53 protein-coding genes and 6 tRNA genes (1 of these 59 only partly in view) are annotated in these 55,884 nt (G+C 63.2%); 39 read left to right on the top strand and 20 right to left on the bottom strand.

Translation table 11 applies throughout. From position 1 onward, the window contains the following. The 6 genes from BMW76_RS09400 to BMW76_RS09375 all read left to right on the top strand — a co-directional run. Window positions 1–1,726, top strand: the 3' portion of a protein-coding gene (locus BMW76_RS09400) for a hypothetical protein (RefSeq protein ID WP_090864856.1). The gene continues 698 nt to the left of window position 1, outside the view; 1,726 of the gene's 2,424 nt are visible here — the last part of the coding sequence; its start codon lies beyond the left edge, outside the window; its stop codon occupies window positions 1,724–1,726. A 10-nt stretch (window positions 1,727–1,736) separates the two neighbouring features. Further along, window positions 1,737–2,540, top strand: coding sequence for a hypothetical protein (locus BMW76_RS09395; protein WP_090864855.1), 804 nt, complete (start codon window positions 1,737–1,739; stop codon window positions 2,538–2,540). 9 nt (window positions 2,541–2,549) lie between these two features. Continuing rightward, window positions 2,550–2,825, top strand: coding sequence for a hypothetical protein (locus BMW76_RS09390; RefSeq protein ID WP_090864854.1), 276 nt, complete (start codon window positions 2,550–2,552; stop codon window positions 2,823–2,825). Window positions 2,826–2,850: 25 nt separating this feature from the next. Next, the gene (locus tag BMW76_RS09385; protein WP_090864853.1) at window positions 2,851–3,282 is read left to right on the top strand and encodes a hypothetical protein; all 432 of its coding nucleotides are present in this window, start codon (window positions 2,851–2,853) and stop codon (window positions 3,280–3,282) included. Continuing rightward, window positions 3,279–3,692 carry a hypothetical protein gene (locus tag BMW76_RS09380; RefSeq protein ID WP_090864852.1) on the top strand — a complete coding sequence of 138 codons (414 nt, stop codon included), beginning with the start codon at window positions 3,279–3,281 and terminating at the stop codon, window positions 3,690–3,692. Before BMW76_RS09385 ends, BMW76_RS09380 begins: the two co-directional genes overlap by 4 nt. A gap of 76 nt (window positions 3,693–3,768) precedes the next feature. Continuing rightward, window positions 3,769–5,550, top strand: a complete 1,782-nt coding sequence (locus tag BMW76_RS09375; protein ID WP_090864851.1) for a hypothetical protein — start codon at window positions 3,769–3,771, stop codon at window positions 5,548–5,550. 13 nt (window positions 5,551–5,563) lie between these two features. On the opposite strand, the gene BMW76_RS09370 is transcribed toward BMW76_RS09375, so the two are convergent. After that, a complete protein-coding gene (locus BMW76_RS09370; protein WP_090864850.1) occupies window positions 5,564–5,863 on the bottom strand; it encodes a hypothetical protein in 300 nt (99 codons plus the stop codon). 39 nt (window positions 5,864–5,902) lie between these two features. Further along, entirely contained in the window at window positions 5,903–6,139 is a 237-nt protein-coding gene (locus tag BMW76_RS09365) for a DUF4224 domain-containing protein (protein WP_090864966.1), read from the bottom strand. A 319-nt stretch (window positions 6,140–6,458) separates the two neighbouring features. Here BMW76_RS09365 and BMW76_RS09360 point away from each other — a divergent pair, with 319 nt between their 5' ends. Next, window positions 6,459–6,680 carry a hypothetical protein gene (locus BMW76_RS09360; RefSeq protein ID WP_090864849.1) on the top strand — a complete coding sequence of 74 codons (222 nt, stop codon included), beginning with the start codon at window positions 6,459–6,461 and terminating at the stop codon, window positions 6,678–6,680. Here BMW76_RS09360 and BMW76_RS09355 read toward each other — a convergent pair. The 3 genes from BMW76_RS09355 to BMW76_RS09345 all read right to left on the bottom strand — a co-directional run bounded on the left by BMW76_RS09355 (window position 6,677) and on the right by BMW76_RS09345 (window position 9,931). After that, entirely contained in the window at window positions 6,677–7,252 is a 576-nt protein-coding gene (locus BMW76_RS09355; protein ID WP_090864848.1) for a DUF4823 domain-containing protein, read from the bottom strand. The two genes, BMW76_RS09360 and BMW76_RS09355, sit on opposite strands and share 4 nt — an antisense overlap. A gap of 418 nt (window positions 7,253–7,670) precedes the next feature. Then, on the bottom strand, window positions 7,671–8,969 hold the full coding sequence (gene lplT / locus BMW76_RS09350; protein ID WP_090864847.1) for a lysophospholipid transporter LplT: 1,299 nt from the start codon (window positions 8,967–8,969) through the stop codon (window positions 7,671–7,673). Between the two features lie 158 nt (window positions 8,970–9,127). After that, window positions 9,128–9,931 carry an inositol monophosphatase family protein gene (locus BMW76_RS09345; protein ID WP_090864846.1) on the bottom strand — a complete coding sequence of 268 codons (804 nt, stop codon included), beginning with the start codon at window positions 9,929–9,931 and terminating at the stop codon, window positions 9,128–9,130. Between the two features lie 353 nt (window positions 9,932–10,284). Here BMW76_RS09345 and BMW76_RS09340 point away from each other — a divergent pair, with 353 nt between their 5' ends. Together BMW76_RS09340 and cysE are read left to right on the top strand one after the other, a co-directional pair. Further along, on the top strand, window positions 10,285–11,154 hold the full coding sequence (locus BMW76_RS09340; protein WP_245763158.1) for an RNA methyltransferase: 870 nt from the start codon (window positions 10,285–10,287) through the stop codon (window positions 11,152–11,154). Window positions 11,155–11,510: 356 nt separating this feature from the next. Next, window positions 11,511–12,332: a serine O-acetyltransferase gene (cysE, locus tag BMW76_RS09335; RefSeq protein WP_090864845.1), complete on the top strand. Its 822-nt coding sequence runs from the start codon at window positions 11,511–11,513 to the stop codon at window positions 12,330–12,332. 164 nt (window positions 12,333–12,496) lie between these two features. Here the strand turns inward: cysE and BMW76_RS09330 are convergent, their stop codons facing one another. The 4 genes from BMW76_RS09330 to BMW76_RS09315 all read right to left on the bottom strand — a co-directional run bounded on the left by BMW76_RS09330 (window position 12,497) and on the right by BMW76_RS09315 (window position 15,601). Further along, complete coding sequence (locus BMW76_RS09330; protein WP_090864844.1) at window positions 12,497–13,297, bottom strand: UDP-2,3-diacylglucosamine diphosphatase; 801 nt, start codon at window positions 13,295–13,297, stop codon at window positions 12,497–12,499. A gap of 67 nt (window positions 13,298–13,364) precedes the next feature. Next, a complete protein-coding gene (locus BMW76_RS09325; protein WP_090864843.1) occupies window positions 13,365–13,859 on the bottom strand; it encodes a peptidylprolyl isomerase in 495 nt (164 codons plus the stop codon). 281 nt (window positions 13,860–14,140) lie between these two features. Further along, complete coding sequence (locus tag BMW76_RS09320; RefSeq protein ID WP_090864842.1) at window positions 14,141–14,722, bottom strand: peptidylprolyl isomerase; 582 nt, start codon at window positions 14,720–14,722, stop codon at window positions 14,141–14,143. A 75-nt stretch (window positions 14,723–14,797) separates the two neighbouring features. Further along, window positions 14,798–15,601: a tetratricopeptide repeat protein gene (locus BMW76_RS09315; protein ID WP_090864841.1), complete on the bottom strand. Its 804-nt coding sequence runs from the start codon at window positions 15,599–15,601 to the stop codon at window positions 14,798–14,800. A gap of 274 nt (window positions 15,602–15,875) precedes the next feature. Here BMW76_RS09315 and cysS point away from each other — a divergent pair, with 274 nt between their 5' ends. From cysS to BMW76_RS09280, 7 genes are all read left to right on the top strand, one after another. Continuing rightward, entirely contained in the window at window positions 15,876–17,273 is a 1,398-nt protein-coding gene (cysS, locus tag BMW76_RS09310; protein ID WP_090864840.1) for a cysteine--tRNA ligase, read from the top strand. A 47-nt stretch (window positions 17,274–17,320) separates the two neighbouring features. Further along, window positions 17,321–18,406, top strand: coding sequence for a DNA-3-methyladenine glycosylase family protein (locus BMW76_RS09305; RefSeq protein WP_090864839.1), 1,086 nt, complete (start codon window positions 17,321–17,323; stop codon window positions 18,404–18,406). A gap of 122 nt (window positions 18,407–18,528) precedes the next feature. Beyond that, window positions 18,529–19,500, top strand: a complete 972-nt coding sequence (locus BMW76_RS09300; protein ID WP_090864838.1) for an acetyl-CoA carboxylase carboxyltransferase subunit alpha — start codon at window positions 18,529–18,531, stop codon at window positions 19,498–19,500. A gap of 45 nt (window positions 19,501–19,545) precedes the next feature. After that, a complete protein-coding gene (gene tilS / locus BMW76_RS09295) occupies window positions 19,546–20,973 on the top strand; it encodes a tRNA lysidine(34) synthetase TilS (protein ID WP_090864837.1) in 1,428 nt (475 codons plus the stop codon). Window positions 20,974–21,441: 468 nt separating this feature from the next. Continuing rightward, window positions 21,442–22,692, top strand: a complete 1,251-nt coding sequence (locus BMW76_RS09290; protein ID WP_090864836.1) for an aspartate kinase — start codon at window positions 21,442–21,444, stop codon at window positions 22,690–22,692. A 217-nt stretch (window positions 22,693–22,909) separates the two neighbouring features. Further along, a tRNA-Ser gene (locus BMW76_RS09285) sits at window positions 22,910–23,003 on the top strand. Window positions 23,004–23,524: 521 nt separating this feature from the next. Continuing rightward, the gene (locus BMW76_RS09280) at window positions 23,525–23,872 is read left to right on the top strand and encodes a hypothetical protein (RefSeq protein ID WP_090864835.1); all 348 of its coding nucleotides are present in this window, start codon (window positions 23,525–23,527) and stop codon (window positions 23,870–23,872) included. Window positions 23,873–23,991: 119 nt separating this feature from the next. Here the strand turns inward: BMW76_RS09280 and fabI are convergent, their stop codons facing one another. Beyond that, window positions 23,992–24,783 carry an enoyl-ACP reductase FabI gene (gene fabI, locus BMW76_RS09275; protein ID WP_090864834.1) on the bottom strand — a complete coding sequence of 264 codons (792 nt, stop codon included), beginning with the start codon at window positions 24,781–24,783 and terminating at the stop codon, window positions 23,992–23,994. A 109-nt stretch (window positions 24,784–24,892) separates the two neighbouring features. Between fabI and BMW76_RS09270 the strand changes: the two genes are divergently transcribed. The 5 genes from BMW76_RS09270 to BMW76_RS09250 all read left to right on the top strand — a co-directional run bounded on the left by BMW76_RS09270 (window position 24,893) and on the right by BMW76_RS09250 (window position 31,490). After that, entirely contained in the window at window positions 24,893–26,815 is a 1,923-nt protein-coding gene (locus tag BMW76_RS09270) for an extracellular solute-binding protein (RefSeq protein ID WP_090864833.1), read from the top strand. Window positions 26,816–26,892: 77 nt separating this feature from the next. After that, complete coding sequence (locus BMW76_RS09265) at window positions 26,893–27,933, top strand: microcin C ABC transporter permease YejB (protein WP_090864832.1); 1,041 nt, start codon at window positions 26,893–26,895, stop codon at window positions 27,931–27,933. Between the two features lies 1 nt (window position 27,934). After that, entirely contained in the window at window positions 27,935–29,041 is a 1,107-nt protein-coding gene (locus tag BMW76_RS09260) for an ABC transporter permease (RefSeq protein WP_090864831.1), read from the top strand. A gap of 23 nt (window positions 29,042–29,064) precedes the next feature. Beyond that, window positions 29,065–30,669, top strand: coding sequence for an ABC transporter ATP-binding protein (locus BMW76_RS09255; RefSeq protein ID WP_090864964.1), 1,605 nt, complete (start codon window positions 29,065–29,067; stop codon window positions 30,667–30,669). Window positions 30,670–30,818: 149 nt separating this feature from the next. After that, complete coding sequence (locus BMW76_RS09250; RefSeq protein ID WP_090864830.1) at window positions 30,819–31,490, top strand: C40 family peptidase; 672 nt, start codon at window positions 30,819–30,821, stop codon at window positions 31,488–31,490. 156 nt (window positions 31,491–31,646) lie between these two features. On the opposite strand, the gene BMW76_RS09245 is transcribed toward BMW76_RS09250, so the two are convergent. Continuing rightward, window positions 31,647–32,651, bottom strand: coding sequence for a patatin-like phospholipase family protein (locus BMW76_RS09245; protein WP_245763161.1), 1,005 nt, complete (start codon window positions 32,649–32,651; stop codon window positions 31,647–31,649). 176 nt (window positions 32,652–32,827) lie between these two features. Continuing rightward, on the bottom strand, window positions 32,828–33,001 hold the full coding sequence (locus BMW76_RS41060; RefSeq protein WP_177200339.1) for a hypothetical protein: 174 nt from the start codon (window positions 32,999–33,001) through the stop codon (window positions 32,828–32,830). A 2-nt stretch (window positions 33,002–33,003) separates the two neighbouring features. On the opposite strand from BMW76_RS41060, the gene gltX reads away from it, so the two are divergent. The 7 genes from gltX (at window position 33,004) to BMW76_RS09210 (ending at window position 35,932) form a co-directional block, all read left to right on the top strand. After that, window positions 33,004–34,413: a glutamate--tRNA ligase gene (gltX, locus tag BMW76_RS09240; RefSeq protein WP_090864828.1), complete on the top strand. Its 1,410-nt coding sequence runs from the start codon at window positions 33,004–33,006 to the stop codon at window positions 34,411–34,413. Between the two features lie 141 nt (window positions 34,414–34,554). Next, a tRNA-Ala gene (locus BMW76_RS09235) sits at window positions 34,555–34,630 on the top strand. Window positions 34,631–34,773: 143 nt separating this feature from the next. Further along, window positions 34,774–34,849 (top strand) — tRNA-Glu (locus BMW76_RS09230). A 79-nt stretch (window positions 34,850–34,928) separates the two neighbouring features. Beyond that, window positions 34,929–35,005 (top strand) — tRNA-Asp (locus tag BMW76_RS09225). Window positions 35,006–35,071: 66 nt separating this feature from the next. Beyond that, a tRNA-Glu gene (locus BMW76_RS09220) sits at window positions 35,072–35,147 on the top strand. A 79-nt stretch (window positions 35,148–35,226) separates the two neighbouring features. Further along, window positions 35,227–35,303, top strand: a tRNA-Asp gene (locus BMW76_RS09215). A 164-nt stretch (window positions 35,304–35,467) separates the two neighbouring features. Beyond that, window positions 35,468–35,932 (top strand): GNAT family N-acetyltransferase, encoded by a 465-nt coding sequence (locus BMW76_RS09210; RefSeq protein WP_090864827.1) that lies wholly within the window; start codon window positions 35,468–35,470, stop codon window positions 35,930–35,932. A 113-nt stretch (window positions 35,933–36,045) separates the two neighbouring features. Here the strand turns inward: BMW76_RS09210 and BMW76_RS09205 are convergent, their stop codons facing one another. Next, complete coding sequence (locus tag BMW76_RS09205) at window positions 36,046–36,933, bottom strand: AraC family transcriptional regulator (protein WP_090864826.1); 888 nt, start codon at window positions 36,931–36,933, stop codon at window positions 36,046–36,048. A 180-nt stretch (window positions 36,934–37,113) separates the two neighbouring features. Here BMW76_RS09205 and rraA point away from each other — a divergent pair, with 180 nt between their 5' ends. Together rraA and BMW76_RS09195 are read left to right on the top strand one after the other, a co-directional pair. Next, on the top strand, window positions 37,114–37,608 hold the full coding sequence (gene rraA, locus BMW76_RS09200; RefSeq protein ID WP_090864825.1) for a ribonuclease E activity regulator RraA: 495 nt from the start codon (window positions 37,114–37,116) through the stop codon (window positions 37,606–37,608). A gap of 47 nt (window positions 37,609–37,655) precedes the next feature. Continuing rightward, window positions 37,656–38,063, top strand: a complete 408-nt coding sequence (locus BMW76_RS09195; RefSeq protein ID WP_090864824.1) for a gamma-glutamylcyclotransferase family protein — start codon at window positions 37,656–37,658, stop codon at window positions 38,061–38,063. A gap of 196 nt (window positions 38,064–38,259) precedes the next feature. Here the strand turns inward: BMW76_RS09195 and aceB are convergent, their stop codons facing one another. Together aceB and BMW76_RS09185 are read right to left on the bottom strand one after the other, a co-directional pair. Further along, on the bottom strand, window positions 38,260–39,858 hold the full coding sequence (gene aceB / locus BMW76_RS09190) for a malate synthase A (RefSeq protein WP_090864823.1): 1,599 nt from the start codon (window positions 39,856–39,858) through the stop codon (window positions 38,260–38,262). A gap of 82 nt (window positions 39,859–39,940) precedes the next feature. Next, on the bottom strand, window positions 39,941–40,741 hold the full coding sequence (locus BMW76_RS09185) for a haloacid dehalogenase type II (protein ID WP_090864963.1): 801 nt from the start codon (window positions 40,739–40,741) through the stop codon (window positions 39,941–39,943). A 153-nt stretch (window positions 40,742–40,894) separates the two neighbouring features. On the opposite strand from BMW76_RS09185, the gene BMW76_RS09180 reads away from it, so the two are divergent. Continuing rightward, entirely contained in the window at window positions 40,895–41,797 is a 903-nt protein-coding gene (locus BMW76_RS09180) for a LysR family transcriptional regulator (protein ID WP_087735403.1), read from the top strand. 258 nt (window positions 41,798–42,055) lie between these two features. Beyond that, the gene (locus BMW76_RS09170) at window positions 42,056–42,490 is read left to right on the top strand and encodes a universal stress protein (protein ID WP_012400765.1); all 435 of its coding nucleotides are present in this window, start codon (window positions 42,056–42,058) and stop codon (window positions 42,488–42,490) included. Window positions 42,491–42,815: 325 nt separating this feature from the next. On the opposite strand, the gene aceA is transcribed toward BMW76_RS09170, so the two are convergent. The 3 genes from aceA to BMW76_RS09155 all read right to left on the bottom strand — a co-directional run bounded on the left by aceA (window position 42,816) and on the right by BMW76_RS09155 (window position 46,864). Further along, entirely contained in the window at window positions 42,816–44,123 is a 1,308-nt protein-coding gene (gene aceA, locus BMW76_RS09165) for an isocitrate lyase (protein ID WP_090864821.1), read from the bottom strand. Between the two features lie 392 nt (window positions 44,124–44,515). Next, complete coding sequence (locus BMW76_RS09160; protein WP_090864820.1) at window positions 44,516–46,192, bottom strand: DEAD/DEAH box helicase; 1,677 nt, start codon at window positions 46,190–46,192, stop codon at window positions 44,516–44,518. A gap of 402 nt (window positions 46,193–46,594) precedes the next feature. After that, the gene (locus BMW76_RS09155) at window positions 46,595–46,864 is read right to left on the bottom strand and encodes an acyl-CoA-binding protein (RefSeq protein WP_090864962.1); all 270 of its coding nucleotides are present in this window, start codon (window positions 46,862–46,864) and stop codon (window positions 46,595–46,597) included. A gap of 161 nt (window positions 46,865–47,025) precedes the next feature. Here BMW76_RS09155 and tsaB point away from each other — a divergent pair, with 161 nt between their 5' ends. Genes tsaB through BMW76_RS09135 form a run of 4 tightly spaced genes read left to right on the top strand, consistent with a single transcriptional unit; the run spans window position 47,026 to window position 50,399 of the window. Beyond that, window positions 47,026–47,862 carry a tRNA (adenosine(37)-N6)-threonylcarbamoyltransferase complex dimerization subunit type 1 TsaB gene (gene tsaB, locus BMW76_RS09150; protein WP_090864819.1) on the top strand — a complete coding sequence of 279 codons (837 nt, stop codon included), beginning with the start codon at window positions 47,026–47,028 and terminating at the stop codon, window positions 47,860–47,862. After that, window positions 47,859–48,353, top strand: coding sequence for a ribosomal protein S18-alanine N-acetyltransferase (gene rimI, locus BMW76_RS09145; RefSeq protein WP_087735398.1), 495 nt, complete (start codon window positions 47,859–47,861; stop codon window positions 48,351–48,353). Before tsaB ends, rimI begins: the two co-directional genes overlap by 4 nt. Then, window positions 48,340–49,419, top strand: a complete 1,080-nt coding sequence (locus BMW76_RS09140) for a uracil-DNA glycosylase (RefSeq protein ID WP_090864818.1) — start codon at window positions 48,340–48,342, stop codon at window positions 49,417–49,419. The genes rimI and BMW76_RS09140 overlap by 14 nt, the downstream gene beginning before the upstream one ends. Then, the gene (locus BMW76_RS09135; protein ID WP_090864817.1) at window positions 49,416–50,399 is read left to right on the top strand and encodes a DUF1853 family protein; all 984 of its coding nucleotides are present in this window, start codon (window positions 49,416–49,418) and stop codon (window positions 50,397–50,399) included. Before BMW76_RS09140 ends, BMW76_RS09135 begins: the two co-directional genes overlap by 4 nt. A gap of 41 nt (window positions 50,400–50,440) precedes the next feature. Here the strand turns inward: BMW76_RS09135 and thiD are convergent, their stop codons facing one another. Further along, complete coding sequence (gene thiD, locus BMW76_RS09130; RefSeq protein ID WP_090864816.1) at window positions 50,441–51,247, bottom strand: bifunctional hydroxymethylpyrimidine kinase/phosphomethylpyrimidine kinase; 807 nt, start codon at window positions 51,245–51,247, stop codon at window positions 50,441–50,443. 98 nt (window positions 51,248–51,345) lie between these two features. Continuing rightward, the gene (gene lplT / locus BMW76_RS09125; RefSeq protein ID WP_090864815.1) at window positions 51,346–52,653 is read right to left on the bottom strand and encodes a lysophospholipid transporter LplT; all 1,308 of its coding nucleotides are present in this window, start codon (window positions 52,651–52,653) and stop codon (window positions 51,346–51,348) included. A 219-nt stretch (window positions 52,654–52,872) separates the two neighbouring features. Here lplT (BMW76_RS09125) and alr point away from each other — a divergent pair, with 219 nt between their 5' ends. The 3 genes from alr to BMW76_RS09110 all read left to right on the top strand — a co-directional run bounded on the left by alr (window position 52,873) and on the right by BMW76_RS09110 (window position 55,788). Beyond that, window positions 52,873–53,943 carry an alanine racemase gene (gene alr / locus BMW76_RS09120; RefSeq protein WP_090864814.1) on the top strand — a complete coding sequence of 357 codons (1,071 nt, stop codon included), beginning with the start codon at window positions 52,873–52,875 and terminating at the stop codon, window positions 53,941–53,943. A gap of 64 nt (window positions 53,944–54,007) precedes the next feature. Continuing rightward, complete coding sequence (gene radA, locus BMW76_RS09115) at window positions 54,008–55,384, top strand: DNA repair protein RadA (RefSeq protein ID WP_090864813.1); 1,377 nt, start codon at window positions 54,008–54,010, stop codon at window positions 55,382–55,384. Window positions 55,385–55,524: 140 nt separating this feature from the next. Next, window positions 55,525–55,788, top strand: a complete 264-nt coding sequence (locus tag BMW76_RS09110; protein WP_090864812.1) for a DUF2866 domain-containing protein — start codon at window positions 55,525–55,527, stop codon at window positions 55,786–55,788. Window positions 55,789–55,884: the final 96 nt, after the last annotated feature.

The following is a 55,884-nucleotide window of genomic DNA, read 5'->3' as shown; positions in this document are numbered from 1 at the left end:
CGCCCCTATCCCTGCCGGGCGTGTGTGGTGCGTCGGCGGTACGACGCTCTCGCTCAATACGCCGGCATCCGGTTCCGTCGGGGACAACGAACTCGCGTGGGGCGAAATCATCGCCCGTTACGCCAATTCGATGGCCGAAGCCCGCACGCTTCCTGCCGCCAAATACCGTCGCGTGAAGCTGAGCGGCTACTACGCGGCGGGCGATGGTGGCGGGCGCGCTGAATACCGGTACGATCCGACCGACGCGACGACAGCCGATGACGGCTTCTCGTGCTATATCGCGTCCGATGGCGGTCGCATGAAGCTCATCCCGGCCGGTCGTATCAGTGCGAAACAGGCCGGCTGCAAGGGCGATGCGACGTACAGCGTGTGCGGCACGGGCACGGATGATACGGCGCGCGCGCAGATCTATCTGAGCTGGTGCAACGCGCACGCGCGCGTTGCGTACTTTCCCGGTAGTGCGTATCGCTTTTCGAACGCCCTCAACATCGACAACAGCGGTCAGACGACATTCCCGCAAGGCCGGATATCGATCGAAGGCGACGGGCCGCAGAATACCTCGTTCCAGTGGGACAACGGGTCCGTTGGCGGCCTGTCGGTCAACGGCTCTGTCACGTCGATTGCGGCCACGTCGATGCAGGCTTTCCGTGGCTTCAGTGTCATCAAGGGCGATGGCAATGCGACCGGCATGTACATGCAGTCTCATGCACACCTGACACTCGAAAACCTGTGGGTGCTCGGCTGGAGTACGGGCATCGACTATGAGGACGTGCAGGAGTCGCTCCAGATCAACGTCAACGCGCAATACAACGTGATCGGGCTGCACGCCCAGCGGCTGAGCTTCTCCCTGCCGAATGCGCTGTCGTTCTACAACTGCACCTACGGGAACAACAAGCAGGCCGGCATCGACGCAATCAACGTCAACACCTTCACGTATGTCGGCGGCTCGATCGAGTCGAACAACGATCTCGGCGGCGGTCCGTACACGCCGATATGGGGTTGCCGTCTGATCACCAACAGCAGCGCGGTCGACGAAGGCACGGCGTGCGGCACGTTCATCGGCGTGTACTTCGAGCGCAACGGTAGCGCGACGGTCGGCAAGGGCATCGCGGATCTGTGGTACGCGAACTATGCGACCTCATCGACCCTCGTCGTGAAGGGCTGCACGTTCAACCGTGGCACCACCTTCAGCACGAATCAGATCTTCATCGACACGTCTGGCGGCTTCCCGCAGAAGGTCGTGCTTGAGGGCAACGGCCACAGCGCGCCCCCTGTCGGAGGCTATCCCGGCGCGTCGTCGTCGCGTCCGTACCTTGGCTTCGGTAGCACGACCGATCCCGTCCAGCTGGTCGACCTGGGGAACTACTACCAGTCGTCGGTGGAGGCGCCGAACTATTCCGGCTCGGTGAACATGCCTCCGTCGCCCATCGTGCAGGCAGCGCATCCGGTCGCCTGGGTGACGTTCAACGGCTCAACCGGCGTGATCACCAATTCGTTCAACGTGTCGAGCGTCACCCGAAATGGCGCGGGCCTGTACACGGTCAATTTCGCCCGACAGGTCAGTGCGGCCAACCTCGCGGTCAACATCACGCTCAACGCATCGGGATTCCCGGCCTACAACTCGCTGTCCGCGAGCGGTGTGGGTGTCCAGACACAGAACCCGAGCGGCGCGAATACCGACTTCACCAACATCACCGCCGTCGTCTATGGCGGCAATCTGACCTGAAGGACTGAACATGAAACGACTTATCGCATCCGCGCTGCTCGCGCTATCGTCCATCGCCTTCGCAGCGACGACCGTTCCGCCGACGATGCTCAACCCGGCCGGCTCGGCATCAGGGCAGGTCATCAAGTCGACGGGGCCGGGTACGGCGCCGGCATGGGGCAACGTCACCGCGACCTCGCTCGCTGCGCAGGCCGCAAATACGGTCGTGGCGAACGCAACAAGTTCGTCGGCGACCCCGACGGCGTTTGCGATGCCGAGCTGCAGCACGTCGACCAGCGCGCTCACCTACACATCGAACGCAGGATTTACGTGCAGTTCGGCGATGGCGCCGCTCGCGTCGCCCACATTCACCGGTACGGTTACAGCGCCGACGTTCAAGGCGGCGGCAATGGCCCACGTCAAGGCGAACAATACCAGCGGGCAGAGCATCCCGAACAATGCCTATACGGCAGTCACCGGCTGGGCGACGGTGTTCGATGCGAACAGCAATTTCAATGCTTCGACGGGCGTCTTTACGGCTCCGGCTACTGCGTATTACCGCATCAGTTGCCAGCTGCTGTGGGGCACGTTGACTGTATCGTCCAGCAACGTGCTCGCCGCAGGGCTTTTCATCGGCGCATCCGGTACGCCGGATAGCGCCGGATACGCCCCGGCTGCGGCTAGCACAAGTTCAAACGTGGTTGTAGAGAACGCCACGCTTTCACTGGCATCGGGTAACACCGTTACCTGCAAGGCGTTCCAGAACAGCGGCAGCGCGGCGACGCTCTCTACCTCGGCCCCGCAAGTTCAGATCAGTATTGATCAACTCCCGTAAAGGAACGGTATGGCCGATCTGACGGTACCCAACAACACCGCTGGCGCTGTCGCGGCATATCTGGCCGGCACCGCGCAGAACGCGCAATCGAACATCGGCATGTCGCTCGGTGCGAACCCGGATCTCGAGGCGGAACTGTCGCGCATCGAGTCCATGTCGGTTGCCATCCCGAGCCGTCGCATCAACGTGGCGTCTGGCACGACCGTGTATCTGGTCGCGCAGGCGACGTTCACCGCGAGCACGGAGACTGTGACGTGCGTCCTGCAGGCGAATCGCAGACGCTAGGCCCCCTTCAATAACTGATGTGACCATGACAGAACGAAGCGCAAACGGGCATTTCCTGCCGGGCGTATCGGGCAACCCGGGCGGCAAGGCGTCGCCCGTTGCCCGTCGCGTCCGCGAGCTGCTGGAAACAGATGTCGACGCATACGTTGCAACCGTCAAAAAGCTGGCACTGGCGGGCGATCCCGTCGCGCTGAAGCTGGTTTTTGACCGCATTTGCCCGCCGCCCAAACCGGGCAGCGAAAGCGTACAACTGCCGGCACTTTTTCATGCCGACACGTTCGACGCCAAGGCCAATGCATTGCTTGACGCCATCGCGCGCGGCGAGCTCGGCCCTGATACCGGCGCGCAGCTAATGTCGGCGCTGTCGGCCGTGCTGCGCGTGCATGAGATCGACGAACTCGCGCGACGTATCGCGGCGCTCGAGAAACCGAACAGCAACGGCGAGGATCTGCTGTGAGCGATCTGCTGAGACGGCTGGAAGCGCTCGAGGCGGCACGCAATGCGGCCAGCGCACGTGTGCGCACGTTCGAAACCGCTGCCGAGCGCGCCGATGTGTTGCACTCGTATATCTGGAACCTGTATGTGTTTGACGACCGCTGCCGGACGCTCGCGCCCGATGGCGATGGCGGGTATTGGCCGTACATACCGCTCAAGTACGGCGCCACCACGCAGGTGCTTCGGGTGGATGCTCTGCAGCCGATCTACGATGCGACGCGCGACGAGATCGTCGAGATGATGCTGACGTGGGTTGAACGTCTGGCGGCACCCGTCGAAGGGGGCGAAGTGCCGTTTTTCTTCGAGGAAGGCGACACCGAGCCGTTCGTTCGTTTCTGGTTTCCGCCATGTGACGGCGTTGATTTGCTATAGAGGGTGTCAGGTTCAGCCATAATATGCGTCAGACGAATGCGCATCGTGCGCTTCGGCCAACTGCGCGGCGCAAAGAATGGCTTCTGAACTGTCAACGAAACTAATACGAGAGCACAAAAAGCTGGCCGAACTCGCCGGGCTGTCGTCAGCGCAGAGCAAATATGCGCACCCAAAAATCTTGCTGCTCGACATGGGGAGCGACGTGGAAGAAGCGTTGCGCGAACGATGGGCTGACGTGGTCGAAGGTTCACTCGGTACGCCGTACCGGGTAGAAAAGTCTGCGATCTTTACGCCGGTGATACAGCACGAGGAACTGGCGGGGCACGCGGAAGCGGAAATAGTCATCGCCGATCTTTCACTGGGGCCCTTCGACAATGGGCCCACCGGTGAGCCGCACAGACCAGATGGTGAGTCCGATCTGGGGGCAAAGTGCGATAGGGGATTTATCGACTGCCGCATCCGTACCGTTATTGCAGTGTCGTCTATATTCGATCGGATCCTGAAAAACGGCGGCGTGTTTGTGATTTTTGCAGCACCCCGCACCTACATGACTTTGGCGATGGGCCAACGTACGTATCACGGTTTCGTTCCGGAACGTGAGGTAAAAAGGGATGTCTGGAGCATCACATCCGAACTTGCGGACATGTTGATTACGCACGACGCCGGTAGGTCGATTCGTGTCGTTGATTCGTCCCCTGTGGGTACCCTGTTGCAAAAGTACCTTAGCGACGCATCGTTCGAATGCACACTCAAAGGCGGCTTTAGAAAGACCGACCCGTGGCAAACCCTCGCGGTGAACAAGTTTGGTAACGCCGTCGGCATCATGCGGCGATGCGGGAAAGGGTTGACGATCGTGCTACCGCAATTGGCACAAAAGGCTGTCTTCCTTCAAGAGTTGATGACGATTGCTCTGCCCGAACTGGCACCACATCTATTTCCCGAAATCGAACGAGGCCGATGGGCGAATCGCGCTGAGTATGAGTTGCCGCGTGTTGCTGAGCTACAAGCCGAGAAAGCCCGAATCGCTGCGGAAACTGAGGCGACGCTGGCACGGCTGGACACCGACATTGAGGCAGAACGCGCGGCAAACGGATGGTTGCACGATCTGCTCACGGAAACCGGCGACCCGCTCGTGGTGGCCGTGGAAAAGGCGCTCGCCGAGATCGGTTTTGAACACGTAGTGGATATGGACAAGATCCGCGATCAGGAAGGCAAGAGCCGTCGCGAAGATCTTCGCATTGAGGACCGAAGCCCATTGCTGATCGTCGATATCAAGGGCATCGGCGGCTATCCGAGCGATGACGACGCAACTCAGGCCACCAAACATGCGTTCATCAACGCGAAAGAGCTAAAGCGAACGGACGTCCAGGGCCTTGCGATTATCAACCACCAACGGCATTTGCCGCCGCTCGAGCGCGAGAACGACATGCCGTTCCGACAAGAACTGCTTGATGTTGCGGGCGAAACCGGGCTCGGGCTGTTGACGACGTTTGACCTATATCGAATGGTGGTCAACATGCGCAAACTCGATTGGCCTTCTGAGCACGTCAAAGCGGTCGTTTACGGCCATCAACGCATCGAACCTGTGCCGGCTCATTACCGCTACATCGGTACCGTGGCCAAAGCGATGACGGGAAAGTTGGGCGTCGTTATCGCGGAGAACGAGATCGCAGTGGGTGACAGGTTAGCGGTTGAGGGGCTGATCTACTTCGACGAAGCCGATGTCGCGTCGATCCGAGTCAACGACAAACCCGTGGAGCGTGCGAAGGTGGGCGATCCGGCCGGTTTCCTATGGCCCGACGGCAACGCCAAGGTCCGAGAGGGCATGCGCGTGTACGCAGTGCCCAACTCGAAGTGATGGGGCAGGTCGTTCAGCGTTTGTAGACCGTGCCGTCGAATTCCTCGTCATCGATCAGGACGCGGATCTCGCCGGTGCGCACGCTCTTCAGGATGAGCGCTTCGGGGCTATAGGAATAGTGGTAGCTGTAGCCGCTGCATACGAAAATCAGGCCATCCATGAACGGGATGCGACGCCCGGACTCGCATCCCTGAAATTCGCCGTTCACCTGAGTCTCTTCGACCACACCGAAACCTCGCCTCGCAAGGCGATCGAGTGTCGAGGCTTCGGCCACTATGCCCACGACCAGCGTTGCGCCCGCGATTGCGAGCATTAGTGCTCTTCGCAGCATTCTTGTTTCCCCCGTTGGTGGTCAGTCGAAATGGAGTTTGACGTTTGGTTTGCCAGTCTCGTTGTCCCTTGGCAGTACGACGCCGGCGCGCTTCGCGACGAGCTGGCTGAACGTCGCCCACGTCATGACGATGCTTCCGTTATCGCGCGTCACGACTTCGACACCGAACTCGTCGTGAAACCAGCGGCGCTGTTTCGAATAGCGTTTGGCACCAGTGATACGCACAAGGTCTTCGGGCGATAACAGGCGGGCATCCACGTCGGGCAACTCCGTACAATGTTCGGCAACGCCTAACGTATTGAAAATAAACGAATTTTCATTGTATTGTGCCGCAGTTTTGGCTATGCTTCCACCCATCGACGCAACAACGTCGGTCGGGTTTAGCAGCCCGAATGCATGCGGCGGACTACCGCCGAATGGCGGTATTTTTTCGTCTGTACTTGCGCGCCTTCTATGGGCGGCGGTGGTGGGGAGGCTTCGGCCTGCCGGGTTCCGTATGCCCCGGTCTGCTAACCCTGTCATCGTCGCTCACCCCGTTTAGCAGCGGGTGCGGCGTCAACTGCATACGGAAACCATCATGCAAACCTCGAAAATGTTCCCTGTGGCTGCCGATGACCTGCGCGGTCTTCAGGGCTCCCCGTTCCGCGTCGGCGATTTCCTGACCTATGTCCGCGCTCGTCGCGTCGAGTCGCACCAGTATGCTATTGCACGCGTCGGTGGTGTCGTCGGCGTGCATCGAGGCAAGCCCGACGGTGCGCAGATCCTCGGCCGCGTGACCGGCTATTGGAGCCAGTGCTAGCGCGAATAGAGCCCGTCGACGTACTTGCCGATGGGCTCGCGCAACAGGCTGTCGGGCGACGTGCTGGTGAAGGAGATGATGCGACTGCGGCCGCTCAATTCAACGTTGCTGACGACGGCTCCGCTCGGCACGTCGATCATAGCCAGCGAAACCGACATGCGGCTCGGGCGGCCCGACCACTCAGTCGCGCGCGGCTCCCAGTGAGAAATCACCGGGACCGCCGCGAACTGCGCGCCCGCTGCACGAGCGTCTGCTATGACGCGCTCGCGCGGCGCGGTTGCATCTGCGATTGTGACAGCCGAACCGTGTCGCGCGAATGCCGCCGCGACTGCCTGCGCTGTCGTGCGGCCGGAGCCAGGGTACACGGTCGATTCATACGCGCCGTCGGCAGGCATCGCGACGTACACGAGCGAGCTGGCTGAGAGATGGGTTGGGATTGCGCCCGAGCCGGCGAGATCCTGATTCTGGTAAGAAGCGGTGCAGGCGGTGAGTGCCACGCAGAGCGCGATGATGGTCTTTTTCACGTCTTCCCCGAAGCTTTTCGCTTTGTTTTTGGCGGTCAGGCCCGGCACCCCTCGAGACCGGGGGTGGCTCCGTCAGCGGACCGCGAAGCACTAACGGGGAGCACCCTTCCGAAGTTATAGGCGCCGGGCCATCTGAAGGCAGCCTAACACAGGAAGCTGCCGTTTTGGCGCGGCGTACCTTAGCTGGCTGTGAACTTGATCGTGTTGACTGCGAGTGTCGGTATAGGTGTAGGTCAGACCAGATGCCCCTGCCAAAGCCGTATCCGTCGGGCGACTAAATCCGCTGCATCATGGGAGTGTGTTGCGCGAAGTCGTTTGCGGCTGCGGTTTGAGTGCCCATCCTCGTGTCTTTCTTGCGTGACTGTTCAGGGCGTGAGTTTAACCCGTCGAAGCGTTGCGCGAACCTGGCCGGATGGCCAGGTTGCCGTCGCGATCGTCACGCGGCTATGCTGCGCTCACGCTTCAGTCATTCCTCGATCAGCGCGTGCATGTCTACCTTGTGCGCATTCGCGGCGCTTCGGCGTTTAGCGAGCCACATCATGCCTGTGATGAAGACTCCGAACACGGCGATGATCCACTGCACGGGCATCGTCGCCGTTAGCAGGATGGCGTAGGCGCCGAGCATCAGCAGCACGGCGAGGTTCTGATTGAAGTTTTGCACGGCGATCGAGTGGCCCGCCGTCAGCAGCGTCGCGCCGCGATGCTGGAGAATCGCGTTCATCGGCACGATGAAGAAGCCGGACAGCGCGCCTAGCAGGATCATCAGCGGATAGGCGAGGATGATGTAAGCGGGCGCGAAGAGGGCGCCGACGCGCAACCCCGCGCCGGGTGGAAAGAGCCCCTTGCTGTAGAACGCCATCGCGACGGCGACGGCGCCCATCAGCAGCCCGACGGGCAGCACCTTCAGCGAACTGCGCAACGGAATCCATGCGGCGGCGGCCGCTGCGCCGATCGCGATGCCGAAGCCGGCCACGCCCTGCATCACGGCCGCCTTCGACAGCGACAGCCCAAGGTTCGCGTCCGCCCACTTCAGCACGAGTAGTTGCAGCGTGACGGCGCCGCCCCACATCAGCGTCGTGACCCACAGCGCGATTTGCGCGAGGCGGTCGGACCAGAGCACGTTGAAGCAGCGAATGAATTCGCCGAGCAACTGGCCGGGCTCGACGAGCCGGTTCGGATAACGCGCGCCCGTGTCCGGAATGCCGACGTTCAGCGCCGCCGCAATCGCGTACGTGATCATCACGGCGAGCATCGCGAGGTCGGCGGCCGTGTGAATCAGCGGCAGTTGCGCGTGCTGGACGAAGTGCGACGCGTACGTGCTGATCAGCGCGCCGCCCAGCATCGTACCGGCGATCGTCGACAAAACGGTTGCCGATTCGAGCCAGGCGTTCGCAACGACGAGCCGTTCGGCGGCCAGCAACTCGGTCAGAATGCCGTACTTTGCGGGCGAGTACGCGGCCGCGCCGAAGCCGACCACGCCGTAGGCGATCATCGGATGCACGCCCGCGATCATCATCAGACAGCCGGCCGCCTTCAGCGCGTTCGAGATGAACATCACGTGGCGCTTTTGCAGCGCATCGGCGAATGCGCCGACGAACGGCGCGAGCAGCACATAGGAAATCGTGAAGAAAATCTGCAGCAGCGGCGTGACCCAGGCGGGCGAGCGAATCACGGCAAGCAGCGCGATGGCCGCGATCAGGAGCGCGTTATCGGCGAGCGACGACACGAATTGCGCCGCGATGATCGTATAGAAGCCTTTCTTCATGCTTCCGATTGGAACACAGCGACCGCGTTCGTGCGCGGCGAGCCGATCTGGCGGCCTGGCTTGCAGCGCATCTGGCCAGCCCCTACCGCCAGCGCAGCAAAAGCGGTGCCCCATACAAAAAAAGCGGCCGAAGCCGCTTGTCGAATGCGCGCAGCGTCTTAGGCTGCCTGTTCCTTCGTACGGGTGTAGCGCGACAGGATCGGAATCATCTGTGCGTATATCTTCGGATTGCCCGCGACGATCTCATGCTTGTGCAGGAAGTCCGAATCGCCCGTGTAGTTGCCGACGAGGCCGCCCGCTTCCGTGATCAGCAGGCTGCCCGCCGCCATGTCCCACGCGCTGATGCCTTGCTCGAAGAAGCCGTCGAGGCGGCCCGCCGCGACGTTCGCCAGATCGAGCGCGGCCGCGCCCGGACGGCGCAGGCCCGCGCAGGCGTTGGTCATTTCGGCGAAGAGGCGCGTGTACGGTTCCAGCGTGTCCTTTTCGCGGAACGGGAAGCCGGTGCCGATCAGGCCGTCTGCGAGCCGGTCGCGGCGGCCGACGCGAATGCGCCGGTCGTTCAGATACGCGCCGCGGCCGCGTGACGCCGTGAAGAGATCGTTGCGTGTCGGGTCGTAGACGACGGCTTGCGTAACGATGCCCTTGTGCGCGAGCGCGATCGATACGCAGTAATACTGGAAGCCGTGGATGAAGTTCGTGGTGCCGTCGAGGGGATCGATGATCCACTGGAATTCGGACTCGTTGCCCGATTCACCGGATTCTTCGGCGAGGATCGAATGATCGGGGTAGGCGGTGGTCAGCGTTTCAATGATGGCCGCTTCCGACGCCTTGTCGACCTCCGTGACGAAATCGTTGTGCTGCTTCTTGCTGACCTGCACGAGGTCGAGATCGAGCGACGCGCGGTTGATGATCTGCCCGGCGCGGCGAGCGGCCTTGACAGCGATATTGAGCATGGGATGCATGAGCCTGATCCTTGTGCCGGACGCGCATGGCGGCTGTCCGGTGTTGAGCTGAAAATAAGCCGTAAATCACGCGAAACGGGTGTCGGGCAAGACTGGGTCGAAACCTGGACACACATTCCGTCGACGGAGACGAATTGAAGAAGAGCGATGCGCGGTGGCGTGAGTGCCTTGCGAAGGGCGAGACGGCACGGCGCGAATGTCGCGATTTTACCTGAGTTTTATCTGGCTTTTATCTCGACTCTGCCGATCTCAGGCGCAATGATGCCGGCCTGAACTCGCGGCAGAAGGCGAAGGACGGGGCGTCGAACGTGCGACAAGCGAAGCATTAGCCAAACGGCAGATGGAAACGCGGCATGGCTTGGCGCTACCATTACTCTTTCCTTGCCATCCAATTCGTTATCGTGGTTCAAACGCCTTCGCTACCTCAGTCCAGTACCGCTTCCGACAATGCGAACAGCATCGGCGGCGGCTTTACGTCGACACGTTTCGTGCTCGTCGAGCCAAGCCATCCCGGCAACGTCGGCGCGGCCGCGCGCGCGTTGAAGACGATGGGATTTTCGCGCCTCGTGCTGGTGTCGCCGCGTTCTCCCGATGTGAAGAACGATCCGGATGCGATCGCGATGGCGAGCGGCGCAGACGACGTGCTTGCGACCGCACATGTCGTGCCCACGCTGGCCGACGCGCTCTCGGGCGTGCAATGGTCGCTCGCGCTGACCGCGCGCGCCCGCGAGTACGGGCCGCCGCAGTTGCCGCCGCGCGCCGCCGCGACGCAGGCCCGCGAGCATGCCGCGCATGGCGATATCGCGCTCGTGTTCGGCAACGAGCGTACAGGGCTGTCGAATGAAGACGTCGAGCGGTGCAGCGCGCTCGCACATATTCCCGCCAATCCCGCGTATAGCTCGCTGAATCTCGCGCAGGCCATCCAGGTACTGTCGTATGAGCTGCGCATGGCGTATCTGGTCGAAGGCGAAGGTACGGAACCCGTCTCCGGGAGCGCGGGCACGTTTGCCCCCAGCGACGAGATCGAGCGCATGTACGTGCACCTGGAAAACGCGTTGATTGCGCTCGACTTCCTCGATCCCGGTAATCCGAAGAAGCTGATGTCGCGCTTGCGGCGGCTCTTCGCTCGCTCGGGTCTCGAACGCGAGGAGGTCAATATCGTGCGGGGCATCGCGAAGCACATTCTGCTGAAGGCGAAGGGGCGGGACGGCGAGCAAGGGTGAGTGCCCGCCCGCTTGCGTTGCGTCCGGATACTGATCTTTGGCGTCGGCGTTTTGCGCCAGCTTTCGTGTCCCGTTGGCGCCTCGTGCAGAGGCTGTTGTGTCGCCGGCGGGCAGTCGTGCCGGCCAAGCGGGGCAGCATAAGCGCCGGCAAACGGGCTTGAGCGCCCGATGCATATGCACGCCCACTCGCGATCTGGCGCGCGAAATTCCAAACCTTCCCGATCGCGTGGACTTCCGGCAGCTTTCGCTCATTCGCCCTACAATGACCCGAAAACGTCATAAGCAAAGCGCTCCGTGTGCAATAGATGCGAATGGATGCAAACGGCAGCGCTCAATCCCTACGACAGTCCACTGCCATGTTCACGAGACTCCGAGAAGACATTGCCACGATCCGCGAGCGCGATCCTGCCGCCCGCAGCGCCTGGGAAGTTCTCACGTGCTATCCGGGCTTGCACGCGCTGATGTTCCATCGCTTCGCGCATGCGTGCTGGCGCGCGAAGCGCCGCTGGCTCGCGCGCTTCGTCTCCCAGTTCGGCCGCTTCATGACGGGCATCGAGATTCACCCGGGCGCGACGGTCGGGCGGCGTGTGTTCATCGATCACGGCATGGGCGTCGTGATCGGCGAGACAGCTGAAATCGGCGACGACTGCACGATCTACCAGGGCGTCACGCTCGGCGGCACGTCGCTCACGCGCGGCGCGAAGCGCCATCCGACGCTCGAGCGCGGCGTGATCGTCGGCGCGGGCGCGAAGGTGCTGGGCGGCTTCACGATCGGCGCGGACGCGAAGATCGGCTCGAACGCCGTCGTCGTGAAACCTGTGCCGGCGGGCGGCACGGCCGTGGGCAATCCGGCGCGCGTCGTCATGCCCGCCACGGCGGCGACGGTTGTTCGTTCGCCGGCCGCCGACGCTAAGGACGTCGACGCCAAAGCGGCTCCCGCGCGCGCCGCTTTCTGCGCGTACGGTATTACGCCCAACGCCGACGATCCCGTTTCGCTCGCGATTCATGGGCTGATCGACCACGCGGCGACGCAAACGCAGCGCATCGACGAAATCGTCGCCGCGCTCGAACGCCTCGGCGCGAGTCTCGAAGCGCTCCAGGGCGCCGATGCGGTGCTGGTGGATTTGCGCCGCCTGTCGGCGGTGATCCAGGGGAAGGTCGAGGAAGCGGCTCGCTGATCCAGCGCTCATCGAAAGCGCCATTCAAAGGCGCGCCGATGCAAGCGTGCCCATCAGTGCTGAACGAAACGCAGCGCTGACTTGAATGATGGGCATGCATATGCATCGATGGGCTGGTCGCGAACCGTTCCGACGCAAGTCGCGCTGAACTGCATCACAGGCCGCTACTTGTCCAGCCGCAGCGCCTTGATCCCTTCGGAATCGATCCGCACGTAACCTCCACGGCGCTCGCCGTGATCGAGGTCCCAATCGGGCAGCACCCAGCGCATGCCGCCTTTTTCGTGATGCAGCGCGGGCCGGTGCGTGTGGCCATGAATGATCGTTGCCGTCTTCGTTTTCTTGAAGAGCGCGGCGATGCCCTCCGACGTCACGTCGTAACGCGGCGATACGGGGCGCATGCGCCCCGACTCGCTCGTGCGGCGCATCTTCTCGGCTAGCGCCTTGCGCCAGCGGTACGGCCACACCAGAAACAGCCACTGCGCAAAATGATTGCGCGCGAAGCCGCGGAAGTGCTGATAGCGGCGGTCCGCGGTGCATTGCGCATCGCCGTGCGTGAGCGCGATCTTCGTGCCGAATGCAGTGATCACGAACGGGTCGGGCAGCCAGATCGCGCCCGCCGCTTTCATGAAGCGCTTGCCCAGCAGGAAGTCGCGGTTGCCGTGCATGATGTAGAGCGCGATGCCGCGCTCCGACAGTGTATGCATCAGCTTCGCCATGCGGGCGGGGAAGGGCTCGGCGAGCATGTCGTCGCCGATCCAGAATTCGAACAGATCGCCGAGGATGAAAACGGAATCCGCGTGCTCGGCCGTCACGTTGATGAAATGCTCGAACGCGGCAACCGTGTGCGGGATCGCCTCGCTCAGGTGCAAGTCCGAGATGAAAAAAAACGGGCGCGCCGCGTGCGGGCGTTTGCCCTCGCCAGGCACGCCCGCAGCGACACTCCGCAGCGGCGTTTCTTGCAGCATGTGAAGTGTGCTTCTCTCAGTTGCTCAGCCCTTCGATGAGAAGTTGCTGACCGTTTTAGTAATCGTCTTACTCGACCACGACGGCCTTTTCGATGATCACGTCGTCGACGGGCACGTCCTGATGGAAACCCTTCGAACCCGTTTTCACCTTGCGGATCGCATCGACGACGTCGAGACCTTCGACGATCTTGCCGAACACGGCATAACCCCAGCCTTGCGGCGTCGGCGACGAGTGATTCAGGAAGTCGTTGTCGTTGACGTTGATGAAGAACTGGGCCGTCGCCGAGTGCGGGTCGTTCGTGCGAGCCATCGCGATCGAACCCTTCACGTTCTTCAGGCCGTTGTTCGCTTCATTCGCGATCGGCGCGTTGGTCGGCTTTTGCTGCATGCCGGGCTCGAAGCCGCCGCCCTGGATCATGAAGCCGTCGATCACGCGGTGAAACACCGTGTTGTCGTAGTGACCGGCCTTCACGTAGGCGAGGAAATTCTCGACCGACTTCGGCGCCTTCTCGGCGTCCAGTTCCAGCTTGATGACGCCGTGGTTCGTGTGCAGTTCAACCATGATGTTTTCCTTTAGGTCCAAGTGAGTGGGGAGCGCGGTGCATGGCTATTTGAGCGGGCCTGCAGCCCGCGCCCGTGGCATGGTTAATTCCGGTGAAGCGCGAGCATGCGGTGCGTGGTTCGAGCCATGCATGCGGCTTGCGCGTCACCCTGTTTGCAAATGCGTCGTCCGCTATCGCGCGCCTTTCTTGACGGCCGGGCGGCTCCCGATTCCGCACGGCCGTCATACTGCCATCAATGAAACGTGCCGGCAGCGACCTGCCGGCAGTCACCTGCCAACCGTCATTTACCGACAATTGTCGCCGACTGGATCACGATCTGCTTTTGCGGCACATCGCCCATCGGGCCGCGCGAGGTTGTCGGCGTCGCTTCGATCTTCTTCACGACATCCATCCCCGATGTCACCTTGCCGAACACCGCATAGCCGTTGCCGTCCGGATTCGGATAGTCGAGCCCCGCGTTGTCGACCGTGTCAATGAAGAACTGCGCCGTCGCCGAATTCGGGTCGCTGGTGCGCGCCATCGCGATCGCGCCCGTCATGTTCTTCAGACCGTTGCGGCTTTCGAGCGGGATCGGCGCGCGCGTCGGCTTTTCCGCGAAGCTCGTCGTGTAGCCGCCGCCCTGGATCATGAAGCCGGGAATCACGCGATGAAAGATCGTCCCGTTATATTGACCGGATTTCACGTAGTCGAGGAAATTGGCGACCGTCTTCGGTGCTTTCTCAGGATACAACTCCACGCGGATGTCGCCTTCCGACGTCTTCAAAAGAACGGACGGATGCGCAGCCTGTGCACCATTCTGCGCAAAAGCGGGTGCGTTTGCGATCAGGGCGGCGCTGCCGAGCGCCAACGTCAACCATTTCATGTAAATCCTCGGGGTGAACTCGAATGAGAAAAACGGCGGCCAACGCGCAGCCCGAAGGCATGCGCGAAAGCACGCTTACTGCGACGGTGCAATGTACGGCGGAGTCGCCAGCGAACCGTTCGGGCCGCCGAACTGGAAGCCCGGCGTGTTGGTGATGTTCGACGTGGCGCGATTCGTGTAGTCGATGGTTTCGGCAGAGGGCTGCACGGTCTTTTTTGCAGCCGTCTTGCGCGGCGTCACGATCTTCTCGATATCGGCGATACGCTGGCTCGTCGTGCCATTACCGCTGCCCAGGCTCTGGGCGCGTCGATAGGCCTGATCGGCCATGCGCAGATACAGGTCGCCGAGATTTTCATACGCGAGACCATAGCCGGGGCTCGCCTTGACGGCCGTTTCGAGCGCGGCGCGTGCTTCCGTATAGCGGCCCTGCTTCGCATAGAGCGCGGCGAGGTTGTTGTACGGTTCGGGCAGTTCGGGGTAGGTCTGCGTGAGTTCGGTGAAGGCGGCGATCGCTTCGTCGTCGCGGTTCAGACGGGCAAGCACGGTCGCGCGCTTGAACTTCGCCTGGGCGTCGCGCGGATTCGCGGCGATGCGCGCGTCGAGCTGCGCAAGCGCGGCCGTCCAGTTTTTCTGCTGGATGGACGCATCGGCGTCCGGCGTCACGTCGCGCACGGCGGCGCCGTGTGGAATGGTCGACGCTTTTTGCGCCAGAGCCGATGAAACGGGCAGGACCGCGAGGGCGAGACCGCAGCAGACCGTGCCCGCTGCCGCGCTCAAAGCCGCCGCAAAAGTCGGGCGGAACGTGGCGCGAAACGTTGAACGGAGCGCCGTCGCAAAGAGGGGCTTGGCGCCTCGCGCGCGGCCGCTGGAGTGTTTCATAGGCTCAGGTCGGGATGTTATACTCCGACCCATTCTAACAAAAGGTCTGCGCGTTCCGTCGAGCCTCAGACTGTCTTTCGCCACTCGTGGTCGTCCCCGCCTTGACGTCAGCCTGATTCCGCACGCGGTGCGCGACATGCTGTCAGTCATGCCGCGCCGCCCGTGTTCGTGCATGTGGTTGCATGCCTGGATTGCACGACTGGGTTGCTTGCTTTTATCGGGCGCGGTATGAACGAACAACAAGCGGATTTCTTTCGGCCCACGCATCGTCTCTATGGAATCTCTGCGCATCTACAACACGCTCGCGCGTGACAAGCAAAATTTCGTGCCGCTTCATGAAGGCGAAGTGCGTATGTATGTCTGCGGGATGACGGTGTACGACTACTGTCACGTGGGCCATGCGCGGGTCATGGTGGTCTTCGACGTCGTGCAGCGCTGGCTGCGCACGCTCGGCTATAAGGTCACCTATGTGCGCAACATCACCGACATCGACGACAAGATCATTCGCCGGGCCGTCGAAAACGGCGAGACCATCAAGTCGCTGACGAATCGCTTCATCGCGGCGCTGCACGAAGACGCGGACGCGCTCGGCATCGAGCGGCCGGATATCGAGCCGCGCGCAACGGATTTCATTCCGCAGATGCTTGGCATGATCGAGAAGCTGGAAGCGAACGGCTATGCGTACCAGGCCACCGATGGCGACGTGAACTACGCGGTGCGCAAGTTCGCGCGCTATGGCGCGCTGTCGGGCAAGTCGCTCGAAGACCTTCGCGCGGGCGAGCGCGTGGCCGCCAACGACGCAAAGCAGGACCCGCTCGATTTCGTGCTATGGAAGCAGTCGAAACCCGACGAGCCCGCCGACACCGGCTGGGATTCGAAGTACGGGCGCGGACGTCCCGGATGGCACATCGAGTGCTCGGCGATGGGCTGCACGCTGCTCGGCGAACGTTTCGACATTCATGGCGGCGGACAGGATCTGCAGTTTCCGCATCACGAGAACGAGATCGCGCAAAGCGAGGGCGCTACAGGGCAAACCTTCGTCAATTACTGGATGCACAACGGCTACGTGCAGATCGACAATGAGAAGATGTCGAAGTCGCTCGGCAACTTCTTCACGATCCGCGAAGTACTCGCGAAATACGATGCCGAAGTCGTGCGCTTCTTTATTGCGCGCGCGCATTACCGCTCGCCGTTGAACTACAGCGATACCCATCTCGACGATGCGCGCAGCGCACTCACGCGTCTTTACACGGCGTTGAAGGACACGGCACCGGAAGCGGGCGATGTCGACTGGAACGAAGCGTATGCGCAGCGTTTTCGCGCGGCGATGAACGACGACTTCAATACACCCGTCGCCGTTTCCGTGCTGTTCGAACTGGCAAGCGAAGTCAACCGCACACGCGATGCGGCGCTTGCACGGCAATTGCGAGGCCTTGCGCGCGTGCTCGGGTTGCTCGACCGCGAGCCGCGCGCGTATCTGCAACAAGCGGCGGGGAGTGAAGGCGAGGGCGCGCTGGATGTGGCAGCGATCGAAGCGAAGATCGCCGCGCGCGTCGCCGCGAAGCAGGCAAAGGACTATGCCGAGGCAGACCGGATCCGCAAGGAATTGCTGGACGCCGGTATTGCGCTCGAAGACAAACCGGGCGGGTTGACCGAGTGGCGGCGCGTTTGAGCGCACCTCGTACTTCCCACTGATCGACTCGCCAGGCAGGAGGCAGGATGTCAACGGCCACGAAGACGGCGGCTAAACGGGCCACGTCTCAATCAAACGCGTCAGCAAAGGTAAAGGCAGTGCGTGCGCGAAGCGGCGTCGCCGCGAAGGGCGCAGCGAAGGTGGCAACGAAATCGGCATCGGCGAAAGGCCTGAAGGCGGGCCAACATGCCGCGCGTAAAACGGGCACTGCGGCAGGCGCGGCGAATTCGCAGGGCGCGCTCGCGAAGCAGGGATCGGCCAAGCGGTTGCCCAACGGCGCGGATCTGCCCGAGGCAAGCGCCGCCAGGCCGTCGCGCACGCGCGCCGCGCAACTCAAGGGCAACGGATCGCTGCCGCCCGAACTCGCGGGCGATCTGCAGGAATTTGCGCGCGAAAGCCAGGACGGCGAAACGGCGCGAAAGTCGCGCGCTGCGTCGTCGGCGGCGGACGGTGACGCTGCTTCGGCGCAAAGCGATGCAGCGGCCCCGGTCGTCACGCGTCCCGCGTACTGGGACAAGGCGTGCGCCGATCTCGTGAAGCGCGACCGCATTCTCAAGAAGCTGATTCCGAAGTTCGGCCCAGTCCATCTGTCGAGTCGCGCCGATCCGTTCGTTACGCTCGCGCGCTCGGTGGTCGGTCAGCAGATTTCCGTCGCCTCGGCGCAGGCGATGTGGCAGCGCATCGTTGCGGCGTGTCCGAAGCTCGTGCCGCAGCAGATCATCAAACTCGGCCAGGAGAATCTGACGGGTTGCGGCGTGTCGAAGCGCAAGGCCGAATACATTCTCGATCTCGCGCATCACTTCGTGTCGGGCGCGCTGCACGTCGGCAAATGGACGTCGATGGACGACGAGGACGTGATCGCCGAACTCACGCAGATCCGCGGCATCAGTCGCTGGACGGCCGAGATGTTCCTGATTTTCGACTTGTCGCGTCCGGACGTGCTGCCGCTCGACGATCCGAATCTCATTCAGGCGATCAGCCACAACTATTTCAGCGGGGAGCCGGTGACGCGCAGCGAAGCGCGCGAAGTCGCCGCGAACTGGGAGCCGTGGCGTACCGTCGCGACGTGGTACATGTGGCGCAGTCTCGACCCGGCGCCCGCCGGCAGTTGACGGAAAAGGCGATTGCCGATTCGAGCTATTGATTTGTTAAAATCAATAGTTTTGAGACGGTTTTGACACGGCCGCCCGCGGTTAGAATACGCGCTGCCGGTAAGTCCAAGGATTAAAAACCAATGAAGACCACCTTTCTGGATTTCGAGCAGCCGATCGCCGAGCTCGAAGCGAAAATCGAAGAATTGCGCTTCGTGCAGGACGATTCGGCCGTCGATATTTCGGAAGAGATCGAGCGGCTGTCGAAGAAAAGCCAGCAACTCACGAAGGATCTGTATACGAACCTGACGCCGTGGCAGGTTTCGCAAATCGCACGTCATCCGCAGCGTCCGTACACGCTGGATTACGTCAACGAACTGTTCACCGATTTCCACGAACTGCATGGCGACCGCTCGTTTGCGGACGACCTGTCGATCGTCGGCGGCCTTGCGCGTTTCAACGGCCAGCCGTGCATGGTGATCGGCCATCAGAAGGGCCGCGACACGAAGGAGCGCGCGCTGCGCAATTTCGGCATGCCGCGCCCCGAAGGCTATCGGAAGGCCGAGCGCCTGATGCGTCTTGCCGAGAAGTTCGGCCTGCCGCTTTTCACGTTCATCGACACGCCGGGCGCGTACCCGGGCATCGGCGCGGAAGAGCGCGGCCAGTCGGAAGCGATCGGCCGCAATCTGTACGTGATGGCCGAACTGAAGACGCCGATCATTTCGACGATCATCGGCGAGGGCGGATCGGGCGGCGCGCTGGCTGTCGCGGTCGCCGACAGCGTGCTGATGCTGCAATTCTCGACTTACTCGGTGATCTCGCCGGAAGGCTGCGCGTCGATTCTGTGGAAGAGCGCCGCGAAGGCGCCGGAAGCGGCTGAAGCGCTGGGACTGACGGCGCATCGTCTGAAGGCGCTGGGCCTGATCGACAAGATCGTCAACGAGCCGCTCGGCGGCGCGCATCGCGATCCGAAGGGCATGGCCGCGCTGCTGCGCCGTGCGCTCGCCGACTCGCTGCGCCAGTTCCAGGGCATGAGCACGAGCGATCTGCGTGAACGCCGTTTCGAACGCCTGATGGCCTACGGCAAGTTCAAGGAAACGACGCCGGGCGCTTGAGCGCGCTGGCGTCCCCTCCGAAGGCGCTTCGCGCGCCGTCATACCGTGACTCCCTCAGCTGACACATCCGCCGACCGCCTCGTTATCGACGCGGTCGGCGTTGCGTTTGCGGCCTTGCCCGAGAACGCGCGCGTCGCGATCGCGTATAGCGGCGGCGTCGATTCGACGGTGCTGCTCGATGCGGCCGTGCGGGTCGGCGGCGCGGCGCGCTGCATCGCTTTTCATATCCATCATGGTCTGAGTCCGAACGCCGACGACTGGCTCGCGCATTGCGACGCGTTCGCGCGCGAGCGGGGCGCCGAGTTCGCGTCGCTGCATGTCGACGTGCAGCGCGAAGCGGGCGTGAGCATCGAAGCGGCGGCGCGCGATGCGCGTTATCGGGCGCTCGATGCGTTGTGCGCGCAGCATCGCGTGCACGTGCTGTGGCTCGCGCAGCATGCGGACGATCAGGCGGAGACCGTGCTGCTTCAATTGTTGCGTGGAGCAGGACTTGCCGGGCTCGCGGCGATGGCGCCGGAGCGTCTGCCTTCCGGGGCGCCCGTGACGCGCGCGCGTCCACTGCTGCATCTGCTGCGTGCGCAGCTCGAGCGTTACGCGCACGCGCGCAATCTGCACTGGATCGACGACGAGTCGAACGCCGACACGCGGTATGCGCGCAACGCGTTGCGTCACGATGTGCTGCCCGCGCTTGCCGTGCACTTCCCCGGCTTTCGCGATGCGCTCGCGCGCACGGCTACGCACGCGGCGTCGGCGCAGCGTCTGCTCGACGAATTCGCGCGCGTCGATTTGCAAGCGGTGCGCAGCGACGAAGACGGCGCTCTCGCGCGCGATGCGCTTCTCGCGCTCGACGACGACCGTGCCGCGAACGTGCTGCGTTACTGGATGCGCACGCTGGGTTTCCCGGCTGCATCGACGGCGCGTCTGACGGATGCGCTGCGCCAGTTGCGCGAGATCGGCGACGCGCACAGCTTGCGGGTCGATCACGCGGGCCACGCGTTGCGAAGCTATCGCGGGCGAATCTACTGGGAGGCGGGCGACAGTGCCGATCCCGCCGACGAAACCGCGCTCGTCGAGCGCGCCGAGCGCGCGCTGTGCTGGCAAGGCGAAAGCGTGTGGCACCTGCCGCAATGGCGCGGCACGTTCATGTTCAGCGACGTAGCCGCCGACGATTCCGACGCGATTTCCGCCGATATGCTCACGCGCGCGCCGCTCGTCGCGCGTTCGCGCAAGGGCGGCGAACGGATGCGCTGCGCGGCGAACGGCCCGAGCCGCACGTTGAAGAACCTCTTTCAGGAGCGCGGCGTGCCATCATGGAAGCGCGACGTGCCGCTGCTTTTCGCCGGCGATGTGCTGTTGTTCGTGCCGCTGATCGGCGTGAACCGCGCGGCGCTCGACGAAGCCGGGCAGCAGGCGAACGTGCCGAGCTCGCGCTTCGTCCGGATCGAATGGCGCGAGGATCTAACGCTCGCGTAGCGCGTCAGTCCGAGGCCGCGGTTCCAGATTACACATACGGCGCGGCGTGGCCCGCACGCGCGACCGACGATGGCACGGCCATAGTCACACGCTCGCAATATCGGCCGCAAATCCTTGTCCGACAAGCATTTGCAAAGGCTTTGCCGGGATTTCGGCTTGTCTTTTTAGCCCCGATCGGGTAGTGTAACTTGTTTGCCCGACTCGCTTTTTGTCGCGGTTCCCGGCTGTTCTTATGCGAATGCCCGGGCGCGCTCCAAGCCGTTAGCCACCCCGTTAGCGTCCGTCAGTCCTGTCGATCGACAGGGTTACAGGGCAAACCCGCGCGTACTGCACGCGCGCTGCATCTGCGCCGCCACACTCCGCCGTCGTTCCCGAACGTTGTGCCCTGTGCTTATTGTGCGGCCGTCTCCAGCGCGCGGTGCGCGCCGATTCGCGTAGCTCCAGTTTCTCCTTCAGTTCAGAACGACAATGGCACTCATCGTACACAAATACGGCGGCACATCGATGGGCTCGGTCGAGCGCATCAAGAACGTCGCGAAGCGCGTCGCGAAATGGCACAAGGCAGGCCACAAGATGGTCGTCGTGCCCTCGGCGATGTCCGGCGAAACGAACCGCCTGCTGGGCCTCGCGAAAGAGATCGCGCCCCAGCCCAGCCCGCGCGAACTCGATATGATCGCGTCGACGGGCGAACAGGTCAGCGTCGGCCTGCTGTCCATCGCGCTGCATGACGCGGGCGTCGATGCCGTCAGCTACACCGGCTGGCAAGTGCCCGTCAAAACGGATAGCGCGTTCACGAAAGCACGCATCAACGACATCGACGGCGAGCGCGTGCTGCGCGATCTCGACGAAGGCAAGGTCGTCGTCATCACGGGCTTTCAGGGCATTGACCCGGAAGGCCACATCACGACGCTCGGCCGCGGCGGCTCGGATACGTCGGCGGTCGCGGTGGCCGCGGCGCTGAAAGCGGATGAATGCCTGATCTACACGGACGTCGACGGCGTTTACACGACGGACCCGCGCGTGGTCGAAGAAGCGCGGCGCCTCGATCGCGTGACGTTCGAAGAGATGCTGGAAATGGCCAGCCTCGGTTCGAAGGTGCTGCAGATCCGCTCGGTCGAATTCGCCGGCAAATATCAGGTGAAGACGCGGGTGCTGTCCAGCCTGACCGATCCGCTGATGTCGCTCGACGAAGAAATGAAGTCGGGCACTCTGATTACTTTTGAAGAAGACGAAACCATGGAAAAAGCAGTCATCTCGGGAATCGCGTTTCAGCGTGACGAAGCCCGTATCGCCGTGATGGGTGTGCCCGACAAGCCGGGCATCGCATATCAGATCCTCGGCCCCGTCGCCGACGCGAATATCGATGTCGACATGATCATTCAGAACCAGAGCGTCGAGGGCAAGACGGCGTTCACGTTCACGGTCGGTCGCGGCGACTATCAGCGCGCGATGGACATCCTCACGAACCAGGTGAAGGACCACGTGAGCGCGGAAAAAGTCCTCGGCGATCCGAAGGTGTCGAAGGTGTCGGTGGTCGGCGTCGGCATGCGTTCGCACGTCGGCATCGCGAGCAAGATGTTCCGCACGCTGTCGGAAGAGGGCATCAACATCCAGATGATCTCGACGTCGGAGATCAAGATCTCGGTGCTGATCGACGAGAAGTACATGGAGCTCGCCGTGCGCGCGCTGCATAAGGCGTTCGAACTCGATCAGGCGTGATGCACTGGCCAATGCCCGTGTGGTCCGAGTGCTTCGGCAATGGGCATTTGCGTGAGGGTTATTGAAGACAAAGCGGCGCAGTGTGCGAAGGTCCAGGAAGTGGCATTGAATTAACGCTCCTGGCACAAAAAGTGTGAAGTAGAAATTGACCTCGTGCCGCGAACCCGCTATTATCTTGGCTTCGTCGCGCTGCCTCCCTGGCGCGAGCGAAGATTTGGGAGACGTGGCCGAGAGGTCGAAGGCACTCCCCTGCTAAGGGAGCATCTGGGCCAAAACCTGGATCGAGGGTTCGAATCCCTCCGTCTCCGCCAGAAATGGCGGTGGAACCCCGTAGAGCTGCGGCTCTGCGGGGTTTTTGTTTTTTTGCGCGCGTTTTTCCGCGGATGTTCGGTGTAGCTAGCGGTTTCCACTTGATGCTGAGGTGGCTGCATCGCCGTGCCTATTCAAGCGGCTGTGCGTCAGCGCGGCTCAACTTTGCATCGATGCATCCGTAAACGTCGGTGCGAGTGCAATCTTTTCCATCGAGCGCTGAATGTGCTGGCGGCATGTGCCGAATCTATCGAATCGCGCTTTACCTGGGATAACCAAACGAACGGCCTAAGCGCTTGCAAATCGAAACGCCGAGGCGGCGAAATTTGCGCGCACGCGACAGCGAAAAACAGCCGCACATATGACCAAAACCTGTCGCGTGTAACGGCAGATTACGACGCGGTTTGCAATGCGATGTTATGCATCAGTTATTACAAAGTTGAAATACGCGTTCAGTGTTGCTTTGTTATATTCGAATCAAAGCAGTCGATAAACACAAACAACTCCGCAAAAAAGGTGAAACATGAAGTCCATGCGTGTTATCCCGTTGATCGCTGGCGTACTGGCGATTGGCGCGTCGAGTGCGGCGATGGCTGGGGGACTGAACGTCGGTGTCAACATCGGTATTCCGGCTCCTGTCTACGTCGCGCCGGCGCCTGTTTATGCGCCGCCTCCGCCCCCGCCGCCGCCCGTCGTCTACCAGCCTGCACCCGTCGTGGTTGCGCCCGCCGTCGTGATCGGCTGGCACGGCGACCGTTACTGGGATGGCCGCCGTTACTGGGGTCGTGACGAATGGTACCGGCATCATGGCGGTGGTTATGGCCATGGTCACGGCCATTGGGACAACGGCCGTCACAACGGCTGGCATTGATTCTGGCGCTGAGCTGTTCGCGCCAACAAAAAAACCGCCCAATAGGGCGGTTTTTTTTATCCCGTTGCGCGGGCAACAAGGAAACATCCACGCGTGTCACAAGCGCACACGCCTTATCATCACTCGCTGACAGCAGCCATTCCGCCGACCACAGCGTTGAAGCCGCTGTCGACGTGCATGATCTCGGCCGTCACGCCTGCAGCGAGATCGGACATCAAAAACGCCGCCGCATTGCCGACCTGTTCGATCGTGACGTTGCGCCTGAGCGGCGCGTTGCCTTCGACGAAATCGAGAATCTTGCCGAAGCCCTTGATGCCGCTTGCCGCGAGCGTCTTGATCGGGCCTGCCGAAATGCCGTTGACGCGAATGCCCTTTGCGCCCAGCGACACGGCCAGATAGCGCACGCTCGCTTCGAGCGATGCCTTCGCGAGACCCATCGTGTTGTAGTTCGGGATCGCTTTTTCCGCGCCGAGGTACGACAGCGTGAGCAGCGCCGCGTCGTTCGACAGCATCGGCAGTGCGGCCTTCGCGAGAGCGGGGAAGCTGTACGCGGAAATGTCGTGCGCGACGCGGAAGTTTTCGCGCGTCATGCCGTCGAGGAAGTCGCCCGCGATCGCTTCACGCGGCGCGAAGCCGATCGAATGAACGAGGCCGTCGAGGCTGTCCCAGTGCTCTTTCAGCGACGCGAACAGTGCATCGATTTGCGCATCGTCGGCGACGTCGCACGGGAACACGAGGTTGCTGTCGAATTCGTTCGCGAACTCGGTGATACGGTCCTTGAAGCGGTCGCCGACATACGTGAACGCCAGTTCAGCGCCTTCGCGCTTGCAGGCCTGCGCGATACCGTATGCAATCGAACGGTTCGACAGGAGGCCCGTCAGCAAGATTCGTTTACCAGCGAGGAAGCCCATGAATTCTCCTAATGAGGTCAGCGCGCCGCGATGACAGAGTGCGGGAACGCGCAGGATTTTGGGTAGAATTCTCTCACATTGCAACCGCCCACCGACCAATAAGGCACCTATGACGACAGGCACGCGACGGGTTGAAGCGCCGCGCTCGATATGGCGCACGATGATTCGTCTCGTGTCGCGTGCCCGTTGCAGGACGATGCCGCGCGCCGCGCTCGCTGTATGCGCGGGTTCGCTGATCGCCGTGTCGCCTTTGGGCGTATCGCATGCTCATGCCGCATACGCGATCGCGCAATACGGCAACCCGAAGTATCCGCCCGACTTCAAGCACTTCGATTACGTCAATCCCGACGCGCCGCGCGGCGGCACGCTCGTGCTCGCGAACCCCGACCGCTCGACGAGCTTCGACAAGTTCAATCCGTTCACGCTGCGCGGTAACGCGGCGCCCGGCATTGGCTTGCTGTTCGAAAGCCTGACGACGGGCAGCGCGGACGAGGTCGCGTCCGCTTACGGCCTGCTTGCCGACGATATCAACGTCGCGCCCGACGGACTGTCGACGACTTTCCACATCAACCCGCATGCGCGCTTTTCGAACGGCGATCCCGTCGCCGCGGAGGACGTGAAGTTCTCGTTCGATACGTTGAAGAGCCCGCAGGCCGCGCCGCAATTCGCTGCGTATTTCGCGGACATCACGCGCGTCGTGATCGTCGATCCGGCAACGGTGCGCTTCGAGTTCAAGCAGCACGACCGCGAGTTGCCACTGCTCGCGGGCGGCATGCCCGTGTTCTCGCACAAGTGGGGCATGAAGCCTGATGGCAGCCGCACGCCGTTCGATCAGCTGGCATTCGAGAAGCCGATCGGCAGCGGACCGTATCTGATCGAGAGCTACGACAACGGCCGCACCATTACATACAAGCGCGACCCGAACTACTGGGGCGAAAAGCTGCCCGTGCGCGTCGGCACCTATAACTTCGAGCGCATCAACTACAAGCTGTACTCGGATGCGACCGCGCGTCTCGAAGCGTTCAAGGCGGGCGAGTACGATGCGCTCGTCGAGAACATCGCGCGCAACTGGGTGCGGCGCGACGTGGGCAAGAGGTTCGATAGCGGCGAGTTGATCAAGCGCGAATTTCCGCATCACAACGGCACGGGGATGCAGGGCTTCATCCTCAACCAGCGACGGCCGATTTTCTCCGACGTGCGCGTGCGCAAGGCGCTCGATCTCGCGCTCGATTTTCAATGGCTCGACCGGCAGCTGTTTTACAACCAGTACAAGCGGATCGACAGTTTCTTCGTCAATACCGATCTGCAGGCAAAGGGCTTGCCGTCGCCGGGCGAGCTGAAGCTGCTCGATCCGTGGCGAGCGCAGGTATACCCGTCCGTGTTCGGCGTACCGCCGAAGCAGCCGGATACCGACCCGCCGGGCTCGCTGCGCGCGAATCTGCTCGAAGCGCGCGCGCTGCTCGCGCAAGCGGGTTGGACGTATCGCGACGGCGCGCTGCGCAACGCGAAGGGCGAGCCATTCGTGTTCGAGATACTCGACGATTCGGGTTCGTCGGCGGCGTTCGAGCCCGTGATCGCGCCGTATGTGCGCAACCTGCAGAAGCTCGGCATCGAGGCACGCTTTCGCGTGACGGACTTCGCGGTGTATCAGAAGCGTCTCGACGCGTTCGACTTCGACGTGACGACGATCCGCTTTCCGGATGTGCAGGCGCCGGGCGCGGACATGATCGACCGCTTCGGCAGCAAGGCCGCCGGCGAGCCGGGCTCGGGCAATCTGATCGGGCTGAAGTTGCCTGCCGTCGATGCGATCCTGCGCGCGCTCGTCGCCGCGCAGACCCGCGAGCAACTGGTCGACGCCGTGCACGCGCTCGATCGCGTGCTGATCAACGGCTACTACATCGTCCCGCACTGGTACAGCGCGACGCATCGCGTGGCGTTCAAGCGCGGGCTTGCGTGGCCGAAGACATTGCCGCTGTACTATACGGCGGACGCCTGGATCACTTCGATGTGGTGGTTCGCGCAGCCGCAGTGACCGCGCCTCGCACGTTCACATCACGCCTTCTTGATCAACGCGCCGTTCTTCCGATCGACGCCTAACGGACCGCCGCCATGTGGAGCTATATCCTCAAACGTCTGCTGTTGATGATTCCGACGTTGATCGGCGTGCTGACGCTGACCTTCGCCGTGATCCAGTTCGTGCCGGGCGGCCCCGTCGAACAGGCGGTGCACGAACTTCGCCGCAATACAGCCGAAGGCGGTGCGCCGTTCGGCCTGCGCGCGCATAGCGGCGTCGACGCGCAACAGGTCGCGCAGCTGAAGGCGCTCTACGGTTTCGACAAGCCGCCGCTCGAGCGCTACTGGCTGATGCTCAAGCGCTTCTCGCACTTCGATCTGGGGCAGAGCTATTTCCGCCATCAGAGCGTGTGGTCGCTGATCGTGTCGAAGCTGCCCGTGTCGATCAGCATTGGGCTGTGGACGTTCTTCCTTACGTATCTGATCTCCGTGCCGCTCGGCATCGCGAAAGCAGTGCGCAACGGCTCGCGCTTCGATATGGCGACGAGTCTCGTCGTATTGATCGGCTACGCGATTCCCGGCTTCGTGCTCGGTGTGCTGCTGCTCGTGCTGTTCGGCGGCGGCACGTTTTTGCAGCTGTTTCCGCTGCGCAACCTGACCTCCGACAACTGGGACCAGTTGAGCTTCTTCGGCAAGATTTTCGACTATCTGTGGCACATCGCGTTGCCGATCGTCGCGTCGGTCGTCGGCAGTTTTGCCGTCGTCACGATGCTCACGAAGAACGCTTTTCTCGACGAGATCCGCAAGCAATACGTGCTGACGGCGCGCGCAAAAGGCCTGACCGAGCGGCGCGTATTGTGGAAGCACGTGTTTCGCAACGCGCTGTTGCCGCTGATCGTGGGTTTCCCCGCGGCGTTCATCGGCGCGTTCTTCACGGGCAGTCTGCTGATCGAAACGCTGTTCTCGCTCGACGGCCTGGGACTGCTGTCGTATGAATCGGTGGTGCGGCGCGACTATCCCGTCGTGCTCGGCACGCTGTATCTCTTCACGCTGATCGGGCTCGCGACGAAGCTCATCTCCGATCTCTGCTACGTGTGGGTCGATCCACGCATTCAATTCGAACAACTGGAGCGCTGATTTGAGCCGTGTTCGTACCGATGCCGAAGTCTCGTCGCGCGCGCAGCCAGTGCGCGCATTCGTGTCGCCGACGCCTGCGCGCCGCGTGTGGCTGCGCTTCAAGCAGCAGCGCCTTGGCTACTGGAGTCTGATCGTGTTCGTCGTCGCGTTCGCGGCGAGTCTTGCCGCGCCGCTCTGGTCGAACGACAAGCCGCTCGTCGTGCACTACGGCGGCCACTACTATTTCCCGCTCGCGAAGGACTATGCGGAGACGACGTTCGGCGGCGACTTTCCGACGCCCGCCGATTATCTCGATCCGTACATCAGGCATCGCTTTGACACGCCCGGCAACTTCGCGATCTATCCGCCGAACCCGTACTACTACGACACGCTCAACTACTTCTCGAAGGTGCCGAATCCGGCGCCGCCTTCACGCGACAACTGGCTCGGCACCGACGACCGCGGGCGCGATCTGTTCGCGCGGCTCGTCTACGGCTTTCGCGTGTCGGTCGAATTCGCGCTCGTGCTGACGTTCATCGGGACCGTGCTCGGCGTGCTGGCGGGCGCGGTGCAGGGCTATTTCGGCGGCAAGACGGACATCATCGGCCAGCGTCTGATCGAAATCTGGAGCGCGCTGCCCGAGCTGTATCTGCTGATCATCTTCGCGTCGATCTTCGAGCCTGGCTTCATCCTGCTGATCGTGCTGTTGTCGTTGTTCGGCTGGATCGGGTTGTCCGACTACGTGCGCGCCGAATTCCTGCGCAACCGCCAGCAGGACTATGTGCGCGCCGCGCGCGCGATGGGGCTGTCGAACTGGCAGATCATCTGGCGGCACGTGCTGCCGAACAGCCTCACGCCCGTCATCACGTTCCTGCCGTTCCGGATGAGCGGCGCGATTCTCGCGCTGACGAGCCTCGATTTTCTCGGTCTCGGCGTGCCGCCGCCGACACCGAGCCTCGGTGAGCTGCTCGCACAAGGCAAGGCGAATCTCGACGCGTGGTGGATTTCGGTAGCGACGTTCGGCGTGCTCGTCGTGACGCTGCTGCTGCTGACGTTCATGGGCGACGCGCTGCGCAACGCGCTCGACACGCGCATCTCCGACGCAATGAAAGCAGGGGGCAATCAGTGAGCGAATCAGTCAGCGCCACGCCGATGAACAACGAGGGGCCGCTGCTCGAACTCGAACACCTGCGCGTGACATTCGGCGATACGGTCGCGGTGAACGATGTGTCGCTCGCGATCGCGCGCGGCGAGCGGGTCGCGCTGGTCGGCGAATCCGGCTCGGGCAAGAGCGTGACGGCACTGTCGATCCTGCGTCTGCTGAACGACGCGCAGACGAGCGGGACGATCCGCTTCAATGGCGAAGACCTGCTCGCGAAGAGCGAGCGCGAGATGCGCGGGCTGCGCGGCTCCGACATCGCGATGATCTTCCAGGAGCCGATGACGGCGCTTAATCCGCTGTACACGATCGGCGAGCAGATCGCGGAGACCATTGTGCTGCACGACGGCGTGTCCGCCAGCGAGGCGCGCAAGCGCGCCATCGCGCTGCTCGAACGCACAGGCATCGCCGAGCCGGGCAAGCGGGTGAACAGTTATCCGCATCAGCTGTCGGGCGGGCAGCGTCAGCGTGCGATGATCGCAATGGCGCTCGCGTGCCGTCCGCGCCTGCTGCTTGCCGACGAACCGACGACGGCACTCGACGTGACGATCCGCGCGCAAATCGTCGAGTTGCTGCTGGAACTCCAGCGCGACGAAGCCGAAAAGCGCGGGATGGCCGTGCTGCTGATCACGCACGACCTGAACCTCGTGCGGCACTTCGCGCAGCGCGTCGCGGTGATGGAGAAGGGCGTGCTCGTCGAAAGCGGACCCGTCGAGACGCTCTTCACGTCGCCGCAGCATCCCTACACGCAACGGCTGTTGCAAAGCCGTCCGGAACGCACGGCGGTGCCCGTGCTGCCCATTTCGCCCGTGCTGCTCGATGCGCGCGATGTCTGCGTCGACTTCAAGACGAAGCTGCCCGGCTTCGCGGGCTGGTTCCGCTCGGGCCGCTTTCGCGCTGTCGCGGATGCGACGGTGTCGGTGCGGCAGGGCGAGACGCTCGGCATCGTTGGCGAATCCGGCTCGGGAAAATCGACACTCGCGATGGCGCTGCTCGGCCTGCAACGCACCGCGCACGGCGCAATCGAGTTTCAGGGCCGGGCGCTCGGAAGCTACCGGGGGCGTGACCGGACGGCATTGCGCTCGAACATGCAAGTGGTCTTTCAAGATCCCTTTAGTTCGCTTTCGCCGCGGCAGACGATCGAGCGGATCGTCGGCGAAGGGCTTGCGCTGCATCGGCCGCAGCTCGGCGTCGACGCGCGGCGCGACAAGGTGGTCTCGGTGCTGCGCGAAGTCGGCATCGACCGCACGGCGCTGCATCGTTATCCGCACGAATTCTCGGGCGGGCAGCGCCAGCGCATTGCGATTGCGCGCGCGCTCGTGCTCGAGCCGCGCATCCTGATTCTCGACGAGCCGACCAGCGCGCTGGACGTGTCCATCCAGCAACAGGTGTTGAAACTGCTCGCCGGTTTGCAACGCAAATACAACTTGGGATTCGTGTTCATCAGCCACGATCTGGCCGTCATCGGGGCGATGGCGCACCGGGTCGCGGTGATGCAAAACGGGGCGGTCGTCGAGTCGGGCGATGTGGAGCGGATCTTTGCCGAACCCACCCACCCTTACACGCGAAAGCTCTTGAAAGCGGCGTTTACGAGCTGACATTCACCAATTGGGTGCGACGAGTCATTGTATTTTTCTATTTGTTTTGACATGTGAATACTTAATGGCTAGTATCGACCAAACTTTTTCCTAGCCTGTTGATTTTCAGGCAAAAACTACTGCAACAACCGATACCAACCACCAGACCAATGCAGCACCGACACCTAACCCAGGCATGCACGCGCGTCGTCGCCGGGATGTTCATTGGCGTACTGATGGCCGCGGCTCCCGGCGCTTTTGCCGATGAAGTAAGCAGCTTTAACCAGAATGCCTCATATTCGACCGGTTCCGCGTCGAATTCCGTCTCCTTCACCGCGCAAGCCACGCAAAGCGGCAGCTCGAGTTCCGAGAGCGGTGCACGTTCGTTTCTGTCGGGCGTTGCCGGCAAGGCAGGCGACGTCGTCGTCGGCGCGCTGAACATGATCGGCGTGCGCTACCGTTGGGGCGGCGATACGCCCGATTCGGGCCTCGATTGCAGCGGGTTCGTCCGCTACGTGTTCCAGGATACGCTGGGCATGGCGCTGCCGCGCCGCGCCGAAGAGATGAGCCGCGTCGGCGAGAAGGTGCGCGTCGCCGATCTGAAGCCGGGCGATCTCGTCTTCTTCAACACGATGCGCCGCACGTTCTCGCACGTCGGCATCTACATCGGCGACAACAAGTTCGTGCATTCGCCGTCGACGGGCAGCACGATTCGCGTCGACGATCTGGATAGCGGTTACTGGGAAAAACGCTTCACGGGCGCGCGTCGCATCGAGACGTCGGTTCCCCAGCAGCAGGAACTGCGTCAGCGCGTCAGCGCGACGATCGGCAACGGTAACTAAGGCGATCGTCCATCGGTTCGTGAGCCAGTTGTTGTAAAAGGCCCGCTTCGGAAGAAGCGGGCCTTTTTGTTTTCCGGTTTTGCGATTTCCTGCTAGAGCTGGGCAGGGCGGTGACTGGCGCCCGCATCCGGCAGCAGGCGCCCTTTGCGGCCTCGATCAGGCGGTCGCGCGTGCCGCCGCCAGTTTGCTCAGCAACTCGGGCGCGATGCGCGCAGCGGCTTCCTCGCCCGCGAGTATCGCAGCGTTCCGCTGTCCAAAGTCGGTGCCGCTCATCGCATTCAGGTTCGGACGAATCACGACGTCGGCGTATTTGTCGAGCTCGTATGCCTTGATCGTCTGACCCATGATCGTGAACGTCTGCATCAGGATATCGAACGAACTCTCCGTGACGGCCGTTTCGGGCCGCGCGGAGATGTCGACGGCAATCACGAAGTCCGCGCCCATCTTGCGCGCGAACGAGGCGGGCACGGGGCTGACGAGGCCCCCGTCGACGTATTCGTGGCCACCGATCTTCACCGGCTCGAACACTGACGGCACGCTCGACGACGCGCGCACCGCGATGCCCGTGTTGCCGCGCTGAAAGAGAATCGGCTGGCCCGTTTTCAGATCCGTTGCGACGACGCCGAGCGGCTTCGCCATCTTTTCGATGGGGCGGTTGTCGAGCGTGCGGTTCAGATAGTTCTGCAGCGCGACGCCTTGCAGAAAGCCGCGGGTGCGGAACGGCATCGCCCAGTCGCTGATCGATGCTTCGTCCATCGTGAGCGCCAGCTTGTTGAGCGCGAAGCCGTTCAGACCCGATGCGTACAGCGCGCCGACCACCGATCCGGCGCTCGTCCCGCACACCAGATCGATTTTGATGTTGCGCGCCTCCAGCGCCTTGATCACGCCGATGTGCGCGAAGCCGCGCGCGGCGCCGCCGCCGAGCGCGAGCCCGACGCGCAACGGTCGCTGCGGTCTGATGACGGGTGGCAGAGGACTGTTCGATGCCGTGCTCGGCGTGGGCGTGACGTTTTCAGGCTTGCTGCCCGTCGACGCGCAAGCGGAGAGGACGGCGGAGGCCGCGGCAATCGAGAAAGTGCGGCGGGACAGACGTGGCGATGACGGTTTCAACGAGTTCTCCAGCGACGGCGCCGGCGTCCATGTGAATGCGTCGCGCCGCATGTCTTGCAAAGATGATCGCCGATGGCGATCGTAGTGCGCTGCGTCGATGCGGATAGCGGCGCGCGCACATCATAATGCAAAGCGATCATGCGGCGACAATCCGTTGAGGGTCGGTCGAGGGAATCGTCTACCCATGCGGCGTCACGTGTTCTGCGCCAGCCTTTGTGCGCGCGCGGTCAGGTGGAGATGCCATCGGCGGTTATAATTTCGGCTCTCTCTTTTTCAATCGCGTCCGCGTTGAGCCAGCCGTTGTTTTCAGCTGCTGTTGCCCGTGTCAGGCGCGAACCGTTTTCGTTGCCGCGCCCGGTTTCGATGTCCGCCGGCGCCGGCGTCCGCCTTCGAGTTACCACACATGACCACTCCCGTTCGTACCCGCTTCGCACCGAGCCCAACCGGCTTCATTCACCTGGGCAACATCCGCTCCGCGCTGTACCCGTGGGCGTTCGCGCGCAAGATGAAGGGCGTGTTCGTGCTGCGTATCGAGGACACCGACGTCGAGCGCTCGACCGAGCAGTCCGTCGACGCGATCCTCGAAGGCATGCAATGGCTCGGCCTCGACTACGACGAAGGCCCGTTCTATCAGATGCAGCGCATGGACCGTTACCGCGAGGTGCTCGCGCAGATGCAGGAGCAGGGGCTCGCGTATCCGTGCTACATGTCGACGGAAGAACTCGACGCGCTGCGCGAGCGTCAGCGCGCTGCGGGCGAAAAGCCGCGGTATGACGGCACGTGGCGTCCAGAGCCGGGCAAGGTGCTGCCGACGCCGCCCGCCGGCGTCGAGCCCGTGCTGCGCTTTCGCAACCCGCTGACGGGCGTGGTCGCCTGGGACGACGCGGTGAAGGGGCGCGTCGAGATTTCAAACGAAGAGCTCGACGATCTCGTGATCGCGCGTCCGGACGGCACGCCGACCTATAACTTCTGCGTGGTCGTCGACGACCTCGACATGAAGATCACGCACGTAATTCGCGGCGACGATCACGTCAACAACACGCCGCGCCAGATCAACATCCTGCGCGCGCTCGGCGCCGAGCCGCCCGTCTATGCGCATCTGCCGACGGTGCTGAACGAGCAGGGCGAAAAGATGAGCAAGCGTCATGGCGCGATGAGCGTGATGGGCTATCGCGACGCGGGCTATCTGCCGGAGGCCGTGCTGAACTATCTCGCGCGGCTCGGCTGGTCGCACGGCGATGCCGAGATCTTCTCGCGCGAGCAGTTCGTCGAATGGTTCGATCTCGAGCATCTGGGCAAGTCGCCCGCGCAGTACGACCACAACAAGCTCAACTGGCTGAACAACCACTACATCAAGGAAGCGGACAACGCTCGCCTTGCTGAACTGGGCAAGCCGTTCTTCGCAGCGCTCGAGATCGACGAAGCGACGCTCGCAAAGGGCGCCGATCTCGCGGCCGTGATTGCGCTGATGAAGGATCGCGCGTCGACGGTGAAGGAGATCGTGGACAACGCCGCGATGTTCTATCGCGAGCCCCAACCGGATGCCGAAGCGCTCGCGCAGCATCTGACAGACGCGGTGCGCCCCGCGCTGGCCGATCTGGGCGCTGCGTTGAAGACCTGCGACTGGACGAAGGAGGGCATCGCCGCCGCATTGAAGGCGACGCTCGGCGCGCACAAGCTGAAGATGCCGCAGATCGCGATGCCCGTGCGCCTGCTGGTCGCAGGCACGACGCATACGCCGTCGATCGATAGCGTGCTGATGCTGTTCGGACGCGACGTCGTCGTGAGTCGTATCGAAAAAGCGCTCGCGTGAACCTCGTTCAGTCATAGCTGAATGGGTCGAAGATGCCGCGCCGTACGTACGACGCGGCGTCGCGAAAAAATTGCGTGAATCGACTCAAGAGGTATTTACAAAGCGAAAATTGGTCTCTACAATCTCGCTTCTGTTCTGCAAGGGGGTATAGCTCAGCTGGGAGAGCGCTTGCATGGCATGCAAGAGGTCAGCGGTTCGATCCCGCTTACCTCCACCATCAGAACAAGTGAAGTCGTTTCGGTTAGCCGGAAGTTGTAGCAAAAAAGACTTCACAAGCAGTAGTAGAGCAGTTAGAATGGCGGTCTTCGCTGCTGATGAATGAAGTTAGCGGTAAGAACGAGACAGATCTGTAAAGATTATGTCCCCTTCGTCTAGAGGCCTAGGACATCACCCTTTCACGGTGAGTACAGGGGTTCGAATCCCCTAGGGGACGCCAAATACTGGCGTTGCTTGATGAGGTTCAAGTGATGCGCTTGCGAGAAGTAACCGACGCTCGCAAGTCAGGTAGCAAGACTGGAGTGGTAGTTCAGTCGGTTAGAATACCGGCCTGTCACGCCGGGGGTCGCGGGTTCGAGTCCCGTCCACTCCGCCAGATTAAGCCCGTTCGGTGAGCGGGCTTTTTCGTTAAAGGTATAAGCAGTAGTGTGTGAAGTACGTTGTCCCCTTCGTCTAGAGGCCTAGGACATCACCCTTTCACGGTGAGTACAGGGGTTCGAATCCCCTAGGGGACGCCAGATACTGGCGTTGCTTGATGCGAGTCAAGCGATGCGCTTGCGAAAGCTAACCGACGCTCGCAAGTCAGGTAGCAAGACTGGAGCGGTAGTTCAGTCGGTTAGAATACCGGCCTGTCACGCCGGGGGTCGCGGGTTCGAGTCCCGTCCGCTCCGCCAGAAACATGAAGCCCGCTGAATCGTCAGCGGGCTTTTTTGTTTTTGCACGCAAGCTATGTTGCTGCGTCTGCAATGCGGCCTCAAACGCTGTCGGGCAAACAGCCATTGCCAGCGCGTCCCGCCTGTCTTAACGTTGTGCGGACCGACCTTTTCGTCTCCGCGCGATGCTCGACCCGACCGACGATCCGTCTCCCTTCTACTTGCGCAAGGCCAGCATGGACGACTTCCAGTTCGCCGAGGCGCTGACGCGCAACAACATGGGCGGGTATTACCGTCGCCATCACCTCGTGTGGCGCAGCGACCTGTTTCTCGCGAGCTGGCGCGAGTCGGAAAACTTCATTCTCGAAGTGGACGGCGAACGTATCGGCGTGCTACGCATCACCGAGGAGGGTGACTCGCTGCACATACGCGATGTGCAGATTGCCGAAGGTCACCGGCGGCGCGGCGCGGGCACGTATCTGCTGAATACGTCGCATCGGTGGGCGCGCGCGCGGGGGCTCTCTGAACTTCAACTGCGCGTGTTCGTCGACAATCCCGCCGCGCGTCTCTATCAACGGATGGGCTATCGGCTCGCGGGCCCGCGTCTCGCGCAACTGGGCTCGATCAGGCATATGGCGCGGCGCGTTTGAGGGTGTCAGCGGCGCTCTATCGCGTCGATCGATCACGAATCGCGTAATCCGCGCTCGTGTTCAGTCACCCGTCGAGTTCTGCACTCACATCGATGTTCGGCCCTCGTCCGCGCTCACACCGAAGCGTCGTCATCCTCTTCGCGCTCCGGCTCGTCACGCCGGTGCTCCGCGCCGCGCAGCATAAACGCCCGCGGACTCTCTCCGAACGCGCGCCTGAACATCGCGGAAAACGCGCTCTGGCTTTGATATCCCAACTCGCGCGCGACATGCGATAACGGACGCCCCTGGCTGAGCAATGGAATCGCGCGGGCGAGCACGGCCTGCTGACGCCATTGCGAAAAGCTCACGCCCAGTTCCTGCCGAAAGAGCCGTGCGATCGTGCGCGTGCTCGCGCCGACCGTCGACGCCCATCGCTCCAGCGAGCCGGCATTCGCGGGATCGGCGAGCACCGCTTCGCATAACGCGCGCAGACGCTTTTCCGTCGGCATCGGTACGGACAGCGGCAGCGGCTCCGAGCGCGTGATTTCATCGAGCGCGAGCGAGCCGAGCAGTCGCTCGCGGTCGGGCAGCAGACCCGGCGTATCGAGTGCGGCGATCACTTCACGCAGCAGCCCGGACACCTCGACGACCCGGCATGTATCCAGCCCTGCCGGCACGGCCGCCTCGTTCACGTAGAGCGTGCGCAGAAACGCATCTTCGACGATCACCACTTCGTGCAGCACATAAGGCGGCACCCAGATCGCGCGCGACGGCGGCACCATCCACGTGGTGCCAAACGTGCCGACGCGAAGCACGCCGCGCGACGCATACGCGACCTGCGCCCACGCGTGCGTATGCCGCGCGATGCGCACGCCTGCGGGCATCGGCCGCGAGCGCACGCGGATGGGATGCGTCGGCGTTGGCGCGAATTCGGGCGGAATGTCGGCGAAATCGACGCGTGTCGATAGCTCGGTCGGGGCTTTCGCGGCGGCGGGCTGGGTTGAACGGGCGGCTTCAGTCATGACGTAATGGGCTCAACTGCGGGGCTGGACGGCGGTGCTGTCCGGCGGCGCGGGCCGGGCGAGGCGATGCATATCATTGTAGGGTCCGGCGCGTCGCCAAGGCATTAGCCGAACGGCCGATGGGACATCGTGACAATGGCGCGGGATAATGCACCGGATTCGTTTCGACAGGGGACGCTTATGAACTTCGCAACCGCAGATCTGTGCGATGCACATGAAGACCAGCTGGCCGCAGGCACGTTGCGCGTGCTCGATCCCGTATTCAACCGTTTTGGCCGCGCGGCGCGTTTTGGCGGCGAGGCCGTCACGCTGAAGGTATTCGAAGACAACACGCTGGTGCGCGCGACGCTCGAAGAAAAAGGCGCAGGGCGCGTGCTGGTCATCGACGGGGGTGGCAGCCTGCGTTGCGCGCTCGTCGGCGGCAACCTGGGCAAGCTCGGCGAGAAGAACGGCTGGGCAGGCATTGTCGTGTTCGGCTGCGTGCGCGATGCGCTCGAACTCAACGAGTGCAATATCGGCATCGTTGCACTCGCGACGAATCCACAGCGCAGCCAGAAACGCGGCGGCGGCGAGCGCGACATGCCCGTGCGCCTGCCCGGTTCAGTGGTGCGTCCGGGCGAATGGATCTATGCAGATATCGACGGCGTACTGGTCGCGAGCGCATCGCTCGCCTGATTGCGACGTCGGCACGCAAGTCCGGTTTGATCGAGGATAGTGAACGGATGCAAAACGTTTTTGTGTATGGCACCCTGCGTGCCGGCGAAATCAACGACATCGGCGCCGCGGCGGCGCGCAACGACATCGCAGCGCCCACGCTGGTCGGTTCGGCCACTGTGCGTGGGCGTCTCTTCGACTTCGGCGCGTATCCGGGTTTCGTTCCCGATGACGCGGGCATCCACGTGCAAGGGGATGTCTACGAAATCGACGACGGACTGGTCGCCGTGCTCGATGAGATCGAGGAGGTCTATCCGGGTGTCGAGGGGCTGTTCTTGCCGCGTGAAGTGACCGTCGAGGTCGAAGGCGCGCCCATCACGTGCCGCTACTATCCGGTGCAGCGCGAGGCGGTCAAAGGATTGCCGGAGATTCGTTCCGGCGACTGGGTTGCGCACCGGCGTTCGAACGGGCGTTGACCGGAAGGGACGCAGGCATTCGTTGCGTGTGCATTCCGCCTGTAAAACTCGAAGCGGCGAAAGCGTCGGCGAAAAAAGAACGGCCCAGCAGGCATGACGCCCGCCAGGCCATTCCCGGTCGGTCAACCATCGAGCGATCGCGCCGCGCGCCGGGTAAAAAGGCCGCTAACGGCGGCTGTCCGTCCGGCACGCATCGTCATGCTCTGAGTTCTTCGTAAAGCGGCAGCGTCAGAAATTCGGTGAAGTTCTCCGACGTCGACATCTCACCGAAGATTTGCGCAGCGCGATCGTAGGGCTTCGTATCGCCGGCGATCACCGCTTTCACCTTGTCAAGTTCCTGCGCCGTCAGTTCGCGCACGAGATCGGCCGTCACCTTGCGTCCGTCGTCGAGTTTGCCCTTCGGCGAACGAATCCACTGCCAGACCTGCGATCGCGAAATTTCCGCCGTCGCCGCGTCTTCCATCAGGTTGTGAATCGGCACGCAACCGTTGCCTGCGAGCCACGAGCCCAGGTAGTGAACGCCGACGTTGATGTTGTAGCGCAGGCCCGCTTCTGTGATGGGCGCTTCGGGGCGGAAGTCGAGCAGGTCCTTGCCCGTCACCTGCACGTCGTCGCGCTGCTTGCCGATCTGGTTCGGCTTGTCGCCGAGCACCTTGACGAACTCTTCCATCGCGATGGGCACAAGACCCGGATGCGCGACCCAGCCGCCGTCGTAGCCGTCCGTCGCGTCGCGCGCCTTATCGGAGCGCACGCCGGCCATCGCCTTGTCGTTCGCGGCCGCGTCGTTCCTGATCGGAATCAGCGCGCTCATGCCGCCGATCGCCGGAGCGTTGCGGCGGTGGCAAGTCTTCAGCAGTTGCAGCGCATAGGCGCGCATGAAAGGCACCGTCATCGTGATCTGCGAGCGATCCGCGAGGCAGAAGTCCTTGTCGTTCTTGAACTTCTTGATCGCCGAAAAGATGTAGTCCCAACGTCCTGCGTTCAGACCCGAACTGTGTTCGCGCAGCTCGTACAGGATCTCATCCATTTCGAACGCGGCCAGGATCGTTTCGATCAGCACGGTTGCGCGAATCGTGCCGCGCGGCACGCCGACGGCTTCCTGCGCGGCGACGAAGATGTCGTTCCACAGACGCGCTTCGAGATGGCTTTCCATCTTCGGCAGATAGAAGTAAGGGGCCGTGCCTCGCGACAGTTGCTCTTTCGCGTTGTGATGCAGGAACAGCGCGAAGTCGAAGATGCCGCCCGACACACGCTGGCCATCGACGCTCACGTGCTTCTCGTCGAGATGCCAGCCGCGCGGACGCACGATCAGCGTCGCGATCTTGTCGTTCAGCCTGTACGACTTGCCGTTCTGCTCGAGCGAGATCGTGCGGCGCACGGCTTCTTTCAGATTGATGTGACCGGTGATCTGGTTGTCCCAACTCGGCGCGTTCGAATCCTCGAAATCGGTCATGTACGAGTCCGCGCCCGAGTTCAGCGCGTTGATGATCATCTTGCGGTCCACGGGACCCGTGATCTCGACGCGGCGGCATTGCAGATCCTGCGGCAGCGGCGCGATGGTCCAGTCGCCTTCGCGGATGCTCTTTGTTTCCGCTAGAAAGTCGGGGCGCTCGCCGTCATCCAGACGTTTCGCGCGCTCGGCACGCGCTTTCAGCAATTGCTGGCGGCGCGGCTCGAACGTGCGGTGCAGGCTGGCGACGAGTTCGAGCGCTTGCGGCGTGAGAATGGTCTCGAATCCGGGCTTGATCTTGCCCGTGATGGTCATGCCCTGCGGCAGCGACAGCGTGTTCGCCATGATTTCTCCTTGGTCGGTCAGTTTTTAAAGATGCTTGTTGATGCAATTGCAATGCGTCGTCTCAATGGGGCGGGGCGTGTCGTCATGCGCCAGGGCTGTGGCGCGCGCGGCTGCTGCTCTTCTCCCGTATGCCGGCTTTCTCTGCTTTCTCAGATGACGTGAGGTTGTCGATAAACGCAATCAGTTCGCTCATGCTCCTGCCGCTTCCATGCGGTGCGACGCCCAATTCCTCGGCGGGCGAGCCCTGGCGGTTGAGCCAGAAGACTGTGTAGCCGAACCAGTTCGCGCCGCACGCGTCCCAGCCGTTCGACGACACGAACACGATCTCGCGTGCGTTCGCGCCGAACGTCTGTGTGCCGAGCGCGTAGCTCGCGGGCGCCGGCTTGAACGCGCGCACGGTATCTACCGAGAGCACGTGGTCGAACACGCCTGCCATGCCCGCGCTTTTGACAGCGATGTCGAGCATCTGCGGATTGCCGTTCGAGAGGATCGCGAGACCGATCTGCGCGACGCCCCCGGCAGCGCGCATGCCGCGAAGCTGCCGCAGCGCGGGCAGCGCGTCGGGAAACGCCGAAAGGCATGCGTACTCGTCCATCAGGCGCTTTTCGCCGGACGCGTTCAGCATGGGTTCCAGCTTGCGCGCGGAGAAGCGCAGCGCGTCGAGCGTGACGTTCCAGAACGGCTGGTAGTGCGCGCCGGTAGGGTCGGACAGCGTGCGCAACTGCGTGTATTCGATCTGCTTTTGCCGCCACAACTGCGACAGCGCATCGCCGCGGCCGGGGAACATCTGCTCCGCCGCGGCGACGACGGAATGCACGTCGAACAACGTGCCGTACGCATCGAAAATCACTGCCTTGGGGAAGAGTGTCGTTGCGGCCGACATCGCCATGCGCTCCATTCAGAGGTCGGGTTCGATTCTATTCGTGACGACTTATGCCTAAAAAGACTCAAAAGATCACTTGATCTTTTACTTTCACCAACCTAATCTGAGGCGCATCACCCAATTCGTGCGCGATCGATGCGCAGTCATTCGCAGATGGACCGCTTCAAGCAAATCGAGACTTTCGTGACCGTCGCGGCGCGCGGCAGCCTGTCCGGGGCCGCGCAGGCGGAAGGCGTTGCGCCTGCGATCATCGGCCGCCGCATCGACGCGCTCGAAGAGCGCCTCGGCGTCAAGCTCCTCGTGCGCACGACACGCCGCATCACGTTGACCTACGAAGGCTCGGCGTTTCTCGAAGACTGTCAGCGCATCATTCACGACATGCAGAACGCCGAGGCCAGCGTGTCCGCAGGCGGCGTGAAGGCGAGCGGCCATCTGCGCGTGACGGCGCCGGCTGGTTTCGGTCGCAGGCATGTCGCGCCGCTCGTGCCGACGTTCACGGTCGCGCATCCGGATGTGACGATTTCTCTCGATCTGTCCGATCGCATGGTCGATCTGGTCAACGAAGGATTCGACTGCGCGATACGGCTCGGAGAATTGCCCGATTCGTCGCTGGTGTCGTTGAGACTGGGGGAGAACAAGCGAGTCTGCGTCGCGTCGCCCGCCTATCTGGCGCGTCGTCCTGCACCGCAGACGCTCGCGGATCTCGCGCATCACAACTGCCTCGCGCTCGGCGCGAGCGCGAACCAGCAACGCGGCTGGATGTTCCAGCAGGGCGACAAGGTCGTGACGATCAAGGTGTCGGGCACGATGGAATGCTCGGACGGCGCGGTGCTGCACGAGTGGTGTCTCGAAGGCTACGGACTCGCGTGGCGTTCGTGGTGGGAAGTCGGCATGGATATCGCGGCGGGGCGCCTCGTCAGCGTGCTTGACGAATTTGCCGCGCCGCCCATCGGCATTCATGCGGTGTTTCCGCAACGGCGTCATCTTCCGTTGCGCGTGCGACTTTTCCTCGATTTTCTCAAGCATACCTACGGCGATCCGGCGTATTGGGGCTGATTTCGGCGTGTGCCGGACTGCAAGCTGAACGTCAGAGCCCGCGCGGGTTTCCGATATGCGGACAAGCCCGCACGCGCCCGTTGCACGACATTTCGGCGCACTACAATCGTTTTGACGGCCTGCCGCGCCGCTTCGCCGCCGGCGCGGCGCAGTCCATTCCAGACGCATGAGCACACGCGCCAACGTGCTCGTGACGATGCAAAGCGGCGAGCGGCGACCGGGCGTTTCCCGCACCTGCAGTCGACGACGGAGGGCACCATGTTCAAGCACATCCTCGTACCGACCGATGGCTCGGACCTGTCGAAAAAGGCGATCGACGGCGCGATCGATCTCGCTCAGGCAGTCGGCGCGCGCGTCACCGCGTATGCGTGCCTGCCGCAATATCCGTACTCGCCGTTTTCGGAAGTCGTGATCGAACCGCCCGTCGACTTTCAGGACCGCAGCGAGCGCGAAGCGCGTCAGCATCTGCAGGAGGTCGAGGAGGCGGCGCGCGGCGCAGGTGTCGAATGCACGAGCCAGACGAGCGTGCATCCATCGCCGTATCTCGGCATCATCGAAGCGGCCGAGCAGGGCGGCTGCGATGTGATCTTCATGGCGTCGCATGGGCGGCGCGGACTCGGCAGTCTGCTGATCGGCAGCGAGACGCAGCGCGTGCTCACACATACGAAAATTCCGGTGATTGTCTATCGATAGCGCGCGTTGTCTGCCCATGTTCCTGGCGCTTAACGGGGGCATTCTGTCGGGCAGTGCGCGAAGTTCGCGGTCTTGACTCAGGATGTCTGAAAGGACGCGCGCCAGCGGATAGCCGGCGCGCGTATTTCCAATTTGCATCGGCGCGTGGTGCGTGCCGACTTTGCTACCGTGTTGTATCTCTCAGGTTCGTCGCATCCGCATTCGGACGGCCTTCGGCGGCCGTCCGAACCGGATAGGGAAGCGGCCCTCTACGGGGCCGTTTTTCACGATGCTGCGTGCGAAAGGCGCATATCTTCGGCCGTTGAAGCCGTTGACATCAGCTCGTTCAGGCGACCTTCTTGTTGTCGAAGAACTGCTCGTCTTCCGTCGAGCCGTGCAGGGCCGTCGTCGATGCTTCGCGCTCGACCGTCTGAGTGACGGCATCGAAGTAACCCGTGCCCACTTCGCGCTGGTGCTTCACAGCCGTGAAGCCCTTCTCGGCTGCCGCGAACTCGGCCTGCTGGAGTTCGACGAATGCGCTCATCTGCTGGCGCGCATAGCCGTGCGCGAGGTTGAACATCGAGTAGTTCAGCGCATGGAAGCCGGCGAGCGTGATGAACTGGAACTTGTAGCCCATCGCGCCGAGTTCCTTCTGGAACTTCGCGATCGTCGCGTCGTCGAGATTCTTCTTCCAGTTGAACGACGGCGAGCAGTTGTACGACAGCATCTTGCCGGGGAACTCCTTGTGGATCGCCTCGGCGAATTTCTTCGCGTATTCGAGGTCCGGCTTGCCCGTCTCGCACCAGATCAGATCGGCATACGGCGCGTACGCGAGACCGCGCGAAACGGCCTGCTCGAGGCCCGGCTTCGTACGGAAGAAGCCTTCGATCGTGCGCTCGCCCGTGAGGAAAGGCTTGTCGTTATCGTCGACGTCGGACGTGATCAGATCGGCGGCTTCCGCGTCGGTACGCGCGATCAGCACGGTCGGCACGCCGCACACGTCGGCGGCGAGACGCGCGGCTGTCAGCTTCGCGACGTTCTCGCGCGTCGGCACGAGCACCTTGCCGCCCATGTGGCCGCACTTCTTCACGGAAGCGAGTTGGTCTTCGAAGTGCACGCCTGCCGCGCCCGCTTCGATCATCGCCTTCATCAGCTCGAACGCGTTCAGCACGCCGCCGAAACCGGCTTCGGCGTCGGCGACGATTGGCGCGAAATAGTCGATATAGCCTTCGTCGCCCGGATTCTTGCCTTCCGACCACTGGATCTGGTCAGCGCGCGTGAGCGTGTTGTTGATGCGCTTCACGACGAGCGGCACCGAGTTCGCCGGATACAGCGACTGGTCCGGGTACATTTCGCCTGCCACGTTGGCGTCGCCGGCGACCTGCCAGCCCGACAGATAGATGGCCTTCAGGCCGGCCTTGACCTGCTGCATCGCCTGGTTGCCCGTCAGCGCGCCGAGCGCGTTGACGAACGGCTCTTCCTTCATGCCGTTCCACAGCCGTTCGGCGCCGCGGCGCGCGAGCGTGTGCTCGGGCTGCAGCGAGCCGCGCAGGCGCACGACGTCTTCCGCCGTGTAGCCGCGCTTGATGCCTTTCCAGCGGCTGTCGGTTTCCCACTGTTGTTGAAGTTGCTTTGCCTGTTCGTTACGCGACATGGTGTGCTCCTTTTTGCCTGAAGAGGGGTGCGGTGGACTCGTGACTTCCACGAAGCGAGGGTTGCCGGGGGCATCTCGTTGGGTGAAGTCTTATATAAGAGTCTAGGCAAAAGGCCGCAACCGGAACAGACATCACCAAGTCTTTTTCGGCGATTTTTATGGTTTATTTTTCAATGACTTGCGTCTCTCATTCCGTATTGAGAAACGAAATTTTCCATCTTGCAACAACTGATCTTGTGCTACGCAGCACGATTTTTTACGACGCAAAAAAATTTTTCGCATCGTGAAACGTAGATCGGGACGTAAAAAAACCGACGCCGGGGCGTCGGTTCTTCATGTCTGGCTATTCTCGTCTGCCTTGTCAGGCGTTGGAGAGCCCAAACGCGAGCGGTTTAGTCGCCCCGGCGCGAGTTGCGCGGGCCGTCGTTGCGGCGTGCACCGAAGCCGCCGTCACGCGAATAGCCGCCTTCGCGGTTGCCACGGTAGCCTTCGCTGCGATAACCGTCGCGCGAGCCAGAGCCGTAGCCGCCTTCACGCGAGCCGCCGCCTGCCGGACGGCTGTTGCCCCAGCTGCGGCCGCCATTGCCGCCTTCGCGAGCACCGTAGCCGCCATTGCCGCCGTTGCCTTCACGTGCGCCATAGCCGCCGCCGTTGCCGTCGCGCGAGCCGTAGCCCGGCTTGCCGCCGAAGCGCCGGCCGCCGTTACCGTTTCCGCCCGGACGGCCACGGCCGCCGAACCCGCCGCGGCCGTTGGCCGGCGGCGCCTTGCGCGGCTCGAAGCCGGCGATCACGTTGACGGGCAAGGGCGAGCGCACGAAGCGCTCGATGCGCTTCAGCGCGCCCTGTTCGGCGTGATGCACGAGGCTCACTGCGATGCCCGAGCGGCCCGCGCGGCCCGTGCGGCCGATACGGTGCACGTAGTCTTCCGCGAACTTCGGCAGGTCGTAGTTGAACACGTGCGTGATGCCGGGGATGTCGATACCGCGAGCCGCGACGTCGGTCGCAACCAGCACGCGCACGCGACGCTCGCGCAGCGCGCGAATCGTACGGTTACGCGCGCCTTGCGGCAGATCGCCGTGCAGCGCAGCCGATTCGAAACCTGCGTCGGCGAGACGGCCGGCCAGCATGTCTGCGTCGCTCTTGGTCGCCGTGAAGACGATCGCCTGGTCGAGGCCGGCGTCGCGCAGCAGATGGTCGAGCAGGCGATCCTTGTGATCGCGGTCGTCCACGTAATGCACGGTCTGCGCGATGTTCGTGCGCTGTTCGATGCGCTGCGTGATCTCGATACGCTCCGGATCCTTCAGCAGACGGCCCGTCAGCGAGCCGATCTTGCCGTCGAGCGTCGCCGAAAACAGCATCGTCTGGCGCGTGGCGGGCGTCGCGGCGACGATTGTCTCGATGTCGTCGATGAAGCCCATGTCGAGCATGCGGTCGGCTTCGTCGAGCACGAGCATCTGCAACTGCGACAGATCGATGCGGCCGCGCTCCAGATGGTCGAGCAGACGGCCCGGCGTGGCGACGAGAATTTCGGGGTTCTTGGCGAGCAGCATCAGCTGCTGGCCATACGCGACACCGCCCAGGATGCTGACGGTGCGCAGGCGGCGCAGGTGCTTACCGTAGGTCGAAGCGGCTGTCGTGACCTGCATCGCGAGTTCGCGAGTCGGCGTGAGGACCAGCAGGCCGGGACGCGCGACGGGCATCGGACGGCGGCCGCGGCCACCGCCGTTGTTCTCGCGCGGCTCACGCGGCTGATTGGGTTGCGTCTTTTGCAGCTGGGCGAAACGCTCGATGGCGGGCAGCATGAACGCAGCCGTCTTGCCCGAACCCGTCGGGCTCGACACCAGAAGGTCGCGGCCAGCGATGCCGGCGGGAATCGCGCGCTGCTGAACGGGCGTCGGCGTCTTGTAGCCGGCTGCCGTCAGCGCGGAGACGATCTCCGCCGAAAGACCCAGCTCAGCGAACGTCGGGCCGGAAGCTTCGGGGGCTTGCACGGCCGTGTCAGGCGTGTCGAGACCGAGGGCTTGTTCGGCGATGGCGTTCAGCGGGCTGGAGGTATTGCTCGAAGTCATGAGAATCCTTGAAACATGGGAAATAACACGTCGGCGCCAATCGGCATACCCAAGTCGTCGGATTCAGCGAGCAAAGAAGCAGCGAGCAAATCGAAAAACGGGGGCAACTCGCGACAATGAAGGCGAGTTTCTCGTTAGAAGCTGTATCGAATGCGACAGGCCGGGATTGGCTTGCCGCCAGCCTGGACTTGACGGCCCGTGGGGGGCCTTGCAGGAGGGGACAGGTTCTAAACTGGATTGGAGCAAAACGCTACGAGGCGCTTCTTTCCGCCAAAGCGGTGAAGCGCAGACCGCATTATATCGATATTTGCTGCACTGCGCCACCATTAAGACGCGTCTCAATGAGAGCTGTTGATTCGTAGGAAGAATCGACGGCTTGCTCTACCGGTATCGCAGTATCGATCAAGCCGCGGTGCCGTTCCTGAGCGACTCGACGAGTTCGACATATTGCTGTTTCGCCGTGTCGGGCGCGGTGCCTTGCAGCGCGGCCCAGGCGTCGTACTTGTATTTGCCGACGATATCGGTGAAGCCGGGCTTGTCGCCGTGCACGTCGCCATCGGTGGCCTGCTTGAAGAGCGCGTACAGGCGCAGCAGCGTGAGGTTGCCCGGACGCTCCGGCAGTTGCTTCACGTCTTCCTGTGCCTTCGCGAAGAGACCGTCCACGTTGCTCATCAGATCCTCCATGCTTTTTTTCGAGATAGGGCGTCGATCATAGCAAGCGAGACCCGGCGCGCGGCCCGCTAAGGCTGGAGCGATCCTTCCAAACGCACCGCTTCGCAGGCTGGGCCGTGTTCGCATCCGGCGACGCTGGGCGCCGCATTACAATAGCGGTCATGACGAAAACCGTGCTGCTTGCCCTCGATACTTCGACCGAATTCTGCTCGGTCGCCCTGTTGTCCACCGAATCCGCCGATGACAGCTCATCGGCCGAAGAGGCGGACGCGTCTGCTCCCGAACCGCGCGTCTGGGTGCGCCATGAATCGACGGGCGCTGTCTCCAGCACGCGGCTACTTCCCGCCATCCGCGAACTGTTCGACGAAGCGGCCCTTGCGCTCGCCGACTGCAACGCGATCGCGTTCGGCGCCGGGCCCGGTTCGTTCACGGGCTTGCGCACTGCGACGGGCGTGGCGCAGGGACTCGCATTCGGGCTGAATTGCCCCGTGGTGCCCGTCGGCACGCTGCTCGCGTGCGCCGAAAGCGCGCGCCGGCGCGACCCGTCGGCCACGCGCGTGCTTGCCGCGCTCGATGCGCGCATGGACGAGGTCTATTGGGCCGACTACGCGTGGGATGCCGACGCAAGCGAGTGGCGCACGGTTCATTCCGCCGCGCTCGGCTCGCCCGATGCGCTCGATTTGCCGGACCAGCCGTTCACGCTGGCGGGCAATGCCGCTGCAGCGTTCGGCGACCGTCTGAAGGCGGCGAGCGTCGCGCGAACCGTCGATCACGAAGCCGTGCCGCACGCGCTGCCGATTGCATTCGCGGCGCTGCGCGCGTTCCACGCGGGCCGCGCGCTGCCCGCCGACCAGGCGGCGCCCGAGTACATCCGCGACAAGGTCGCGCAGACCACGGAAGAGCGCCTGGCCGCGAAGGCCGCGCAACATGCGCAAACGGCAGCGCCGGCTTCGTCGACGCATACGGCGCATACCGCCGAGGGCGAGGGCACGCGATGAGCGGTGTGCTGCTGGCGGACCGCTACATGTCGCCGATGACGGAGGGCGATCTCGATGAAGTCGCGGCTGTCGAAAAGCTCGCCTATGAATTTCCGTGGAGCCGCGGCAATTTCGAGGACTCGCTGCGTAACGGCTACTTCGGCATATGTCTGCGGCACGTGACGGGCACGCTGATCGGCTATTGCGTGCTGATGCCCGTCGTCGACGAGATGCATCTGCTGAACCTGTGCGTCGCGCCCGCCGCGCAGCACGCGGGCGCGGGCCTTGCGCTGTTGCGCGAAGCCGTCCGGGTCACGCGCAGCGAAAGGCTCGCCGGAATGCTGCTCGAAGTGCGGCCGTCGAACCATCGCGCGATCAAGTTGTACGAGCGCTTCGGCTTTGCGTCGATTGGCCGCCGCAAGAATTATTATCCGGCGCGGCATCGCAGCCGGGAGGACGCCATCGTGATGCGTTTCAGTTTCGAGAAGGAGGGCGCAGATGGCGCTGCATGAATCCGCGCTGGAAGAACTCGGCCTCGCGCCGATATGGATGCGCCGAGGGATCGCACAGCATGCGGCCGCTGCTGACGACCCGCAATTGCAGGCGGAAAGCGCCGATGCCGCAACTCGATCCGCGGCGAGCACCGATGCCGACGCGCCTGGCGAAGATGTGGCCGTTCGAGTCGCTGCCTTGAGTGCCGGCAACGGCGACGGCAACGGTAACGAAGTGTCCCGAGCCGCTGCTTCGCCCGAGGCCAGCCAGCCGCAAGACGAACCGCAAACAGAGCCGGAGGGTGCGCCCGCATCACGCCGCGAACCCACGCCGGACGAAGCCCATCGGGCGATGCCGCAGCCAGCCCGCCGCGCGTCCGCGCGCGACATGGAAGCAGCGCCGCCCGACGACGACTTCGCATGGTTCGACGACCTTCCCGCCGAACCGCCGTCGCACACCGAAGCTCAAGTCGCCCGCCCGGCGCAGCCTGCCGTCGACACGCTCGACTGGAACGCGCTCGAAGAACGCGTGTCCGCGTGCGAGCGCTGCCGTCTCTGCGAAAAGCGCACGAACACGGTGTTCGGCGTCGGCGATCGCGAAGCCGACTGGATGCTGATCGGCGAAGCGCCCGGAGAAAACGAGGACAAGCAGGGCGAGCCGTTCGTCGGCCAGGCGGGCAAGCTGCTCGACAACATGCTGCGCTCGCTCGGACTTGCGCGCGACATGAACGTGTATATCGCAAACGTGATCAAATGCCGTCCGCCCGGCAACCGCAATCCGGAGCCGGACGAAGTCGCGCGTTGCGAGCCGTATCTGCAGCGGCAGGTGGCGCTCGTGAAGCCGAAGCTGATCGTCGCGCTCGGCCGCTTCGCCGCGCAGAGTCTGCTGAAGACGGACGCGAGCATTTCGTCGCTGCGCGGACGCGTCCACGAGTACGAGGGCGTGCCCGTGGTCGTCACGTACCATCCGGCGTATCTGCTGCGCAGCCTCGGCGACAAGGCGAAGTCGTGGCAGGACCTGTGTCTCGCCCGCGATGCCTGGCGCAACGCGTCGCCGCAAGACACGCAAGCGGACGCCTCGAAATGATGGACGCCGCCGGGCCGACCGCTTCATTCGAGGCGCCATCGACGGCCCGGCTCGATGCGCTGTCCGACGCCGCCGTGCGGGACATCGCGTGGCTCCTGTTCAGTCCTGATCTGTTGCGCTCGCAACCGCCCGCCGGCGTGCTCGCCATGCCGTTCGAATCGCCCGGCGCAGTGGCCGCGACGATCGACTGGCTCGACGCGCAGGACGCCGATCCCGCCGCTTTGCACCGGCATATCGCGGACGCGCGCGTGACGCGCCTCGGTCGCTACGCCGAGTGTCTGCTCGCGTGGTTTCTGACGCACGGCCCGGCCGCGCGGCTCATCGCCGCTAACGTGCCGCTGCGGCGCAAAGGCATCACGCTAGGCGAATGCGATTTTCTCGTCGAGACGCCGACGGGCCGGCGGCTGCATTGGGAACTGGCCGTCAAATGCTATTTGCACGCGGGCGACGGGCGGGGCGAATTGGCCGATTACGTGGGCCCGAATCTGCAGGACCGCTTCGATCTGAAACTCGCGCATCTGCTCGATCATCAGTTGCGGCTGAGCGCGCGCGAGGAGTTTGCGTCGCTCGGTCATCGTGGGCCTTGGGACGCGCAGATGTTCGTCAAAGGCTGGCTCTTCTATCGCAATGGCACGAACGAGCGCGATCCCGCCGAAATCGATCCGGCGCACGCGCGCGGCTGGTGGTCGACGCAAGCCGACTGGCCGTCGTTTTCCAGCGGCCATGCGGATGCGTGGATCGTGCTGCCGAGGCTCGAATGGCTTTCGCCGCGCATCCATGACAGCCAGCACGCGTCGAGCTTCGTTTCAGCCGACGCGCTCGGCCAGCAGTTGATGCAGCAGACGGCGCCGACGATGGTGGCCGCATTCGTCGGGAATGCAGAAGGACATTGGGTCGAGCGTTCGCGCGGCTTCATCGTGCCCGATGACTGGCCCGAGCGGGCACATGCGTTTGCGCGGCGGCAGGCGCATCAGGCGTGACGCAATTCGACACGTGACGCCGCGCGGCTACCGTCCCGCCGCTACCACCACCGATAGAAGTGATGCACCGGTCCGACGCCATGACCGACGTCGAGCCGGCTGCTCTGTTCGAGCGCGCCCGTCAGATAGACCTTCGCATCGGCGACAGCGCTTGCGAGATCGTCGCGCTGCGGAATCAATGCCGCGATCGCCGACGACAGCGTGCAGCCCGTGCCGTGCGTGTTCTTCACGGGTACGCGCGGACCGGCAAGACGCATCGTGCCGCTGTCCTGGGTGAGCCAGTCGGGGCTGTCGGCGGCGGCGAGATGGCCGCCCTTCATCAGCACCGCGCGCGCGCCCAGCTTGCGCAGCGCTTCGCCCTGATCGACCATCGCGGCTTCGTCCGTGGCGCTCGGCGTGCGGAGCAGTGCGGCCGCTTCCGGCAGATTCGGCGTCAGCAGATCGGCGAGCGGCAGCAGTTCGTCGCGCACGGCATCGACGGCTTCGGGCGCGAGCAATGCGTGATTGCTCTTCGAGATCATCACGGTGTCGAGCACGACATGCTTCGGCTTGTGGCGTCGCAACGCGTCGGCGACGGCGCGCACGATCGCCGCGTTGGCCAGCATGCCGATCTTCACGGCGTCGATGCGGATATCGTCGAACACGGCGTCCAGTTGCGCGATGACGAACGCGGGATCGGGCGTGTGAATCGCCGTCACGCCGCGCGTGTTCTGCGCCGTCAATGCGGTGATCACGCTTGCGCCATAGGCTCCGAGCGCCGAGAAAGCCTTGAGATCGGCCTGAATGCCGGCACCGCCGCCGGAATCGGAGCCGGCGATCGTCAGGACGTTGGGAATCGGTCGGGTCATGGAAAAGCCTGCAAAGCCTGAAAAACGAATGGCGCGGGGCGCGCCCTCAGCTTGGAGAAGCGCAGTCAAACAATAAGCAGCGGATCAGCGAACAGGTCTCAGTGGTGCGCTTCGCCGATCAGCGATACCGAATCGAACGCGCGCTGGTTGGCCTGATGGCGGCGCATCACGAGCCACATCATCACGCAGACGAAGGTGCCGAACAGCACGATCACGACCGTGACGGGCACGTCGAGCCACACGAGCACGGCGTACAGACACAGCATCACGAGCACGGACAGGTTCTCGTTGAAGTTCTGCACGGCGATCGAGTGGCCCGCCGACAGCAGCACGTGCCCGCGATGCTGGAGCAGCGCATTCATCGGCACGACGAAGAAGCCCGACAGCGCGCCGACGAACATCAGAAAGGTATACGCGAAAATCAGATAGCCGGGGATGTGCACCCTGCCGTAGTACACGCCCCAGTGAGCCGGAAACAGATGCTTCGTATAGAAGGCCATCAGCATCACGGCGATCCCCATGATGACGCCGACGGGCAGCACCGTCAGCGACTTCTTCAACGGCACGCGCGCGGCGGCAATCATCGCGCCCGCCGCGACGCCGACGGCGACCACGGCTTGCAGGATCGCGCCTTCCGACAGCGACATGCCGAGCGACACTTCGGCCCATTTCAGCACGATGAACTGCAGCGTCGCGCCCGCGCCCCAGAAGAGCGTCGTGACGGCGAGCGATATCTGTCCGAGCTTGTCGCGCCAGAGCACGAGAAAGCAGTCGGCGAAATCGGTGATGAGCTTGATCGGCCCGTGCTCCTGGCGCGGATAGCGGGCACCCGTGTCGGGGATGCGCAGGTTGAAGAGCGCCGCGATCACGTAGATCAGGATGATGATGAGCATCGCCGCTTCGGCGGGCGTATGGATCGCGTGGGGCGTGTGCCTGATGATGTGCGATGCGATGTGCGGGCTGATCAGCGCGCCGCCGAGCACGGTGCCGAGAATGATCGAGCCGACCGTCGTGCCTTCGATCCAGCCGTTCGCGGCGACGAGGCGGTCAGGCGGCAAGAGCTCCGTGAGAATGCCGTACTTGGCGGGCGAGTACGCGGCCGCGCCGAAGCCGACGATGCCGTACGCAAAAAGGGGATGCGCGCCGACCAGCATCGCCACGCAGCCGACTACCTTGATCGTATTGGTCACGAACATTACGCGGCCCTTCGGGCGGGAATCCGCGAAGGCGCCGACAAAAGCCGCGAGCACGACGTACGACAGCACAAAAAACAGCTTGAGCAGCGGCGTCATCCAGTTCGGGGCGTGGAGATCTTTCAGCAGTGCAATAGCAGCGATCAGAAGCGCATTGTCGGCCAGCGAGGAAAAAAACTGCGCGGCCATAATGGTGTAAAAACCTTTTTTCATCTGATGCGATGCTGTCCTCGCTGCCGTCCGTCCGCCCCGGCCGTCAGTGGCGCGTCCGGGCTTATTCCGTTCGAAATGGGTTGTGCGCACGGCTTTATATCACGAAAATAGACGAATCCCGACTAGCAGTATCCTTGATCGCATTGTCACGTCAGCCTCCGAAGTGTTGAAAACGCACTGTAAGCTCCTGATTCGACTGTGTCTTTACGAAAAAATCCCATGCCGCGCCCAGTCTCAGCCACTATTCACACCGCCGCTCTCGCCAATAACCTCGCAGTCGCACGCCGTTATGCGCCAAAGTCCAAGATCTGGGCCGTCGTCAAGGCCAACGCCTACGGTCACGGTCTCGCTCGCGCCTTTCCGGGGCTGCGCGCAACCGATGGTTTCGGTTTGCTCGACCTCGAAGAAGCGGTGAAGTTGCGCGAATTGGGCTGGGCCGGCCCGATTTTGTTGCTCGAGGGCTTTTTCCGGCCGACGGATATCGACGTCATCGACCGCTACAGTCTCACGACGGCGCTGCATTCGGACGAGCAATTGCGCATGCTGGAAATGGCGCGTCTGTCGAAGCCCGTCAATATCCAGCTGAAAATGAACAGCGGCATGAACCGGCTAGGCTACATGCCCGACAGGTTCCGCGCCGCGTGGGAGCGCGCGCGGGCGTGCCAGGGCGTCGGCCAGATTACGCTGATGACCCATTTCTCGGACGCGGACAGCGAGCGCGGCATCACTCACCAGATGGAAGCGTTCGAGCGTGGCGCGCAGGGCATTGCGGGCGCGCGCAGCCTCGCCAATTCGGCGGCGACGCTGTGGTATCCCGAAGCGCATTTCGACTGGGTGCGGCCGGGCGTGATGCTGTACGGCGCGTCGCCGTCGGGCGTCAGTTCCGCGATCAAGGACACTGGCCTGCAGCCCGCGATGACGCTCGCCTCCGAGCTGATCGCCGTGCAGACGCTGTCGGAAGGCAGCACGATCGGCTATGGCTCCATTTACACGGCGCGCGAAGGCATGCGCATCGGCGTTGTCGCGTGCGGCTACGCGGACGGCTATCCGCGCATCGCGCCCGAAGGCACGCCCATCATCGTCGACGGTATCCGCACGCGGATCGTCGGACGTGTGTCGATGGACATGATTACCGTCGACCTGTCGCCGTGCCCGCAAGCGAACGTCGGCTCGCGCGTCGAACTGTGGGGCGCGCAACTACCCGTCGACGACGTCGCGCAGGCATGCGGCACGATCGGCTACGAGCTGATGTGCGCCGTGGCGCAGCGCGTGCCCGTGCGCGCCGAATGATCGGCGCCGGGCTCACGACGTAACGAACGGCGACATAACGAATAACCACGCGTGACCAGACAAGTTGGCTAAACAGAAAACGTTGTACACCTGCACGGAATGCGGCGGGCAGGCGCCGAAGTGGCAGGGCCAGTGCCCGGCGTGTCACGCGTGGAATACGCTCGTCGAAACGGTTGCGGAATCGCCTTCCGCGCATCGCTTCCAGTCGCTCGCGAAAAACCAGCCCGTGCAGCGGCTCGCGGACATCGAGGCGTCGGACGTGCCGCGCTTCTCGACGGGCGTCGGCGAATTCGACCGCGTGCTGGGGGGCGGGCTGGTGGCGGGCGGCGTCGTGCTGATTGGCGGCGATCCGGGCATCGGCAAGTCGACGCTGCTTTTGCAATCGCTGGCCCAGATCGCGAGCGAGCGGCGCGCGCTCTACGTGAGCGGCGAAGAATCGGCTGCGCAGATTGCGTTGCGCGCGCAACGGCTGTCGCTGCTCGAACCGGGCTCGCACGCAAGCGAGCTGAAGCTGCTCGCGGAAATCCAGCTCGAAAAGATTCAGGCGACCATCGCCGAAGAAAGGCCGGACGTCGCCGTCATCGACTCGATCCAGACCATCTACTCGGAAGCGCTCACGTCCGCGCCGGGCTCCGTCGCGCAGGTGCGCGAGTGCGCGGCGCAGCTGACGCGCGTCGCCAAGCAGTCAGGCACGGCCATCATCATGGTCGGCCACGTGACGAAAGAGGGCAACCTCGCGGGCCCGCGCGTGCTCGAGCACATCGTCGATACTGTGCTGTATTTCGAGGGCGATACGCATTCGTCGTTCCGGCTCGTGCGCGCATTCAAGAACCGCTTCGGCGCCGTCAACGAACTGGGCGTGTTCGCGATGACGGAGCGTGGTCTGCGCGGCGTCGCGAATCCGTCGGCGCTGTTTCTGTCGCAGCACGAGCAGATCGTGCCGGGCTCGTGCGTGCTCGTGACGCAGGAAGGCACGCGGCCGCTGCTCGTCGAAGTGCAGGCGCTCGTCGATACGGCGAACGTGCCGAATCCGCGCCGGCTTGCCGTCGGCCTCGAACAGAACCGGCTCGCGATGCTGCTGGCCGTGCTGCATCGTCACGCGGGGATCGCCTGCTTCGATCAGGACGTGTTCCTGAACGCAGTGGGCGGCGTGAAAATCAGCGAACCCGCCGCCGACCTCGCCGTGCTGCTCGCGATTCACTCGTCAATGCGCAACAAGCCGCTGCCGAAGGGACTGATCGTGTTCGGCGAAGTTGGCTTGGCGGGCGAAATCCGTCCTTCGCCGCGCGGCCAGGAACGTCTGAAGGAAGCCGCGAAGCTCGGCTTTTCGATTGCGCTGATTCCCAAGGCCAACGCGCCGAAGCAAGCCATCGACGGACTGCAGGTGATCGCCGTCGAGCGCATCGAGCAGGCCATCGACCGCATCCGCACGCTCGAATAATTGGCGTCAGACGCCGCCCGAACGCGTCCGCTTTCCGGCGTAATGCGCTGTAAATTTCTCGACTGTGTCTGTAACCCAGGCGCCTTTCGTTTTCCCTATCCTCGTGAGATGCAACGTCACGACTGGAAAAGGAAGACGTCTTGAAACAGTCTCATCAAACTTCGGGCGAGCTTCTGTCGAATCTGCGCGGCTGTCGCGTCTCCGCGCCGATTCACGGGCTTTGGGGCGGCGGTTGCCGGATCGTCGAATGGATCGACACGGCGGGCCAGATTTCACGGCGCGTCGTGGCGGAAAACGTCACGGCCGACGAAGTCCGGGCGACGATCCGCCATCACGTCGAAGGGCGCAAGCACCGGCTCGTCGACGACGAACGGGAGCCGCGGCAGACCTTGCCGCGGCGTTAAAGGTTCGTCCGGTTCTTGCCGGCGTGTCAGGCGATAAGGGCGGTGAGCCGGGCCGTTCGCGCGGCCGCCGAATTCCGCCATACGTCACGCGTCACA

Source organism: Paraburkholderia diazotrophica (genome assembly GCF_900108945.1).
GTDB classification, from domain to species: Bacteria; Pseudomonadota; Gammaproteobacteria; order Burkholderiales; family Burkholderiaceae; genus Paraburkholderia; species Paraburkholderia diazotrophica.
Note: the sequence above shows the minus strand (reverse complement) of the source record. Positions and strands in the feature narration are given on the sequence as shown.

Excerpts from the sequence above, each read along its gene's own strand:
- BMW76_RS09135 (WP_090864817.1), top strand. The coding sequence starts at position 49,416 with ATGATGGACGCCGCCGGGCCGACCGCTTCATTCGAGGCGCCATCGACG.
- BMW76_RS09290 (WP_090864836.1), top strand. The coding sequence starts at position 21,442 with ATGGCACTCATCGTACACAAATACGGCGGCACATCGATGGGCTCGGTC.
- BMW76_RS09255 (WP_090864964.1), top strand. The coding sequence starts at position 29,065 with ATGAACAACGAGGGGCCGCTGCTCGAACTCGAACACCTGCGCGTGACA.
- BMW76_RS09170 (WP_012400765.1), top strand. The coding sequence starts at position 42,056 with ATGTTCAAGCACATCCTCGTACCGACCGATGGCTCGGACCTGTCGAAA.
- BMW76_RS09245 (WP_245763161.1), bottom strand. The coding sequence starts at position 32,651 with ATGCGGCGCGACGCATTCACATGGACGCCGGCGCCGTCGCTGGAGAAC.
- BMW76_RS09315 (WP_090864841.1), bottom strand. The coding sequence starts at position 15,601 with ATGAAACACTCCAGCGGCCGCGCGCGAGGCGCCAAGCCCCTCTTTGCG.
- BMW76_RS09280 (WP_090864835.1), top strand. The coding sequence starts at position 23,525 with ATGAAGTCCATGCGTGTTATCCCGTTGATCGCTGGCGTACTGGCGATT.
- BMW76_RS09320 (WP_090864842.1), bottom strand. The coding sequence starts at position 14,722 with ATGAAATGGTTGACGTTGGCGCTCGGCAGCGCCGCCCTGATCGCAAAC.
- BMW76_RS09160 (WP_090864820.1), bottom strand. The coding sequence starts at position 46,192 with ATGACTTCGAGCAATACCTCCAGCCCGCTGAACGCCATCGCCGAACAA.
- alr (WP_090864814.1), top strand. The coding sequence starts at position 52,873 with ATGCCGCGCCCAGTCTCAGCCACTATTCACACCGCCGCTCTCGCCAAT.
- lplT (WP_090864847.1), bottom strand. The coding sequence starts at position 8,969 with ATGAAGAAAGGCTTCTATACGATCATCGCGGCGCAATTCGTGTCGTCG.
- BMW76_RS09195 (WP_090864824.1), top strand. The coding sequence starts at position 37,656 with ATGCAAAACGTTTTTGTGTATGGCACCCTGCGTGCCGGCGAAATCAAC.
- BMW76_RS09340 (WP_245763158.1), top strand. The coding sequence starts at position 10,285 with ATGGCTTGGCGCTACCATTACTCTTTCCTTGCCATCCAATTCGTTATC.
- BMW76_RS09345 (WP_090864846.1), bottom strand. The coding sequence starts at position 9,931 with ATGCATCCCATGCTCAATATCGCTGTCAAGGCCGCTCGCCGCGCCGGG.
- aceA (WP_090864821.1), bottom strand. The coding sequence starts at position 44,123 with ATGTCGCGTAACGAACAGGCAAAGCAACTTCAACAACAGTGGGAAACC.
- thiD (WP_090864816.1), bottom strand. The coding sequence starts at position 51,247 with ATGACCCGACCGATTCCCAACGTCCTGACGATCGCCGGCTCCGATTCC.
- rimI (WP_087735398.1), top strand. The coding sequence starts at position 47,859 with ATGAGCGGTGTGCTGCTGGCGGACCGCTACATGTCGCCGATGACGGAG.
- BMW76_RS09270 (WP_090864833.1), top strand. The coding sequence starts at position 24,893 with ATGACGACAGGCACGCGACGGGTTGAAGCGCCGCGCTCGATATGGCGC.
- gltX (WP_090864828.1), top strand. The coding sequence starts at position 33,004 with ATGACCACTCCCGTTCGTACCCGCTTCGCACCGAGCCCAACCGGCTTC.
- cysS (WP_090864840.1), top strand. The coding sequence starts at position 15,876 with ATGGAATCTCTGCGCATCTACAACACGCTCGCGCGTGACAAGCAAAAT.
- BMW76_RS09305 (WP_090864839.1), top strand. The coding sequence starts at position 17,321 with ATGTCAACGGCCACGAAGACGGCGGCTAAACGGGCCACGTCTCAATCA.
- BMW76_RS09155 (WP_090864962.1), bottom strand. The coding sequence starts at position 46,864 with ATGAGCAACGTGGACGGTCTCTTCGCGAAGGCACAGGAAGACGTGAAG.
- BMW76_RS09250 (WP_090864830.1), top strand. The coding sequence starts at position 30,819 with ATGCAGCACCGACACCTAACCCAGGCATGCACGCGCGTCGTCGCCGGG.
- BMW76_RS09375 (WP_090864851.1), top strand. The coding sequence starts at position 3,769 with ATGGCTTCTGAACTGTCAACGAAACTAATACGAGAGCACAAAAAGCTG.
- BMW76_RS09210 (WP_090864827.1), top strand. The coding sequence starts at position 35,468 with ATGCTCGACCCGACCGACGATCCGTCTCCCTTCTACTTGCGCAAGGCC.
- rraA (WP_090864825.1), top strand. The coding sequence starts at position 37,114 with ATGAACTTCGCAACCGCAGATCTGTGCGATGCACATGAAGACCAGCTG.
- aceB (WP_090864823.1), bottom strand. The coding sequence starts at position 39,858 with ATGGCGAACACGCTGTCGCTGCCGCAGGGCATGACCATCACGGGCAAG.
- BMW76_RS09300 (WP_090864838.1), top strand. The coding sequence starts at position 18,529 with ATGAAGACCACCTTTCTGGATTTCGAGCAGCCGATCGCCGAGCTCGAA.
- tsaB (WP_090864819.1), top strand. The coding sequence starts at position 47,026 with ATGACGAAAACCGTGCTGCTTGCCCTCGATACTTCGACCGAATTCTGC.
- BMW76_RS09325 (WP_090864843.1), bottom strand. The coding sequence starts at position 13,859 with ATGGTTGAACTGCACACGAACCACGGCGTCATCAAGCTGGAACTGGAC.
- BMW76_RS09390 (WP_090864854.1), top strand. The coding sequence starts at position 2,550 with ATGGCCGATCTGACGGTACCCAACAACACCGCTGGCGCTGTCGCGGCA.
- BMW76_RS09330 (WP_090864844.1), bottom strand. The coding sequence starts at position 13,297 with ATGCTGCAAGAAACGCCGCTGCGGAGTGTCGCTGCGGGCGTGCCTGGC.
- BMW76_RS09180 (WP_087735403.1), top strand. The coding sequence starts at position 40,895 with ATGGACCGCTTCAAGCAAATCGAGACTTTCGTGACCGTCGCGGCGCGC.
- BMW76_RS09205 (WP_090864826.1), bottom strand. The coding sequence starts at position 36,933 with ATGACTGAAGCCGCCCGTTCAACCCAGCCCGCCGCCGCGAAAGCCCCG.
- BMW76_RS09385 (WP_090864853.1), top strand. The coding sequence starts at position 2,851 with ATGACAGAACGAAGCGCAAACGGGCATTTCCTGCCGGGCGTATCGGGC.
- BMW76_RS09395 (WP_090864855.1), top strand. The coding sequence starts at position 1,737 with ATGAAACGACTTATCGCATCCGCGCTGCTCGCGCTATCGTCCATCGCC.
- BMW76_RS09370 (WP_090864850.1), bottom strand. The coding sequence starts at position 5,863 with ATGCTCGCAATCGCGGGCGCAACGCTGGTCGTGGGCATAGTGGCCGAA.
- fabI (WP_090864834.1), bottom strand. The coding sequence starts at position 24,783 with ATGGGCTTCCTCGCTGGTAAACGAATCTTGCTGACGGGCCTCCTGTCG.
- BMW76_RS09185 (WP_090864963.1), bottom strand. The coding sequence starts at position 40,741 with ATGTCGGCCGCAACGACACTCTTCCCCAAGGCAGTGATTTTCGATGCG.
- lplT (WP_090864815.1), bottom strand. The coding sequence starts at position 52,653 with ATGAAAAAAGGTTTTTACACCATTATGGCCGCGCAGTTTTTTTCCTCG.
- BMW76_RS09360 (WP_090864849.1), top strand. The coding sequence starts at position 6,459 with ATGCAAACCTCGAAAATGTTCCCTGTGGCTGCCGATGACCTGCGCGGT.
- BMW76_RS09265 (WP_090864832.1), top strand. The coding sequence starts at position 26,893 with ATGTGGAGCTATATCCTCAAACGTCTGCTGTTGATGATTCCGACGTTG.
- BMW76_RS09140 (WP_090864818.1), top strand. The coding sequence starts at position 48,340 with ATGGCGCTGCATGAATCCGCGCTGGAAGAACTCGGCCTCGCGCCGATA.
- cysE (WP_090864845.1), top strand. The coding sequence starts at position 11,511 with ATGTTCACGAGACTCCGAGAAGACATTGCCACGATCCGCGAGCGCGAT.